Genomic DNA, 47,572 nt, shown 5'->3' with positions numbered 1-47,572 from the left:
TTTTACAGATATTTCGATGATCCGTATATTGAGCGCGCCGTGTATTTTATCCGGCGCTGTCCGAAGCCCGCCACTCAGGAGATTCTCTGTGCCCATAGTCGATAATATTCGTGCCATTCGTTGGGAAGATAATCAGCTTTGTCTGCTCGATCAGCGCTTGTTGCCACAACAGGAAATCTGGTTGCAGCTGGGTGATTATCGCGAAGTGGCCGTGGCCATTACCCAAATGGTTGTACGCGGGGCACCGGCTATTGGCGTGACTGCGGCTTATGCCATGGTATTGGCGGTGCAGGAAATGCGGCAATTTTCTGATTGGCAGCAGCGTTTGGCTGGGGCAGCAGCGGAAATCAAGGCAGCGCGGCCCACAGCCGTCAATCTGGCTTGGGCAACAGATCGCCAATTAACGCTGGCGCAAAGCGAAAGTGCTGCCGACCGGGCTGCGACATTATTGCTGCAGGCCGCTCATGCCTTGCTGGAACAGGACATCGCCGACAATCAACAGATGGGCCGTCATGGTGCCGCTTTGTTACCCGAGCAGGGCGGCATCCTCACGCACTGCAACACCGGGAGTTTGGCCACGGGTGGCTACGGTACGGCGCTGGGAGTCATCCGGGCGGGCATTTCTGCCGGAAAACAACTGCAGGTGTATGCCGACGAAACCCGACCCTGGTTGCAGGGTGCGCGCCTGACCGCCTGGGAACTTCAGAAGGACGGCATTCCCTTTCACTTGAATGTGGATAGTGCAGCGGCTTATCTCATGCAGCAAGGGCTTATTCAGGCGGTGATCGTAGGCGCTGACCGGATTGCCGCCAATGGTGATGCAGCCAATAAAATCGGAACATATAGTCTCGCGGTATTGGCGCAATATCATCAGATCCCCTTTTATGTGGCAGCACCCTTAAGTACGGTAGATTTCGCCATGCCTGCCGGAGAAGGAATCATTATTGAAGAGCGTCCGGACAGCGAAGTCCGGCAGTGTGCGAGCCACGATGTGGCTCCTGAGGGTGTTAAAGTGCGGAATCCGGCGTTTGATGTCACGCCCGCCGCCCTCATTACGGCGATTATTACTGAAAAAGGGGTGGCCCGGGCGGACTACCTGCACAGTCTTGCCGAGCTGTGTGGCTGAAACATGCAGAAAGCGTCCTGTTGTGACATAATGCCGCGTTAAAATAATCAAGGATATCCGGTCTCCAGATGATAGAGTTCGCCAAAGAAACCATTCCCGTCAGTCTCGAAAAGGAAATGCGCCAGTCCTACCTCGATTACGCCATGAGTGTGATCGTCGGGCGGGCGCTTCCTGATGCCCGCGATGGCCTGAAACCGGTACATCGTCGGGTGCTTTTTGCCATGCACGAGATGAATAACGACTGGAACAAGCCCTACAAAAAATCTGCCCGCGTGGTGGGCGATGTCATTGGTAAATATCATCCTCATGGAGATACTGCCGTATATGACACCATGGTGCGTATGGCGCAGGACTTTTCCATGCGCTATCCCCTCATTGACGGGCAGGGTAACTTTGGCTCGGTAGATGGTGACAGTCCGGCGGCCATGCGTTATACCGAAGTACGCATGTCGCGCATTGCCCATGAAATGCTCGCCGATCTGGAAAAAGAAACGGTGGATTTTGGTCCCAACTACGACGAGAAAGAATGGGAACCGCTGGTCATGCCAGCACGTATTCCAAACCTGCTCATCAACGGTTCGGCCGGTATTGCGGTGGGTATGGCCACCAACATTCCCCCCCATAACCTGACCGAAATTATCAATGCCTGTCTGGCGTTGGTGGATGATCCGCAGACCTCTGATGAAGATTTGTTCGATCTGGTCCCTGCACCCGATTTCCCGACTGCCGGCTACATTCTTGGCCGGGCCGGAAGTATTGAAGCGTACCGCAGTGGTCGGGGCCGCGTGGTCATGCGTGCGCGTACCGAATTTGAAACCGACAAAAAAACCAATCGGCAGAGCATTATTGTTGCGGAATTGCCCTATCAGGTGAATAAGGCCCGCCTGATTGAACGCATTGCCGAAATGGTCAAGGAAAAGCGTCTGGAAGGCATCAGTGACTTGCGCGATGAATCCGATAAATCGGGTATGCGCATTGCCATTGAGTTGAAGCGCGATGCCAACGCCGATGTGGTGCTCAATAATCTGTTTCAGCATACGGCCATGCAAAGTGTTTTCAATATCAACATGGTGGCCTTGCTGGACGGCGCCCCCCGGACTTTGGGTTTGCGTGAGCTGCTGAATGCCTTCATTCAGCATCGTCGGGAAGTAGTAACCCGCCGCACCATTTTTGAACTGAAGAAAGCGCGTGATCGTGCCCATATTCTGGAAGGTTTGGCGGTGGCTCTGGTTAACATCGATCCGCTCATCAGTCTGATTCGTGCAGCAGCCAATCCAGCGGAAGCCAAGGCCAAAATGCTGGAGCGGGTCTGGGAACCGGGGATGGTGGCTTCCCTGCTTGCCGAGCGTGGCGAACCCTCTGACGGGATGCAGGCTGATGGTTATCACCTTTCCGAAACCCAGGCACAGGCAATTCTCGATTTGCGTTTGCATCGGCTGACCGGTCTGGAGCAGGATAAAATTCGTGATGAGTATCTGGGCTTGCTGGATCGCATCAAGGAATTACTGGAGATTCTCGGGTCCCATTTGCGCTTGATGGAAGTCATTCGCGAAGAGCTGGTCGCCATTCTTGATCAGTATGGTGATGTCCGACGTAGTGAAATTGTGGCCGATACCGGCGATATTTCCAATGAAGATCTTATTGCCGAAGAAGAAATGGTGGTGACCTTCACTCATGCCGGTTACATCAAAGCCCAACCGGTCACCGTATTTAATGCCCAGCGTCGCGGTGGTAAGGGAAAAATGGCGACGACCACCAAGGAAGAAGACTTCGTGGAGCGGATGTTCTGCGCTTCTACTCATGCCTACTGCCTGTTTTTCAGTAACCTCGGCAAGGTGTTCTGGCAAAAAATTTATCAGTTACCCCAGGCGGGTCGCGGTGCCAAGGGTAAGCCGATTGTAAATCTGCTGTCGCTGGCTCCCACCGAACGTATTACTGCTGTGTTGGCGGTGCGCGATTTCACGGAAGGACAATTTGTGTGCATGGTGACGGCCCATGGGGTCGTCAAAAAAACCCCGGTCATGGATTATTCCCGGCCGCGCAGTCAGGGTATTAACGCCATCAACCTCGATGATGGTGATCGTCTGGTGAGCGTCTGCCTCTCCGATGGGCAACGCGAAGTCATGCTCTTTACCCGTCACGGCATGGCGGTCCGTTTCCCGGAAGAAAAGGTCCGGGCCATGGGCCGTAATACCCGGGGTGTACGGGGCATCAGTCTGGCAGAAAACGATCGGGTGATTTCTGCGGAACTGGTCGATGCGAATCAGATCGTGCTGACAGCAACGGCGAATGGTTACGGCAAGCTCACGACGGTCGAGGAATATCGACGGACCAATCGCGGGGGTAAAGGGGTCATCGCCATTCAGACGAATGAACGCAACGGGAATGTGGTTGGTGCTCTGGCAGTGACGGAGCGCGACGAGTTGATGTTGGTCTCCGACCACGGCACCTTGATTCGAATTGCGGTGGACAGCATCCGGCGCACGGGCCGTAATGCCCAGGGTGTGCGTTTGATCAACCTGGGCGAGGGCGAACAGCTTGCCGGTTTGGCGCTTATTGCAGAGACAGATGAAGAGGAGGGGGAGCAGTCCGAACTGCCCCAGGAATAAATGATGAATCAGCCGGTATATAATTTTGGTGCGGGTCCCGCCATGTTGCCGCCTGCGGTGCTGGAGCAAGTGCAGGCGGAACTGCTGGATTGGCATGGTCGTGGTATTTCCGTCATGGAAATGAGCCATCGTGGTGCGGACTACATGCAGATTATTGCGGAAGCCGAGCAGGATCTCCGTGATCTCATGAACATCCCGGAAAATTACAGGGTCCTGTTTTTGCAAGGCGGCGCGACCCTCCAGTTTGCCATGGTCCCGCTCAATTTGTTACGCGGGCATCACAAGGCCAGCTATGTGCAGACCGGCATCTGGTCAGAAAAAGCCTTGAATGAGGCGCGGCGTTTTGCTGAGGTGGAAGTTTCTGCGAGTAATGCCGATCGTCAGGCACGTCTGGTGCCGCCCCAGTCCGAATGGCAGGTCAGCAAAGACACCGCTTATGTGCACATTGCCGGCAATGAAACCATCGGTGGGGTGGAGTTCGATTTTGTTCCGGAGCTGGGAGACATTCCGTTGGTCAGTGATGCTTCTTCCCACATTTTATCGCGCCCCGTGGATGTCAGCCGGTTCGGGCTGATTTATGCGGGTGCCCAGAAAAATATTGGTCCGGCTGGCTTGACCCTGGTAATTGTGCGTGAAGACTTGTTGGGACATGCCCTAGCCAATACGCCCACCATGCTGGATTATGCCGTGCAAGCCAAAGAAGGTTCCATGCACAATACCCCGCCCACATTCGCTATTTATGTAGCCGGTTTGGTATTCAAATGGTTGAAAAAGACCGGTGGCCTGCAGGCGATGGCCGAACGCAATGCGCACAAGGCGGAATTGCTATATCAGGCCATAGACGGATCAGAGGGTTTTTATGCCAATCCGATTGAACAGCGTAACCGGTCCTGGATGAATGTGCCCTTTGCTTTGAGAAACGCCAATCTGGACAAGGCATTCCTGCAGGAAGCCGAACTTCAGCACCTGCTCCAACTCAAAGGCCATCGTCTGCTGGGTGGAATGCGCGCATCCATTTATAATGCCATGCCCGAGACCGGTGTGCAGGCGTTAGTGGATTTCATGCGGGACTTTGCCCGCAAGCACAACTAGGAGCGGTGGTTTTGAAAACATCCTCGCGCAGCCTGGTAGAATTGCGGGCCGCCATTGATCAGGTAGATGGCAAAATTTTGGCGTTACTGAGCGAGCGGGGCCATCTGGCCCACGCAGTCGGGGAACTCAAACGTGCTGAGGGCGAAAGCCGTTTTTATCATCCTGATCGTGAGGCGGAAATCCTGCGACGGATTATGCAGGAAAACCCCGGACCTTTTACAGATGCCCAGGTGGCCAGCATTTATCGGGAGATTATTTCGGCAGGGCTGGCTCAGGAAGAAGCCTTGCAAGTCGCTTATTTGGGGCCAGCAGGGACATTCTCGCAGATGGCCGCGCAAAAACATTTTGGGCGTTCGGCATCTTTTCAACCGACGGGCAGTATCCCTGAAATTTTTCGGATGGTGGATGGCGGGCAGGCACAATTTGGCGTGGTTCCGGTAGAAAACAGTACGGAAGGTTCTGTCAACCTGACTCTCGATTTGTTACTGGATTATCCCCTGCAAATTTGCGGGGAGGTGCAGTTACGCATTGTGCATAATCTGGTGGCCAATATTCCCGTGGAACAAATCCGCAAGGTTTATGTGCATTACCAGACCCGCGCCCAGTGTCGACAATGGCTGGCTACGCATCTGCCCCATGTCGAGTTGGTGGATGTCCCCAGTAACGGGGTAGCCGCAGAACGGGCAGTCCAGGATCCGCAAGGTGCTGCCATTTCAACCACAGTGGCTGCCGAAACTTATGCCCTGAATATCCTGCAGGCTGGCATTGAAGATAACCCGGAAAACACCACACGTTTTCTGGTTATCGGAAAAATCTTTACGCGTCCCACCAGTCAGGACAAAACCAGTCTGGTGGTGGCGGGTATTAATCGGCCGGGGAGTCTCCACGCGCTCTTGTCGCCCCTGGCTGATGCCCATGTCAGCCTGACCCGCATAGAATCCCGTCCCGCTCGTTCGGCGGTCTGGGAATATGTTTTTTACCTGGATTTGTTGGGACATTGTCAGGATTCTGACTTAACCCCGGTACTAGATGCTCTGGCGGCACAATCTTCTTTTTATCGTTGTCTGGGAAGTTATCCCAAGGCGGTTTTTTAATGGCACTGAATTTTCTGGAGTACGCAGCTCCGGGTGTGGCGGATTTACGTCCCTATCAACCCGGCAAGCCCCTGGCTGAACTGGAACGCGAACTGGGCATTCGCGACGCCATCAAACTGGCTTCCAATGAAAATCCCCTGGGTCCCAGTCCTTTGGCGCTGGCGGCAATACGTGACGCATTGCCCGATCTGGCCCTTTATCCAGAAGGTGGAGCCCCGGAACTGCGGGCGCGCCTTGCGCAAATTCATGACCTGGACCCCCGGCAATTTATTTTTGGAAATGGTTCGGATCAGGTTATTGAAATGGCGGTCCGTGCCTTTGCCGGGCCAGGGACGGAAGTGATCGTGTCGCAATATGCTTTTGCCGCTTATGCCATTGCTGCACAGGCCAGTGGTGCGACGGTACGAACCGCGCCTGCTCGCAATTACGGACATGATCTGGATGCCATGACGGCCTTGCTCAGTGAGCAGACGCGGCTGGTATTTATCGCCAATCCCAATAATCCAACCGGCACGCAATTGTCCGGCGCGGCCCTGGAAACCTTTATTGATAGTGTTCCGGCGCATGCCCTGGTAGTTCTCGACGAGGCCTATCTGGAACTGATGGACGACGACAATTATCCCGATGGTCGCCAATGGCTGGGACGTTTCAGCAATTTGCTGGTAACCCGGACTTTTTCCAAGGCTTATGGCTTGGCCGGCCTGCGCTGTGGTTATGGAATGGGGCATCCGGACCTGATTGCCGTGCTTGAACGCGTCCGTCAGCCTTTCAATATCAACAGCCTGGCGCAGGTAGCTGCGCATGCCGCCCTGCTTGATACCCGGCATCTTGAGGCAACGCGCGTCAACAATCGCCAGGAAAGACAGGTTCTGGCGGAGGGGTTGGATAAATTTGGATTGACAATTCTCCCCCCTGCAGGCAATTTTACCGCCTTCGCCGTACCGGGAGGAGGGCAGCGCGTGTATGTGGCGTTGTTAGAGCGTGGTGTGATCGTGCGCCCCCTCAGCCCCTACGGCATGCCGGATCATCTGCGGGTGAGTGTGGGCCTGCCGGTGGAAAATCAACGTTTTCTGAAAATGCTGGGCGAGGTCCTGTAATCCCATGATCGTTATCGTCAAACCACAAGCAAGCGCAGAGCAGATGGAACAGCTGCTGGAGCGGATTCGCCAATTCGGCCTGCAGCCTATGGTCAGTACTGGCTCGGAACGGACCGTGGTGGGTCTGCTGGGCGACGAACGCTTGTTGCCGGAAGGCGCCCTGGAATCCTTACCCGCAGTGGAACAGGTTATGCCCATTCTCAAACCCTATAAGTTGGTCAGTCGTGAATTCAAGTCCACCGATACCATCATTGAGGTGCGGGGAATTCCTTTTGGTGGTAAACAAATCCAGATTATTGCCGGCCCCTGTTCCGTAGAAACGCCGGAACAGATGCGCAGTGCTGCAGAGGCAGTGAAAGCCGCTGGATGCCGTTTGATGCGCGGTGGTGCTTTCAAACCGCGTACCAGTCCTTATACTTTTCAGGGTGTTGGTGATGAGGGCCTGGACTATTTCCGGACGGCTGCTGATGCGGTGGGCCTGCCCATTGTTACCGAATTGATGGATGTCCGAAAAATTGATCTTTTTCTGGAAAAAGGGGTGGATATTATTCAGATTGGTACCCGCAACATGCAGAATTTTGATCTGCTCAAGGAAGTGGGGCGTCTGGATGTGCCGGTCATTCTCAAACGGGGTCTCAGCGCCACGGTCAAGGAATGGTTGATGGCAGCGGAATATATTGCCGCCCATGGTAATCACAAAATCATTTTTGCCGAGCGGGGCATCCGTACTTTCGAGACTTCCTACCGGAATGTGCTGGATGTCACGGCTATCCCGGTACTCAAGAAGGAAACCCACCTGCCGGTGATCGTCGATCCCAGCCACGCCGGTGGTAAGTCCTGGCTGGTTCCGGCACTTTCCAAAGCCGCCATTGCCGCCGGAGCCGATGGCTTGCTGGTGGAATCCCATCCCTGTCCTGAAGAAGCCTGGTGTGATGCGGATCAGGCGCTTAGCCCTCAGCAGTTGATGACCTTGATGGATGATTTACATAAAGTCGCAGCGGCCATAGGGCGCGAACTGTAAGATGCCGGAGATTCCCTTTCAGCGAGTGGCCATAGTGGGTCTCGGGCTGATGGGTGGCAGTGTTGCCAAGGCCTTGCGCGCTGTGGGGTATGAGGGTCATATTCATGCCGCGTTGCCCAGTGCATCTGCCGTAGCCTCTCTGCAGTCCAGCGCAGAACCTTGGCGGATTGAACTGGGTCATCAGTTGCCGGACGTGTTGGTGGATGCCGACCTGATCCTGCTGGCCACTCCGCCTAAAGTATTACTGGCCCAGCTCCCGGAAATTGCGCGCTGGGCAGCTCCTGCTGCGGTAATAACCGATTTGGCCAGTACCAAAAATGCTATTGCCTGCCGGGCTACGGAAATCTTCGGGGCGCGCTTTGTGCCGGGTCATCCGGTGGTCGGCAGTGAAATGATTGGCTTTCAGGCAGCGCGCGAAGACTTGTATCGCGCTGCACAAGTGGTTCTTACGCCGCTGGCAGGTCGGACGGATGAGCTGGCGCTGGGCAAAGTCCGGCAGTTCTGGATGGCCTTGGGTGCCGAGGTACAGGAAATGTCGCCCCAGGCCCACGATGCAGCGCTGGCAGCTACCAGTCATCTGCCGCATTTGTTGGCATTTATCTATTTGGCCGGACTGGAGCCGCAGTTTCCCGGTCTGGAAAATCTGGCGGGTGGCGGTTTGCGTGATTTCTCGCGCATTGTCGACTCCAACCCCGCACTTTGGGCCGAAATTCTGCAGGAAAACCAGCAGGCAGTGCGTCAGCAACTGCAACAACTCCAACAGAACTTAAGGCTGGCAGAACAATTTCTGGTGGACGAAGCGACGCCTGATCTGCAGTCCTGGCTGGCGCGTGGCAAAACGGTTCGCCAACAATTTCATTTTCCACCGGTGCTTTCTGAATGACTACCCGCTACCTCGTTAGACCTGGCAATGCGATCAAAGGCCGCTTCCCTGTTCCGGGAGACAAATCCATTTCCCATCGCTCCGTCATTCTGGGTGCCCTCGCCGAAAAGGTGACCGAGGTAGAAGGGCTCTTGGAGGGTGAAGACGTACTGGCGACCATTGCGGCATTTCGGGCCATGGGGGTCCAGATGGAAGGCCCGGTAAATGGTCATCTGCGCATTCATGGAGTAGGGCTGCATGGCCTGAAAGCGCCGCAAGTTCCGCTGGATTGTGGTAACTCAGGCACGGCTATGCGTCTTATGTCCGGGGTGTTGGTCGGGCAGACTTTTGCCAGCACCCTGGTGGGTGATTCAAGTTTGCAGAAGCGACCCATGGGTCGGGTTTTGAAGCCGCTCACGGCCATGGGTGCCGATATTCAGTCACAAGACGGAAAAGCGCCCCTGCACATTCACGGAAAACCCTTGCAGGGATTGCATTATGATATGCCGGTTGCCAGTGCCCAGGTGAAATCCGCTGTATTATTGGCGGGTCTATATGCCCAGGGCGAAACCTGCGTCACCGAACCGGCACCTACCCGGGATCATAGTGAACGCATGTTGAAAGGTTTCGGCTATGCGGTATCCCGACAGGAAAATCGTGCCTGCCTGGAAGGTGGCGGTCAGCTCACCGGGCAACGTATCCAGGTTCCCGGTGATATTTCTTCGGCAGCTTTTTTTCTGTTGGGTGCCAGTATCACCCCGGGGTCGGATCTGCTGCTTGAGGGGGTAGGCATTAATCCCACCCGCACCGGAATCATTGAAATTCTCACCCGGATGGGTGCGCGGATTGATTTGACGGCCCTGCGCGAAATTGGCGGTGAGCCGGTGGCGGATATCCGGGTACGCTATGCGCCATTGCAAGGAATTGAGGTTCCTCCTCATTTGGTGCCTTTGGCCATTGATGAATTTCCCGCCCTGTTTATTGCCGCCGCCTGTGCAAAAACACCCAGTATCATTTCCGGAGCTGAAGAATTGCGGGTGAAGGAAAGTGATCGCATTGCCGTGATGGCTGCCGGTTTGCGCGCTTTGGGCGTTGCAGTGGAAGAGCGGCCTGACGGGGCGGTGATTACGCCTTCCACTCTCTGTGGCGGGCAGGTCGACAGTCATGGCGATCATCGCATTGCCATGGCTTTTGCCATGGCCGGGCAGGTAGCCTCCGGAGATATTGAGATATTGGATTGTGCCAATGTCGCCACCTCTTTTCCCGGTTTTCCGGTGCTGGCTCGTCAGGCCGGACTGAACCTGGAGGTTTTCGCCTCATGAGCCTGATTCCCGTAGTAACTCTGGATGGACCGGGCGGCGTTGGTAAAGGGACATTGGGACGTATGCTGGCGCATGATCTCGGCTGGCACTTGCTGGATAGCGGGGCTATTTATCGTGCCCTGGCACTGGCCGCAGATCGGTCAGGAATCGCAAAAGACGATGAAGCCGGCCTGGTTCGGCTGGCGCTGGAATTGCCCTTGTGTTTTCGGGGGGATGGCAACCAGACCCTGGTGCTGCTACACGATGAACCGGTGGACGAGGCTATTCGTACCCCACAGATCAGCGCCCTGACTTCGCAAATTGCCGTTATTCCGGCGCTGCGTACGGCCTTGTTGCAGCGGCAAAGAGACTTTGCCCAGGCTCCGGGTCTGGTGGCCGATGGCCGGGATATGGGTACGGTGGTTTTCCCGGAAGCGGCGCTGAAAGTTTTTTTGACCGCCAGTGCCGAAGAACGTGGTAAACGACGCCTCAATCAGTTGATGGAACAGGGGATTAGTGCTAATCTCGCGAGCGTTGTGGCGGAAATTGCAGAACGGGATGCCCGAGATCAACAACGCAGTGTCGCGCCGCTTCGGCCCGCTGCGGATGCCCGAATTTTGGATACCAGTGCGCAAACAGTCGTCGAAACCTATACGGTCTTGCAGGCGTGGGTAAAAACCGCGTTGCAGGAGAATTGAAGCCGCCATTGATTTGGCATTGAGCTGTAATCAAAAGGGACACCTGCGGTGCTCCCGGTACATGAGGCCTATTGAAATTTATGACCACCCCTAACGCTGAAATGCTTGTTGAACCCAGTTTTGCCGAGATGTTTGAAGAAAGCCAGAGTACCCAGGGTCTGAAGCCTGGTGAGTTGCTCACCGGCATCGTCACCCGCGTGGATAATGATTTTGTCATCGTCGACGTCGGCCTTAAATCCGAAGGACCCATTCCTGCCGAGCAGTTTCGCAACGCCGAAGGTGAAATCGAAGTCAAGGTCGGTGACTCGGTGGAAGTCTGTCTGGAACTGGTCGAAGATGGTATGGGTGAAACCCGTCTTTCGCGTGAAAAAGCCCGTCGTGCCAAGACCTGGGTCGACCTGGAAAAATCCTTCAATGACAATGAAGTGGTACATGGCTTCCTGACCGGTAAGGTCAAGGGTGGTTTCACCGTCAGCATTGATGGTGTCCGTGCCTTCCTGCCAGGTTCATTGGTAGATGTGCGTCCGGTGCGTGATGTGGCTTATCTCGAAGGCAAAGATCTCGAGATGAAAATCATCAAGCTGGATCGCAAGCGTAATAACGTGGTGGTGTCCCGTCGCGCCGTGGTTGAGCAGGAACAAAGCGCTGAACGTGGGGTGTTGCTGGAAAGCATCCAGGAAGGTGCCATCCTCGACGGTGTGGTGAAGAATCTCACCGATTACGGCGCATTTATTGATCTGGGCGGCATTGATGGTCTGTTGCATATCACGGATATGGGTTGGCGTCGCGTCAAGCATCCCAGCGAAGTGGTTACCGTGGGTGGCGAAGTGCGTGTCCTGGTCCTCAAGTTCGACCGCGAAAGAGGCCGTATTTCTCTGGGTATGAAGCAGTTGGGTGAAGACCCGTGGCGTGATATTGCCCGTCGTTATCCTGAATCCACCCGCATTTTTGGTAAGGTCACCAATGTCACCGATTATGGTGCCTTCGTTGAAATCGAAGAAGGCGTGGAAGGTTTGGTGCATGTTTCCGAAATCGACTGGACCAACAAGAACATTAATCCGGCCAAGGCCCTGCATGTCAGTCAGGAAGTGGAGGTGATGATTCTTGATATTGACGAAGAGCGTCGCCGTATTTCTCTGGGTATCAAACAGTGTCTGCCTAATCCATGGGATGATTTTGCCCAGAACTTCCAGAAAGGCGATCGGGTCTCCGGCCAGATCAAGAGCATCACCGACTTTGGCGTATTTGTGGGTCTGGATGGCGGAATTGACGGCCTGATTCATCTCTCCGACCTGGCCTGGGATCGTACCGGTGAAGAAGCCGTGCGTGACTTCAAGAAAGGCGATACGCTGGAAGCCGTGGTGCTCAGCATTGATCCGGAACGTGAACGTATCAGCCTTGGCATCAAGCAGATGGAAACGGATCCTTTCATTCAGTTTGTCGTCGCCAATGAAAAAGGCGCGCTGGTAGAAGGTGAGGTCATTTCCGTAGATGGTCGTGGCGCAGAAATTCGCCTGGGTGAAGGGGTTGAAGGCCACCTGCCGCAGCGTGAGTTGAGCAAGGGCCAGACCCTGGCTGCGGGTGACAAGATTGAGGTGGCCATTGCTGCCGTAGATCGTAAAAACCGCACCTTGACCCTGAGTACCAAGGCGCGTGATGTGGCAGTAGCTCCAAGTGCTGAAGAACAGGCGGCTGCTACCCAGCAGTATGCCCGCAGCGCGGCAACAGGTACCACCAGTCTGGGTGACCTGATTAAAGAGCAGCTCAAGCGCAAGCAGGAAGAAGAGAGTTAATCGCGAAACGGCTCCCAGGATGCCCTTATTGAGTATCCGGGGAGCCACTTTTTTTGGCGTCAGGCCGAAGTTCTTCCCGTCTGACGTTTTTATAGTTTTCCAATCAGTGCTTATTTGAAGAAGCTAAAAATCATGACTAAATCTGAATTGATCAAAAACATCAGCGCCCAATACCCGCAGCTCAGTGTGCGTGATATCGAAATGGCCACCCGCCATATGCTGGATTACCTCAGTGATGCACTGGCTGAAGGTGAGCGCATTGAAATTCGTGGCTTTGGCAGTTTTTCCATGCATGTACGTCCAGCTAAACAGGGGCGTAATCCCAAGACCGGTGAATCGGTCATGGTGCCGGAAAAGCGGGTTCCACACTTCAAACCGGGTAAGGAATTGCGCGAGCAAGTCGATTATCCGGAGAATACATCTGGCAAAGCCTGATTGACCATTCTGGGCGTGGATTCTGCCGTTGTCCTCGTCCTGGGGATAATATCAGGCTTTGCTGCCCTGCTGGGCTTCTGGCTGGGACGTACCCAAAAAGACCCCGCTGGCAAAGCCATCCCTCAGGTTTATATACAGGGCCTGAATTACCTTCTGAGTGAACGTCAGGACGAAGCGGTAGAGGTTTTTCTGGAAGCCCTGCGCCAACACCCGGAAAGTGTCGATATTCTCCTGGCCCTGGGCCGTCAGTTTCGACGACGTGGCGAACTGGAAAGGGCATTGCGGGTACATCAGTACTTATTGGAACAGCCGGCTCTGGCTGAGGGGTTAAGGCAAAGTGTGCTGTTTGAAATTGCCCGCGATTATTTGAAAGCCGGAATTCTGGATCGGGCAGAAAGCATTCTCAAGGAATTGCTCGAAAGTCAGCCCGATCATGCCGAAGGGCTTGCCACGCTGGCAGAACTTTATGAATTGGGTAGTGAGTGGGCTTCTTCTATTGCCATTCGCAAGCGTTTGCTCCAATCAGGAATGTCTGAACAGCAAACAGTAATCGCCTTGTTGTATGGCGAGCTGGCTGAAGAATCGCTGCGCAGTGGGGATCGCTCTCAGGCACAAAAGTATCTGAATGCTGCGCGCCGGGAAATTCCCGACAATCCGCGCGCCTTGATGATTGCCGGGCGCCTGGCTTTTGACAAGAAAGATTGGCAGGGTGCCTTCAAATACTGGGATAGATTGCTGGCACTGCCTACTGACTCGGCGATTTTACTGGTACTGGAGCCCTTTCTGCAGGTTTTGCAGCACTTGGGGAGCCATCAGCAGGATCACCTGCAGCGGTTGCAGGTCCACTGTCGTTCGCCGCTGGCCATAAAACGCCTGGCAGAAGCTTTGCAGAAAATAGAGGGGCAGGCGGCTGCCAGCAGTTTTTTGCGGAATATTCTGATCAAAAAACCTGATCTTCGGGTGTTTCAGCTGTTGTTAAGCATGGACCCGAACGCCCCGGAAGCGGAGCTGATCGAAAAAATGGCCCTGGCCGTTCGTCAGTGGCAACTGGAACCAGAACTGTTTCATTGTCAGTCTTGTGGTTATCAAAGTACGCAGTATTACTGGCGCTGCCCCAGTTGTCGCCAGTGGGGTGTCTTTTCAGGAGAGGAAAAGCTGTGAAATCACCACTTATTGTCGCGCTGGATTACGCAGATACGGCAGCAGCACTGGCCATGGCTGAACTTTTGGATCCTCAACAATGCCGGGTCAAAGTGGGCAAGGAACTCTTTACGGCATCCGGACCAAAAGTGGTTGAACAACTTCAGAACAGGGGTTTTGAGGTGTTTCTGGATCTCAAATTTCATGATATACCGCAGACGGTCGCCAAAGCCTGTCAGGTTGCCGCCCGCCTGGGGGTTTGGATGCTCAACGTGCATGCCAGTGGGGGTAAGGCCATGCTGGAGGCCGCACGGGAGGCTGTTGATGGTGTGACGGCTTCCGGGCATCAGCCGCTGCTGATTGCGGTGACGGTGTTAACCAGTCTGGATGCAGATGCCCTGGCGCAGCTGGGTGCGCATGACCCCGTTGAGCTACAGGTAGAAAGGTTAGCCGCACTCAGTGCAGAGGCTGGTCTGGATGGACTGGTCTGTTCTGCGCAGGAGGCTTCCCGGCTCAAACAATTGCATCCGGAGTTTTGTCTGGTGACCCCCGGTATTCGGCCTGCCCAGCATGACGCCGATGACCAGAAGCGGACCATGACGCCTGGAGCAGCACTGGCGGCGGGTTCAGACTATCTGGTCATTGGTCGCCCCATTACTGCAGCGCCGGACCCGGCCGAAGCCTTGTCTGCCCTGTTGGCTGCTTGCGCGGGATAATGTGTCCCATTTTATAAAATCAGACTAATGGAGAAACAAACTCAGTGACAGCAGATGAAGTAGTGGATTTATACAAAAATGAGGCTGCCTTGTTACAAGGACATTTTTTATTATCCTCAGGCTTGCACAGCGATACTTACTTGCAATCCGCAAGAGTGTTGCAGAATCCAGAACATGCAGAACGCCTCTGTGCTGCGATGGTTGCCGGTATTCCAGAAGCAGTCAGGAAGCAGATCTGTTGTGTCGTGGGACCAGCCATGGGTGCCGTGTTGGTTTCCTATGAATGTGCCAGGGCGCTGGGGGTGCGCAGTCTTTTTACCGAACGTGAAAATGGTCAGATGGTCCTGCGCAGGGGCTTTGCTTTATCTCCAGGTGAAGGCGTATTGGTCGTTGAAGATATTACTACGACCGGTGGATCGACCCGTGAATGCATTACTGCGGTAGAGGCAGCAGGTGGCAAGGTACTGGCCAGTTCTGCAATTATTGATCGTAGCGCAGGCTTCCAGGATTTTGATGGCATTCCGTTTTATCCACTCCTGCGTTTGCCGGTGCGGACCTGGTCCGCTGAAGATTGTCCGCTCTGCGCGGCGGGTGGTGTCCCGGTGAAACCGGGCAGTCGGGGGCTGCGCTGACCTTGAGAGGTGGCGGGCTTGTGTTTATGATGGGCGTTTAGGCTTAGACAAAATGAAAAACAAGGATCAGTTCATGCAAATTTCCACACCGGAGGCTGCGCCTCTGGAACGCCACATTCATGTGACCATTTCTGCCAGTGAGGTGGAAAGTGGTGTCACGCAACGTTTACGCAACAAGGCCCGCTCAGCGCGCTTTCCGGGATTCCGTCCGGGCAAGGCACCATTGGCTATTGTTGAACGCCATTATGGTTCAGATGCCCTCATGGAAACGTTTGACCAGCTGATTAACGAGCACTATTCCCAGGCTGTGCGTGAACAATCCCTGCGTCCCGTAGGGCGTCCCGAAGTGCAGGTTGAAAAAGGTGGGCGCGGTGAGGACTTCGTGTTCACGGCGGTTGTTGAAGTCTATCCTGAATTCGAGCCCCAAATCCCCACGGCTACGGTGATTCGCAAAAGTGCCGTTGTTACAGAAAGTGATGTTGACGCCACTATTGACATCATGCGCCAGCAGCGCCGTTTTTATGTTAAAACCGCGCGTGCGGCACAAAATGAAGATCGGGTTACGGTAGATTTCCAGGGACTTATGGATGGCGAACCCATGCCCGGCGGCGATGTGGTGGATTATCAGGTAGTCCTGGGCGCCGGGCGGCTGCTCCCTGATATTGAACAAGGCCTCATCGGGCTTTCTGCCGGTGAAGAAAAAAGTGTTTCTGTACAGTTTCCTGCGGATTATCATGTGGCAGAACTGGCGGGCAAAAATGCCGAATTTCATCTCCAGGTCAAGGAAGTGGCTGAAGCACAGTTGCCCGAATTAAACACTGAATTTGCGCTGGCGCTGGGTATCGAAGAAGGCGATGTTGCCGTCCTGCGTCAGGAGGTCAAGGAGAATCTGGAACGCGAAGCCCAAAGGCTGAGTCATGCCCAGGTGAAATCTCAACTGCTTGATCTGGTTGTAGAAAGTAACCAGCCAGATCTGCCCAAACAAATGTTGGCCCAGGAACTGGAACAATTGCAGAAAGACCCCAATGCCAGTGCTGCCGGAGATCTGGAAAATATCTCCAGGCGCCGGGTAGTGCTGGGTCTGGTCCTCAGTGAAGTCGTGCGTCGGGAAAAGCTGCAGGCCAGTTCGGCCGAGGTGCTGCAAGTCATTCGCGACATGGCCGAGCAATATGAGGATCCCGACCAGTTTGTGGCCTGGTATCGCAGCAAACCGGAGCAGCTGGAACAAGCAGAAGCCATGGTGCTGGAGGATAAAGTGGTGGCATGGCTTCTGGAGCGTGTTAAAGTGACCGAAGAGTCGGTGAACTTTAATCAGTTGATTGGCCGTTCTCCGGTAACTCCGGCAGCGTAAATCGGGCATTCAGACGCATGTGGCAGCGTCCCTTAATCGAGGAGCAGCAATGATGTGGAAACAAGCAGGAGATCCAGTTACGTCCGCCCCCCAAGGTTTGGGATATGTTCCGATTGTTGTGGAACAAACGGGTCGTGGTGAGCGGTCTTATGATATTTATTCCCGCCTGCTGAAAGAACGGGTTATTTTCATGGTGGGTCAGGTAGAAGACATGATGGCCAACCTGGTGGTAGCCCAGCTGCTTTTTCTGGAAGCGGAAAATCCCGACAAGGATATTGCTTTATATATCAATAGCCCGGGTGGGTCCGTCACGGCAGGGATGGCTATTTACGATACCATGCAGTTCATTCGTCCCAAGGTGAGCACGGTCTGTATTGGTCAGGCTGCCAGTATGGGCGCCGTGCTGCTGGCCGCTGGTGCGGAGGGAAAACGCTACGCATTACCCAACGCCAGAATCATGTTGCATCAGCCTTCTGGTGGTTTTCAGGGTCAGGCGCATGATATCGAGATTCATACCAAAGAGATTCTGCGCATTCGTGAACGTCTGAATGATATTCTGGTCCACCATACTGGACAGAGTCGCGAACGCATTGAGCAGGATCTCGACCGGGATTTTTTCATGTCGGCCGAGGAGGCCCAAACCTACCATCTCGTGGATGCCGTGATTACCCATCGCGGCGATAACGAGACCGCCTGAAACAGGCAGGAGAACAGCTATGGCTGGAAAGCATGAGGGAAGTGGCGAAAAGACCTTGTATTGTTCTTTTTGCGGAAAAAGTCAGCACGAAGTCCGGAAACTGATTGCTGGACCATCGGTATTCATCTGCGATGAATGCATTGAACTGTGCAATGATATCGTCAAGGACGAAATCCTGGATGATCTGCATGGTGATCAGCAGGATAAACTTCCGAAACCCATGGAAATACGCAAGACGCTGGATGATTATGTCATTGGTCAGGACAGTGCCAAAAAAGTGCTTTCCGTGGCGGTCTACAATCATTACAAACGTCTGGAGCATGGCGGTAAGGACAATGAAGTGGAGCTCGACAAAAGTAATATTTTGTTGATTGGTCCGACCGGTTCCGGCAAGACCCTACTGGCCCAGACCTTGGCGCGCCTGTTGAACGTGCCTTTTGCCATGGCCGATGCCACGACTCTCACCGAAGCCGGTTATGTCGGTGAGGATGTGGAAAACATCATTCAAAAACTGCTGCAGAAATGTGATTATGACGTCGAGAAAGCCCAGACGGGCATTGTCTATATTGACGAAATCGACAAGATCACCCGCAAGTCTGAAAATCCTTCCATTACCCGCGACGTATCGGGAGAAGGCGTGCAGCAGGCATTGTTGAAACTGATTGAAGGCACCGTTGCCTCGGTTCCTCCTCAGGGTGGTCGTAAACATCCACAGCAGGAGTTTTTGCAGGTGGATACCCGTCACATTCTGTTTATTTGTGGGGGTGCGTTTGCGGGTCTTGAAAAATCCGTTTCTTCCCGCATCGAAAAAGGTGGTATGGGCTTTAACGCGCCCCTTAAAAAACGGGACAAGGATGCCACTGCCGCCATGCTCATGCAGAACCTGGAACCGGAAGATCTGGTGCGCTATGGCTTGATTCCCGAGTTTGTCGGGCGTTTGCCCATTCTGGCACTTTTGGAAGAGTCGGATGAAGAAGCACTCATGTCCATCCTCACTGAACCCAAAAATGCCCTGATCAAGCAATATCAGAAAATGTTCTCCCTGGAGGGTGTGACCTTGGAGTTCCGTCCGGAGGCACTCAAGGCCATTGCCAAAAAGGCCCTTGCGCGGAAAACCGGTGCCCGTGGCTTGCGCTCCATCCTTGAGCAGATTTTGCTGGACACCATGTATGAGCTGCCCTCCATGACCGGTGTCAAAAAAGTGGTGGTGGATGTTGCCGTGGTGGAAAGTAGCGGCAAGCCGCTTCTGGTTTATGACGATGCCATCAAGGTGGATATGTCTCATCCTGCCTGAAACAAGCAGGGGGCGCGTTGAAAATCCGACCATGCGCCCCAATCTGCTTCCCTAATGATGGTTATCATCGAATTTCTGGAGTGAACCGTGGCGCAAATAGATAAAAGTCTCCTGGTAGAAGAAGAATCCCTGATGGTGCCCGTACTTCCGTTACGGGACGTGGTGGTTTTTCCATATATGGTGATCCCGCTTTTTGTAGGTCGTGCGAAGTCTATCCGCGCACTGGAAGAAGCCATGTCAGGAGAAAAACAAATCCTGCTGGTTTCTCAGAAAAATGCGGCTGATGATGACCCCCAGCCGGAAAATATTTATCGCATTGGGACCTTGGCCACCATTTTGCAGTTGCTGAAACTGCCGGATGGAACGGTAAAAGTCCTGGTGGAAGGTACGGACCGGGCCAAGATCGTCTCTTTCTTGCCAGCCGACGAATCGCTCCGTGCCCAGGTCCAGGTCGTGGTTAGTGGTGCCACCAATGATCGTGAGCTGGAAGCGCTGATGCGTTCAGTCAGTGCGCAGTTTGAGTCCTATGTAAAGCTCAACAAAAAAATTCCGCCAGAAATTTTGTCTACTCTGGCCAGTATGGATGATCCGGCACGACTGGCAGATACAGTGGCTGCTCACCTCAGTCTCAAGCTGGAAGAAAAACAGGATATTCTCGAAAAAGCAGATACGCGTGTGCGGCTGGAACACCTGCTGGGCATGATGGAATCCGAAATTGATCTGCTTCAGGTAGAAAAACGGATTCGCGGACGTGTCAAACGGCAAATGGAAAAAAGCCAGCGCGAGTATTATCTGAATGAGCAGATGAAGGCCATCCAGAAGGAGCTCGGCGATCTTTCCGAAGAGGGCGGTAGTGAGCTGGATGAGCTCGCCCGTAAAATTGAAAAAGCCGGAATGCCCAAAGATGTGCGGGCCAAGGCCGATGCCGAATTAAAGAAGTTGCGCATGATGAGCCCCATGTCTGCAGAAGCGACGGTGGTACGTAATTACATCGACTGGCTGGTTGGTGTTCCTTGGCGTAAACGCAGCAAGATTACCAAAGACCTTAAGCGTGCCAAAGCCATCTTGGATGCGGACCACTATGGTCTGGAGGATGTGAAGGAACGAATACTGGAGTATCTCGCTGTGCAGGAACGTGTGGGTAACAGTCGTGGCCCTATTTTGTGTCTGGTTGGTCCGCCCGGTGTTGGTAAAACCAGTCTGGGCCGCTCCATTGCGGAAGCGACCAATCGCAAATTTGTGCGGATGTCTCTGGGAGGCGTGCGTGATGAGGCGGAAATTCGCGGACACCGGCGGACTTATATCGGCGCATTACCAGGAAAAATTGTCCAGAGTCTGGCCAAGGTGGCAACCCGTAACCCGCTGATGTTAATGGACGAAGTCGATAAGATGGCGATGGATTTTCGGGGAGACCCGGCTTCGGCGCTGCTCGAAGTGCTCGATCCGGAGCAGAATGCCACTTTTAATGATCATTATCTGGAAGTGGATTTCAACTTGTCTGAGGTAATGTTTGTCACCACAGCCAACACTCTGAATATTCCGGCGCCTTTGATGGATCGGATGGAGGTCATCCGGATTTCCGGTTATACCGAAGATGAAAAAATCCATATTGCCACTAAATATCTGCTCCCTAAGCAAATCGAGAAAGCTGGTTTGAAAGACGGGGAAATGCAGGTTTCGCAAACCGTGATTCGGGACATCATCCGTTACTATACGCGCGAGGCGGGGGTGCGCAATCTTGAGCGGGAGCTGGCGCGCATTTGTCGTAAAGTCGTCAAAGAGCTATTGCTCGACAAGAAGCGCACCAAAATTCAGGTATCCGATCGTAATCTGGACAAATATCTGGGTGTTCGGCGTTTTGATTATGGCAAAGCGGAAATAGAAAATCGTATTGGCGAAGTCACCGGTTTGGCCTGGACGGAAGTCGGGGGTGAATTGCTAAGCATTGAGGCCGTGGTTGTACCGGGTCGGGGTAAACTCCTGATTACGGGCAAACTCGGTGACGTTATGCAGGAGTCCATTCAGGCGGCTATGAGTGTGGTGCGTGCCAGATCACGTGCCTTGGGTATTCCGGCTGACTTTTATCAGAATCGGGATGTCCATATTCACGTTCCTGAAGGTGCGACCCCCAAAGATGGTCCCAGTGCCGGCATCGGCATGGCCACGGCATTGGTTTCTGCGCTGACTGGTATCCCGGTCAAGGCTACGGTGGCCATGACGGGTGAAATCACCCTCCGTGGTGAGGTTCTGCCTATTGGGGGCTTGAAAGAGAAACTGTTGGCAGCACATCGCGGGGGCATCAGTACGGTGATGATTCCGGCAGAAAATGAAAAGGATTTGCAGGAAATCCCAAAAAATGTGCGTGATGCACTGACGATCAAGCCGGTACGCTGGATCGACGAAGTGTTAGCTATTGCCCTGGAGACGTCACCAACGCCATTGCCTGATGATGGAGAGCCTCTACTGGGTGTCGTAACACCAGTTGGTGGAGGAGATAACGCGGAAGATAAGGCGACAGCTCACTAGGCTGAAGTTATCAGCCTCTGGGAATATGATTATTTTCAGAGGCTGTATTATGTTCTGCTATTAACGGGCGTTGTTGATAATTTGCTGCTGATTAATGCGTGACCGTCGCTAAATCACGACGAAAACTGTAAGATGGATAGGGTCTAACATGTGAAATCGTTTGTAGATTTTGTTGATGATCTTGACAAGTGTTTTTTTACCCTGCTATAACCTCTACTAGCATTAGCTGATTCGTAGTTTTACAGAAGTGTCTGGGTCTATAACAGGAGAAAGAAATTATGAACAAATCCGAATTGATCGAAAAAATTGCAGAAGAAGCAGGTGTTACTCGTGCCGCCGCAGGACATACCTTGGATGCCGCTATCAAAGTGGTTACCGCTGCCTTGAAAGAGGGTGATCAGGTCACGCTAGTAGGTTTTGGTTCTTTCCTGGTTTCTGAACGCGAAGCGCGTAAGGGTCGGAATCCTGCAACAGGTGCAGAAATCATGATTTCTGCTAGTCGCACACCTAAATTTAAAGCTGGTAAAGCACTGCGTGATGCAGTAAACTAGCGCGTCTGGTTTAGGGCGGTTAGCTCAGTTGGTAGAGCGTCGGCTTTACACGCCGAATGTCGGGGGTTCGAGCCCCTCACCGCCCACCACCAATTTATTGGGGTGGTAGTTCAGTTGGTTAGAATGCCGGCCTGTCACGCCGGAGGTCGCGGGTTCGAGCCCCGTCCGCCCCGCCAAATGAAGAAAGGCGCCCTCGCAAGCGGGCGCTTTTTTGTTATTTTAAGGTGGAATTCCCTGTACGCTTTGGTTATATCTAGGTGTAATTCGTAGTCGGAAAGGCTTTCATCAACTTTTACAGTGGTCATGTATACCGGAGTGACATTTCGCGAGGATTGTAATTATGATGGATGTATTTCGTAATTTTGGGCAATCATTTATTGCCAAAATCATTATGGTACTCATTGCTTTGTCTTTTGTCCTCTGGGGCGTTAGTGGCTATTTGATGTCCGGTAGTTCCGGACCTGCGGCTGTCGCATCCGTAAATGGCCAAAAAATTACCGAAGCAGTGTTTCATAAGCGCCTGGAAGAAGCGCAAGCACGTTATAGTCATGTTTTTGGAGCAGAAACGGCTGCTAAAATGGCGCAGCAGAGCAGCTTTGCGCATGATGTACTGAATGGATTGATTGATAATATATTATTGGGCACTGAAGCAGGACGCCTGGGTTTGCAGGTGTCGGACACGGCCCTGGCCAAAAAAGTTGAAGCCATTCCGGCCTTTCAGGAAAAGGGCATTTTTTCCAAGGCAAAATACCAGAAATTATTAGCCGCCAACGGGATGACGCCTGCACAATTTGAAGGTATGTTGCGGGAAAGTATGCGGCTAGAGCAACTTCAGGTTGTCCCTCAAATTGTAGCCAATGCTTCTGATCAGGCAGCTACTGAAGTATGGGGTTGGTCGCAGGAATATCGGGATATCAGCACAGTGACCATCAGTGATGCGCATTTTGCTGTGCAAGCCAAGCCGGATGCGGCTGCAGTGCAGTCATTTTATCAGTCGCACTTATCCGAATTCCAGTTACCTGCTGAAGTTGAAGTGCAATACGTGGTTATGGGACCGCAAAACTTCCTTGGCGCGAACCAGACATCAGCAAAAGACGTTACTGCAGCGGCTTCTTCCGGAAGCAAAAATTCAGAAAAGACGGATCAGGCTGCTGAAAATGCTTTTCAGGCCCAGGTTGAAAACTTCAAGGATCGCCTCTTCAGTAGTCCCGATGGACTTCAGTCAGTGGCGAAGGCGTATCACTTAACCATTGAATCGAGCGGGCAGCTCACCGCCGGAAAACAATCATCCAGTGGTCCCTTTGCTGATCCGAAAGCATTGGATCTGGCTTTTAGTAAAGCCGTATTGGCGGGTAAAAACAGTTCGGCTCTGTCTCTGAAAAATGGAGATTTGATGGCCGTTCATCTGCTCCATTATACCCCGGGTAGAGCCCAGACTTTAGCAGCAGTCCAAAGTCAAATTGTGGCTCAATTAACGGCAGCAAAGGCCACTCAACTGGCTAAAAGCAAAGCAGAAGCCTTGCTGGCCTCGGCCAGGAAAGCCGGTAAGGTAGAGGTGTTGAGTGCGGATGGTACTTATCCTGTCCAAGTCCATTTGAATGTCACCCGGAAAGATGCTCGGGGTTTGTCTCCAACGTTGCTGAGCGCAGCATTTGATGCTCCAGCTCCTATAAAGCATATACCTTCCATGGGGATGGTTCGTGGGCAGAATGGCTATACGATATTTGCGGTAACTCAGGTGATGGCACCTTCTTCGGTAGCCATCAATCCCAAGGTGACACGCGAAATTCGTGCCTCACTGGAAGAACAACGGGGAAGATTGTTGTCGGCAGCTTATTTGCGTGATCTGCGCGATCATGCCAAGGTAAAAATCGACGCTGCGAAGCTCGCTGCTGCGAGCAGCCAATAATTATCGGTAAAGTATCCACGTCAACGACCGGAAATATTCAAAAAACGCGCAGTGGGCCTAAAGGCTTTGCCGCGACTTTGGCCCGCGCCGTTGTTGTCCTTGGTGAATTCCTACGCCCGTCAGGAGAGCTGTTTGAGCCCAAAGGGCGAGTTCTCTCCTGACAGCAGGATGAGCCTTAGAACAACAGGCAAGGGACGTTGGAGCAAAAAGCCTTCAGGCTTCACTGCCCGTTTTTAGGTTGCTGATTTTAGGCCTACTGATTCGTGTCTGAAGCAGTAGTTTCCACCAATTGCAGATGTACGCTAAGTGCTGTGGATTTGGCAGCGATTTCTCGATAAGCTAAATGGATGGGTTTAATGTTCAGAGGTTCTTTCAGGTATTGACTTCCTGGCGGATCCCACGGGCCGATCGCAGCGTGGCTGACGGTAACAGGCGTTCCATAATGGACGAGTCCGTACACTTTGCGTGCTGCGCTTTTGGGAAGCTCCACGCATCCCGCACTTTGTGGAAAGCCGTAATTGGCCCGGGAATAAAAATGTACGGCACGGCCTCTGTCGAAATAATTGACCCAACGGATATCCGGGTCATCATAATGTTGGTACTGCACCCAGTGGTGATGATAGCGGGAGTAATGCACGGATTGGAGGGCATAACCCGCCGACTTTGCGGCTTCATATAAGCGTATTTGCGCGTGGGATACCGGTATGGGAAAGCGGCCGACCATGGCGGTGTGGGGATCACGGGCATAAACCGGCCAGGTCCCATCCGGGGTCGCATGCATGACGCCGGTATTGGCTTTGCTCTGGAAAATCCAGCCACGTCCGCCCATAAACAAATGAATTTCTTCCGGGCGTGGAAATTTAGTCACCAGTATCCAGGTCCAGGGATCCGGATCTGTTTTTTTTGCGTGTAACAGGGCTTTTTCTATGTTCAGGGGCAATCCACGTATGCCCATTCCTCCTGGGACTATCGTTAGATTATGCACAGCTTCGAACTGATATAAGGCACCCAGTACCAATGGATTCCAGGGATCTTGCCATGAATCCGATGCGGCAAGGGCCTGCAAGGCACGCGGGATTTTAAAGCGCCACAGGTAAGTTTTATGAATATGCCCATGTAAGCCCAGATAATCTTCCGGAATCAGCGGAAGGTAATGAAGATGAATCAAAATATGCCGCGTTTCCTTGGCGCCCAGGGCTGTTGGGGGTGCACTGGAAACTACGGCAGCAGTGGGCGATGCCGGTATCAGCATGACAGTCCTTTTCGATGGTGTTTGTGGTGATTATCTGTGTAATTTTACATTTTATTTAGTCATTCGTAAGATGATTTAAGTTCCCTGTTGCGTTGACTCAAAACCTTTGCGCACATTCTGGTTTTGTCAGTCTCAATAAGCTAATCCAGCTTTTTCCAGGAGCTCCGGAGTTCCGGTAGTGGTCGATCCAGCAGTTTCTCCAGTTGCTGGATTTCCGGTTCGTAAAAAGCTTGTAAAAAACGCCGGGCTTCGGCATCCATCGGCGGTTTGTGGCTTTCCATCAGGAAAAAATGACGCCAGATGTAATCTCCCCAACGATGGGGAAAATAGTGTTCGCCAATGTGACGAGTGATAGGATGGCTGGCGAGAGTGCGCGCCCAGTTTCCCCGCACCAGGCGATAGGCATTATGAATAGGTTGAAGATTGATGCTCGTGATTGCCTGCGGATCAATTCCCAGAAATTCGCAGATGTTTTTGAGGACATCTGCAGGATTTTTCTTAAGGTCTTCAAGCAGGCAAATATGGACGTTTTCGGTACCAAAGCGCTGCTGATACCGGTAAATTTGTCCGGCATATTGGCCGAGTTCCAGATATAACTGAGAGACTCCCCAACCCTTGTCCGGGCACGTCCAGTCTTTTTCCAAGGCGGCTAAAAATGGCAAGTCAATAACGCCTTCGTTATGGTCCATAAGATATTGGGCATAAGCACGCTGCACCGGATCGCGCAAAATGACAATAATCCGGGCATCCGGCCTTACTTTATAAATACGTTCTGCAGCTTCGGGACACCACAAATAAGAAGGGCTGGCATCCCCCACGCAAAGAAATCCTTCAGATCGTCGATACAAATGTTGATATCCCTGCTCGCTGGATACGCGCTGGATCAAATGATCCTGCTCGGGTAGCGGATGGGCTTGGGTGAAATAGTGTGGTTCCTTCATGTTAGGCAGAAAAACCTGAGGATGCTGCTTCAGGTAGGCATAAATAGAAGTCGTACCGCTTTTCACTGCACCGACAATATAAAAATTCGGCCAGATGAAGTCACGCATTATCAAACTGCCTATTGTTCCACCGGGTAAAAATCATGAAAACCCATTTTTTTCATGGCGGCGACAGCCTGTACGGCAGCTATGCCATCAGGAAGGGGGCCTACCTGCACTTTGTAAAACTGCTGACCTTTAACCAGGCCAGGCACAATCAGCACATCGCGGAAACCGGCGGAAATCAGGTGATTCCGTTCTGCGGTCGCGTGGTTCAGGGCTTTGAAAGCGCCGGTTTGCAAATAGGTTTGGGTTGGTCCTTGAATTTCCTGGGTATGCATGGACGGGCTGGGCTCGGAACTGTTTGCTCCGGTCGGGGTTATGCTGGAGGGGGCAAGCGCGACAATCTGCACGGCGGCTGTACCTTGGCGGGTCATACCCAAAGCACTGGCGGCACCATAGGAGAGATCCATGCTGCGTCCATCCACAAAGGGTCCTCGATCATTCACCAGAACAACAATGCTACGACCATTACTCAAATTGGTGACCCGGGCACAGATAGGGAGCGGTAAGTCACGGCTGGCGGCCGTATAAGCTCGGGGACGAAAGGGGGTTCCCATGGAAGTTTTGGAACCGGATTCCCATCCATACCAGGAAGCCAGGCCACGCACATTGTAGCCGGCGGCACTTTGCAGGGGATGATAAAGGCGTCCATGAATCTGATAACTGCGATTGTAGGCTGCCCGCAGGTTGGGAGCCGGCGCACTGCAGCTTGCCGTAGCCAAGGTGGTGGGATTGCCCGGGGAGGCCTTCTGGCTGACTCCGGCGCAACCACTCATCAGTAACGCAGCGACACTCAGCAGGCCATATAATGGGTGCGCTACAGGCTTAATCATCCAGGCGGGACCCCAATAAATGGATCATGATTTCGCTGTAAATCCGCGACAAATCTTCCAGGTCTGCCACCGCCACACATTCATTGAGCTTGTGAATAGTGCTGTTGATGGGGCCGAGCTCAACCACCTGGCCTCCCAGTTGCGCAATGAAACGTCCATCGGAGGTTCCTCCACCCGTAGAAAGATTGGCCGGGTGACCGAGAATTTTTTCCAGAGCGTGTTGGGTGGCTGCCACCAGAGTGCCGGGAGCCGTAAAAAAGGGTGGTCCCGACAATTGCCAGTCAATCTGATAATTGATTGGCGCTGCATCCAGAATATGCTGGACGCCAGCCTGTAGGGATTCCGGGGTGGATTCCGTGGAAAAGCGGAAGTTGAAGTCGGCACTGAGCTGCCCCGGAATGACATTATTGGCGCCGGTACCTGCGTGAATATTGGAAAACTGCAAACGGGTGGGTGGAAAAAACTGGTTGCCCACATCCCATTGTTGATCCACCAACTCTGCCAGCGGGCGAAAAGCCCGATGAATGGGATTGTCGGCCTTGTCAGGATAGGCTACATGACCCTGCACACCGTGCACGGTCAGACGTCCATTCAGGGAGCCGCGCCGCCCGTTTTTAATGACATCGCCCAGACGGTTTTCCGAAGAAGGCTCACCCACCACGCACCAGTCAATCTGGGTATTTTGATCACGCAGCCAATCCACGACGTGGCGGGTACCATGGGTAGCAATACCCTCCTCGTCAGAGGTGATCAGAAACGCGAGGCGGCCGACGTGATCTGGATGCCGGGCGACAAAATGTTCAGCCGCCACGATCATCGCTGCCAGACTGCCTTTCATGTCGGCGGCACCGCGTCCATAGAGCATGCCGTCGCGAATGCTGGGGGTGAAGGGATCACTGTGCCAGGCTTCCAGCGGGCCGGTGGGAACCACATCCGTATGTCCGGCAAAGCAGAGATAAGGCCCGGAAGATCCACGTTCTGCCCAGAAATTCTCAACGCCACCCGCTGCCAGACGCGTCACCTGAAAATCCAGCGCTTCCAGACGCGCAATCAGCAGATTTTGACAGCCGGCATCTTCCGGGGTCACCGAAGGTCGGGAGATCAGGTCTTCGGCCAAGGCCAGCACACTGCTTTTTTCCATGTACGGCTTCCTTCAGATATCGCGCAGAATCTGGTTGATACCTACCTTGCTGAGTGTTTTGGCATCGACCTGCTTGACAATGACCGCACAGTAGAGACTGTAGCTACCATCTGGAGAGGGCAGGCTGCCGGACACCACAACCGAACCGGCAGGCACCCTGCCATAGCTGATTTCGCCAGTAGCCCGGTTGAAAATGCGGGTACTGGAACCGATGAATACGCCCATGGAAATTACCGAGCCTTCTTCAACAATGACGCCTTCCACGACTTCGGAACGCGCACCAATGAAACAGTTGTCTTCAATGATGGTGGGATTAGCCTGCAGCGGTTCCAGAACACCGCCAATGCCGACGCCCCCGGAAAGATGCACATTTTTGCCAATCTGGGCGCAGGATCCGACCGTGGCCCAGGTGTCGACCATGGTTCCTTCATCCACATAGGCGCCGATATTCACAAAAGAAGGCATCAGTACGCAGTTGCGGCCAATGAAAGCCCCACGCCGGGCGGTGGCGGGCGGCACCACGCGAAAGCCTCCGGTGCGAAAGTCGTTGCTGTTATAGTCGGCAAATTTGCCCGGCACCTTGTCATAAAAATTGGTCTCCGCGCCCGGGATACGGCTATTATCATGGAGGCGAAAAGACAAGAGCACGGCTTTTTTGATCCACTGATGGGTAATCCATTCGCCATCACGCTTTTCGGCAACCCGAAGCACGCCTTTATCCAGCCCTTCAATGGTTTGATGAACTGCATCGCGCAGATCGGCGGGTGCCTGCTTGGGTGAAATTTCCGCCCGATTTTCCCAGGCGGCATCAATAATGGTTTCAAGACTCTGGCTCACGAAAGCTCCTTCACAAATGGTTCAAATGGAAAATGAGGATAATGGATGGGTTTCCAGAAAATGCCGAATCCGCTCCAGTCCGTCGACGCAGTCTTCATGACTGCCAACCAGGGCAATGCGCACCCGATCCTGACCGGGATGACAGCCCTGCGCCTCCCGGGATAAATAAGCTCCCGGCAGACAGCGTACATGTTCTTCGGCAAACAGGGCTTTCACAAAGGCTTCACCATTTCCGACCTGTGGCCAGAGATAAAAACCGCCAGCCGGTATTTCAACGGGTAGATATTGGCCGAGAATAGTCTGGGCTGCGACAAATTTTTGCGCATAACTGGCCCTGGTTTGGATAACATGGGCTTCATCCTGCCAGGCACTGATGGACGCCGCCTGAATAAAAGGTGGCATCGCCGCACCCAGATAGGTCCGATACAGGACAAAAGCCTTGAGTATTTTGGCATCACCGGCCACAAAGCCACTGCGCGCGCCGGGAATGCTGGAACGCTTGGAAAGACTGTGAAAAGCCAGCACATTGTCCAGACTACCGGTTTGTGCAGCAGCTTCAAGAATGCCAGCGGGAGCATCTGGACCCGTGTACAGCTCGCTGTAACATTCGTCTGCTGCCAGTACGAATCCATGCTGACGGGATTTCTCAATAAGCCACTGCAGGGTTTCGCAGGACAGCGTTGCTCCCGTGGGATTATGAGGTGAGTTGATATAGAGCAGGGCACAGCGTGCCCAAACTGTTTCATCAATCGCTTTAAAATCGGGCTGACCATTCGTGCCACAATTCAGATAATAGGGTTCTGCTCCGGCCAGCAGCGCAGCACCCTCGTAAATCTGATAAAAAGGATTGGGCAGCAATACCAGCGGTTGAGGCTTTGCGCAGGCGGGTAACACGGCCTGGGCGATACTGAACAGTGCCTCACGACTGCCATTGGCAGGAATGACCTGGGATTCGGGGTTCAGAAAACCGGGCGGCAAGTGAAAGCGTTGGCTGGCCCATTGGGCAACCGCCTGACGCAGCCGCAGGTCACCCAACACCTTGGGATATTCCGTCAAACCATGCAGGTGCTCAATAATCGCTTCACTGACAATCCCCGGTGCTGGATGGCGTGGCTCGCCAATGGAAAAATCTATCAGTTCCCGGTCTGCAGCCGTTACTCCGGCCAGTAACTGCCGCAGCCGCTCGAAAGGATAGGCCTGCAGGGTGTCCAGTAATGGATTCATGGAGTGTGTTGTCATGGGTTTTGATTCTGGGGCATGGATGGCGTTTATGACAAGCCCTGATCAGCTACTGAAGAACTGAGACGCCGCTTGCCAATCCCGATATAATCCGAAAAATTCTTTTCGAAATTCTCCTTGGGACAGGTTCTCAGCAGACTTATGCCACGTATTATCATGCAGAACTTGCCGATTATGGCTTTACTCCTGGGTTCCAGCCTGTGGGGCGTGCTGTGGCTGCCTTTGCGCTACTTTAATGTGGCGGGGCTGCATGGCGCCTGGCTGATTCTGGCCACTTACCTGCTTTTGGCCCTGCCGGCAGGATGGTGGTCCTGGCAACGTCGCGGGGAATTGCGGGGGCATTATTGGACCCTGATCGGGTTGCTGGTTTTTGGGGGTTGGACCAATGTGGCTTTTATGCTGGCACTGGTCCATGGAGAAGTAGTACGCATCCTTTTGCTCTTTTATCTTTCGCCAGTCTGGGCGATTTTTGCCGCCCGGATTTTTTTGCGGGAAGCGGTGGGGTGGCGTGGTGCCTTGGCTGCAGCCCTGGCGGTAGGTGGATCGGCGCTGGTTGTCAGTCATGGCCAGGGCTTTTCTGTAAGTGATCTGAGTACTAACGATCTCTTGTCCATTTCCTCGGGTTTTGCTTTTGCCCTGAGCAATGTGGTGCTGCGTGCCGATGAGTCGCTGGGAGATATGCATCGCGCCACTTCGGTGTGGTGGGGCTGTGTCCTGTTGGCGCTGCCTTTTGTCTGGTTTCAACCTTGGCCCAGTCTTTCCCCAATGCAATATCCCTATTTACTGGGGTTTTCCTGGTTCTGGATTGCCGGTGCAACAATAGCCATTCAGTACGGGGTGGCGCGCATGCCGGTCAGTGTGTCTGCCGTGATTATGCCCTTTGAGGTGATTGTCGGGGCGCTATCTGCCTGGTGGTTGGCAGGGGAAAAGCCCGGCTTGCTGGAAGTGCTGGGCGGCGTACTGATTCTTTCCGCCGCGCTGTTGCAAATCACTCGAAGCCAACAGCATCCGGTTTCATTGGGCGGTGTAGACATGGAAAAGGGCGGGCTGCAGTAATTCACTACGGGTAATGATCTGATCGGCCTCCCAGTTTTCCGGGGGATGTTCCGCCTCCACATAACCCCAGCCAGCTGCCCAGCACTGCGTACCCGCCGCGCGGCCCGCCAGTATGTCGCGGGGATCATCGCCGATCATGAGGCTTGGTGTGGTTTCGGCATCCAGTTGCTGCAAGGCATGGAGAACCGGCAAAGGGTCGGGCTTGGCGCGGGCGGTCGTATCGCCACTCACGACGACTCCGGGGGCTACCGGCAATGCCAGTGCCGCCAGTAGGGGCGTGGTCAGAAACCCCGGTTTGTTGGTGACGATACCCCAGGGGATTTTGCTTTCTTCCAGCCAGTGAAGAACCTGCGCCATGCCGGGAAACAGGGTGCTCTGTTCACAAATCCGCGATAAATAGTCTTCCAGAAATTTTTCCCGCAAGGCCGGAAATTCATGGTCTTCTGGTTGCAGTCCAAACGCGACCCGCAATAATCCACGCGCGCCCTGGGAGGCCACCGGGCGCAGGTCAGCCAAGGGCAAGGCAGGAAGTCCGCGACTTTCACGCAGCCGGTTGGCAGCCGCCGCCAAATCCGGGGCGGTATCTACCAGGGTACCATCGAGATCAAAAAGTACCGCGCCAGATTGGGTCATTTTTGGGTGTGCAGGAGGTAATTCACGGTCACATCATCATTCAGGCGCGCTAAATGGCGGATAGGATCATAATGCATGCCCTTCAGTGTGCAGCTCTGTAACTGCGCCTTGCGGGTCATGGCAATGAGTTCGCTGGGACGAATGAATTTCTGATAATCGTGGGTGCCGCGTGGCAACAAACCCAGAACATACTCGGCACCTACAATGGCCAGGAGATAACTTTTGGGATTGCGATTGAGCGTCGCAAAAAAAGCATTACCGCCGGGTTTCAGCAGTTTTGCACAGGCGGCAATAATGCCTGCAGGATCAGGTACATGCTCCAGCATTTCCATGCAGGTCACTACATCGTAGGACTCAGGCTGTTCCTCGGCCAGCTCCTCTACAGCCACCCTGCGGTACTGGATTTGTAGATGCCCGAGTTCGGCGTGAGCCTGTGCCGCTGCAATACCATCTGCCGCCAGATCAATGCCCGTGACATTAGCACCCAGCCGAGCCATGGCTTCTGCCAGCAGACCGCCACCGGTACCCACATCGAGTATGTGCTTGTCGCGCAAACCCTGACAGCCCCGGGCAATAAAGTCTACGCGCAACGGGTTGATTTCATGCAGAGTCCGGAAAGGTCCGGCAGGATCCCACCAGGTGCTGGCGAGAGCATCAAATTTGCTGACTTCGGCCTGATCCATGTTCATGTGTTTTGATCCTTGTCGCGAATGCGCTTAACCCATGCTTGCGCGCGGCTGAATAATGCCTGCTCTTCCCAATCCACCGCCTGACCCTGACGAATACGGATTTGCCCATCCACCCAGACGTGGGTTACCTGGTCGCGTCCGGCACAATAGGCGACCTGGGATACCGGATCATAAACCGGGAAGGTGGCCGGGTGGTCGAGGGAAATGGCAATGCAATCCGCAGCCTTGCCGGGTTCCAGGCTGCCGGTCAGGTCTCCCCAGCCGATCGCTTCGGCACCCCCCAAAGTGGCCGCTTCCAGGACTTCCCAGGCCGGGAAGGCCGTCGGATCGCCGCTGAAACCCTTGGCCAGCAAGGCCGCAGTGCGCAGTTCACCGAGCATATCGAGATCATTATTGCTGGCAGCGCCATCCGTACCAATGGCCACGCCGATACCCTGCTCACGAATACGCGCCACGGGGGCCATGCCGGAACCGAGTTTAAGATTGGATTCCGGGCAATGGGCGATGTGCAGCCCGCTATCCCGACAAATCGTCAAGTCATCAGCGTCCAGCTGGGTCATGTGTACCGCCAGAAAACGCGGATTCAAAAGACCCAGCTCCGCGAGGCGGGCAAGGGGACGCCGACCATACTGAGCGAGACTTTCTTCCACCTCATGGGCGGTTTCATGGACATGCATGTGGACGGGCAGTTGCTCGGCTTCGGCCAGTTCTCTGGTCCCCCGCAAACCTGCGTCAGCCACAGTATAGGGTGCATGGGGTGCGAGACTTTGGCGGATCAACGGCATTTGTTGCAGGCGGGGGAGAAGATCAGCGGCCGCTTGCAGGCAGGCATCAGCATGCGCGGCATAAGCCGTAGGAAAATCAATGATGACATGCCCGATGTGGGCACGTATACCCATGTTCTGAGCACTCCGGGCGGCGGCTTCTGGAAAAAAATACATATCATTGAATGTGGTGGTTCCGCCGCGCAGCATTTCTGCGATGGCCAGTTCCGTACCCATGCTGACAAATTCCGGGCTGACAAAACGGCCCTCCACCGGCCAGATGTGTTCGTTCAGCCAGGTCATCAGGGGCAGGTCATCGGCGAGCCCACGCATCAGGGTCATGGCCGCATGTGTATGAGCATTGACGAAACCGGGCATCAACACATGCTGGTCGAGGGTCGTATTTTCTGCTGCCGTATATGCCGCATGAATTTCGTCCCGGGGACCGATAGCGACAATGCGCCCCTGCTTGATGGCCAGCGCATGATGATGCAGAAGTGCGCGGGGACGCACCGGAATGACCCAGCGCGCACTGATAATTTGATCGACCACTGGTTTTGCAGCGTGTTGTGATGGCACACCCGACCTCATGTCCTGATATTAAGGGTGCCTCATCTTAACACAGGGGCGCTGGCGTGAGGCAATTGTCCCGTTGCTTTGTCCTGCAACGTGTTTGGCAATCATCCATAGTAACTACCGTTTTCAGCTTCAGCCATTCAGCGCCCGTTGAATGGCCTGGGAGTAAGCCCAGACAGTAGCTGAATAGTACACGCTGGGGTTGTAACCCATGATGGCGTAGAAGTTGGGGTAGGCAATAAACAGCGTAGGACCTTCGGCAGTTTGCAGGCGGAGCAGGCCAACCGGGGTGTCAGCGGGTAAGGATGAAGGTGCTTCCGGCTGAATCCCGGCGGCCAGAAGCTGCCCCAAGGGATGCTTGCCATGCAGGAAGGCGGCAGTATCGACCCCACCCGAACCCGCCACTCTGGCCATGACCGGTTGCCCTGGCTGCCAACCATGGCCCAGGAAGAAATTGGCGGTAGAGGCCAGCACATCGGCGGGAGATTGCCAGAGATTGGGTAGAGGGCCGCCAGGAGGATCATTCCAGACAATGCCGTAACGCAAATAACTGCTGGCCAGGAATTGCGACATCCCCATGGCCCCGGCTTCAGAACCCATCAGGGTCGCTGGTGATACCCCCATTTTTTGGGCCAATTTCAGGGTTTCAGCGGTTTCATGCAGAAAAAACCGGCGACGCCCCGGCAAAGCCAGCGAGAGGCTAAGGTTACTGTTCAGCACTGAAAAGTTCCCCATGAATGAACCAAAGCCAGTTTCAATGTTGAGAATACCCATCAAAATAGGCCCGGGAACCCCGTATTTCTGGCTGACCTGCTGGAGCAGTGCGCTATGCGCATTCCAGAATTGCAATCCCCGATTAATTCGGTCGGGGTGCAGAAAACGGTCTCGATAGCGCCACCACGGATACGGGGCTGAGGGTTGCTGACTGGGTGGCGGCGGGGTCATCAGCGTTACGGCGCGGGCATTGAAGCGCGCGTTTTGCAGGGCTGGAATGACATAATTGGCCGGTAGGCCATCGTTTATCTGTAAATGACAGGCAATTTCCTGGAGTTGCAGTTGGTATTGCTGGGGGAAATTCGGAAAATAAACATCCCGTACGCAGGAAGCCGGCCGGGCAGAGGGCAGATTTTGCATTGGCTGGGAGGGTAAAGGATGAATTTCGGGTACTGGGGCGCTGGAGCTGGGCATAGTCTGGGCAATAGGGTTGCTGACGGTACCAGTAGGCCCGACTTCGGTAGCGCAGGCAGAAAGCAGGGTAGCCATGATGCTGGCACTGAAAATGCTGCGGAGGACGGTTTTGAGGTGCATGTGCTCACTCGTTATATCAGTAAATTATTAAGAATCTGGTGTGATTGAAATCAAGATCGGATACGTTTCTAGTTGTCGCGCATAGCCAGTAATTCTCTGGGCATAGGCCTGCGCACGCCATCCAGACGTTCGGCCCAATAAGGGATTTGCAGGCTTTGCACGGCGACACCCTGGCGGCGGTTCAGTGCGCTGACAAACTGCTGCCCACCGATATAAATTCCTACATGCGAAAAGGGTTGTCCCATGGTATTGAAAAACACCAGATCACCAGGACGAATACGACTTAAGGGAACCGATGGCAGGGCAGCGGCCTGGGCAAAAGAAGTTCTGGGAATATCCACGCCAGCCTGCTCCAGCACATATTGAATGAGTCCACTGCAGTCAAAGCCGGTTTGGGGAGTGTCTCCTCCCCATCGGTAGTCCTTGCCGATTTCCGAAATGGCGTGGACCAGAACGGCATCCAGTGTAGTGGCTTCGGCGTGCTGCACATAATCCGAGGATTGCCCCGGGGGCTGGGATGGGAGTGGGGAAGACGAAGGACTGTTGGGGGCCATGCTGGCACAGCCACTGAGCGTCAATGTCAAAAACAGAAGAGCTACTCCCCCCCGTTTGAGGGGACTTTTCGCAAACATAAAGTACTGCCTTGACATAGGCGTCTTCCTCATTCTTTTTTCTAAGGAAAGTAAATAGCCTAATTCTTCTGATTTGGCAAGAGAAGCTAACTACCGGAGATAAACTGCTGGTTGACCTGAATGGCCGCGATTGGTATTTTACGCGCTCTCTGGAACCGTTCGGCATCCAGGGCGGTTAGCTCAGTGGTAGAGCACTGCCTTCACACGGCAGGGGTCACAGGTTCGAACCCTGTACCGCCCACCAAATAAAACAATGGGTTACTTGTAATTATCTCATGCTGCTACTGCATGTACGACGGCCCAATCTGGCTGACATAGCGCGTAGCCGTGCCTATTGGATGACCTCCAGGTTGATATTCGGTTACAATCCAGCAGAAAATAATATTAATAATTTTTCAACTGACGGTTTTTTCTAAGGATGTTGCCGATGACAACAGGTTATCCGGGTTTGCGCGCTTTGACGGCCGGTCTGCTGCTGGCGGGGCTCGCGGGTTGCTCCTCCTACATGCCTTACGCAGGACCGCGTGTCGGCTCCGTGGAGGGCGTGGCTCACAACAAGACCTTACGCGGCATTCAGCTGGTCAAGGTGGATTATGCGCTTGCCCATCAGATCCGGATTCGGGCGGATACGCCTCAGTTAAACCTGCTGCGCAACTTCAGTAACCCCAATCCGCGACTGTATACGGTGGGGCCTGGCGATACCTTGCAGGTTTACATCTGGGAGGCGCCACCCGCCATGCTTTTTGCTTCGGCCGGGGCAGCCAACAGCACTACGGGTTCCGGTTCGGTGATGACCTCCATTCCTGAGCAAATGGTCGGTAGTAATGGCGACATCATCATTCCCTTTGCCGGTAAAATTTCCTGTGCTGGTAAAACCCTGGACGACATTGGCGCCGAAATCCGCGCCCGCCTGAAAAATATGGCCCATGATCCCCAGGTGGTTGTCCGTCTGGTCAGTAACCATGCCCAAAGCATTTCCGTGGTCGGCAATGTGCGTAAAAGTACCCAGGTTCCGCTGATCCCGGGCGGGGTCAGTGTGCTGCAGGCGCTGGCGGCAGCGGGCGGGGTCGATAAACCGGTGAACAAGGTAACCATTCAGCTTTCTCATCAGGGGAAGGTATTGCAACTGCCTCTGGAAGATGTCATCCGGCACCCCGAAGAAAATGTTTCTTTACGGGCAGGGGATGTGATTACGGCACTGTATCAGCCGCTGCATGTGACCGTCATGGGGGCGACCACCCAGACCAAGGAAATTGATTTTGAAGCCTCGGGTATCAGTCTGGCGCAAGCTCTGGCCAGAGCGGGTGGTTTGAATGGCAATGAAGCCGATGCCAAGGCGGTATTTGTTTTCCGCCTGGAAAAACCCAGCTTCCTCACAAATTGGCCAGAACCTCTGCAAACCAATGCCGAAGGGGAAGTGCCCGTGGTGTTCCGCTTTGACTTCAGTAATCCCGCTACGCTCTTTGCGGCACAAGAATTCCCTATCCAGAACAAGGATCTGATTTATGTGGCCTCGGCACCTATTACCGATCTTCAGAAATTCCTGGGCTTGATCGTGCAGATTGTTTACCCGATCCAGGGCCTGAGTACGGCGGGCATCGTCAAGTAAGCATTTTATGGCAGATCTTGGCGAAGCTCCGGTTTATATAGACATCACCCGGCTTGTCCACCGCATGCGCAAGGGGCGCATACCCACCGGGGTAGACCGTGTGTGCCTCGCCTATGTTGGTCACTTCCATGGCCGGGCACAGGCCATGATGATTCATAATGGCGTGGCGGTTGCCCTATCGGTAATCACTTCCATGACCCTGTTTGATACATTGCAGGCCTGGGCGCATGGGCAGCGCCATGGCAGCCTTGCCAAGACGGTCGGGCATATGCTGAAACTGCCCATCCGTCCGGTAAAATCCGGTAGCTGGGTTTTGAACATGGGCCACAGTGGGCTGGACCGCCCCAGCTATCTGGCCTGGCTGCGGCGCAAAAAAATGCGTCTGCTGGTCATGGCCCATGACCTGATTCCGGTGACTCATCCACATTTCTGTCAGCTCGATGCAACCCAACGCCACGGAAAACGCCTGCAGGTGATCCTCGGGCAGTCGGCAGGTATTGTCAGCAATTCGCAGCACACCGCCGAGGCGCTTCGTGACTATGCAGAAAACATCCAGATGTCGATCCCGCCGATGGCGGTCATACCTCTGGGTACACATTTAAGGCACAGCCCGCTTAGCGGTTCCGAAGCTGCACCGGCAAGGCCCTATTTTGTGGTGGTGGGAACGCTTGAACCCCGAAAAAACCATGCTTTCCTGCTCTATCTCTGGCAACGCATGATGGCGGAGTGGCGTTGGAATCATATTCCCCAATTACGCATTATTGGTCAGGTAGGCTGGATGTGCGGTGATGTGCTATATGAATTGCAGCATAATGAGCGATTGAAAGAACATGTCGAATTTCTTCCGCACTGCAGTGACGTAGAAGTGCTCGCGCATCTGCGCGGCGCTCAGGCCTTGCTTTTTCCTTCGCATGCGGAAGGGTTCGGGTTGCCTTTACTGGAGGCGCTGGAATCAGGGGTGCCGGTGTTGGCCAATCCGCTGCCCGTATTTGCCGAAATAGCTGGAAATATTCCGGAATATCTGGATACGGATGATGAAGCAGTCTGGCTGCAGGCTATTCGCGATTTCAGCGAGCGTGATCATGAACGCCGTCAACAGCAACTGCAGAGAATAAAAGGTTTTGTGGCCCCGACATGGTCTGAACATTTTGAAAAATTCGAACAATTTGTGAGTTTATTGTGAAAAAAGTTGCCATTATTGGTTATGCCTCCCGATTACCACAGTGCCGAGACAAAGGCAGCTTCTGGCAACATTTGTTGATGGGAGATGATCTGATCACCCAGGTAGCTGAAGACCGCTGGGCGCAAGAGTATCTGCAGCACCCGCAACGCAGTCATCCCGGCACGTCTGTCACTTTTGCCGCCGGTTCATTGGGTGAAGTATCGGGTTTTGATGCCGGTTTTTTTCGCATTTCTCCGCGTGAAGCTGCGGCCATAGATCCCCAGCAGCGCCTGCTTCTGGAAATGAGCTGGGAGGCGTTTGCCCATGCCGGAATTCTTCCGGATCGGCTCCGTGGCAGCCGCTGCGGCGTGTTTATGGGTCTGGCTAGTACAGATTATGCTTCACGAGTTGCCGATGATTTGGCCGCCATCGGTCCCAATACCGCCACGGGCTCAACGGCCAGTATTGCGGCAAATCGGCTGTCTTATTTTTACGACTTGCGGGGGCCCAGTTTTGTCGTAGATACCGCCTGTTCATCGACACTGGTAGCCTTTCATCAGGCTTGCCAGTCGATACTGCATGGGGAAACGGATCTGGCCCTGACCGGAGCCATCAGCCTGCATCTGCATCCTTATGGATTTCTCATTTTCTCCAAAGCCTCCATGCTTTCCAAACGTGGACGCTGCCGCCCCTTTGATGCTTCCGCAGATGGTTATGTGCGTTCCGAGGGTGGAGGAATGTTTATCCTCAAGGATCATGCTCAGGCACTGCGCGATGGTGACCGGATCCTGGCCGTGGTCGCCCACAGCGCCATCAATACGGACGGGCACAAATCCGGTTTGACTATTCCCAGTGTCGGCGCCCAGCAAAGCCTGTTGGAACAAGCCTACGCCGCTGCAGGCATTGATCCCCGGCAACTGGATTATCTGGAAGCCCATGGTACCGGGACTCCCGTAGGGGATCCGATTGAAGTGGAAGCTATTGGCAGAGCATTGGGCATGCATCGGGAGGCTGATCAGCCGCTACCCATTGGTTCCGTAAAAAGCAACATCGGCCATCTGGAAACCGCCTCGGGTATTCCGGGTTTGCTGAAAAGTATTCTTGTCCTGCAAAACCGCCTGATTCCGCCGACTATTGGTATTGAAACCCTTAACCCCCGACTGGCTCTGGATGACTACCATCTGGAAGTGGTGCAGCGTATGCGTCCGCTCCGTGCTGAAGGTTCCTTGCTGGTGGGGGTTAATTCCTTTGGCTTTGGGGGGGCCAATGCCCACATCATTCTGGAATCCGCCGAGGCACCACGCCGACGCCGATCTCCGCGCTGGCGGACTGCCGCAGATGGCCGCAAACCGCTGTGTCTCAGTGCGGCTACGCCCTCTGCGCTGCAAGCCGTGGCTCAGGACTTTGCAGATTGGCTGACCGCTGCGGACCACGAGAAACTTTATGCGGCGCTGTATCAGGCCAATTTCCGCCGGGCCTGGCTGGCGCAGCGCGTTATTTTCTGGCTGAACCCTCAGGAAGACATGGCCGCGCAACTGCGTGCCTTTGCTGACGGCCAGAGTGACAGCATCGCTGCCCTGGCCATGGAAAAAATACAAGGCCCGGTATTTGTCTACTCCGGCAATGGTAGTCAATGGGCAGGCATGGGGCAGGCACTGCTTCAGGACCCGGTGTTTGCCAGCGCCATCGCTGAAGTGGATCACCACTTTGCGCCTCTGGCCGGTTACACGCTACAGAATGAACTGGCAGGATGTCTGGGAGATGATCGCTATATAGCTACTGAACAGGCTCAACCGGCCCTGTTTGCCCTGCAGGTGGGCATTACCGCTATGCTCCGTGCCCAGGGAATTGTGGCGGCGGCAGTCGCCGGTCACAGCGTCGGCGAAGTCGCCGCTGCCTGGGCCTGTGGTGCCCTGACTTTGGCCGAAGCGGTGCTGGTCATATATGAGCGGAGCCGTTTGCAGGGCCAGTCGCGAGGTCAGGGGCAAATGACAGCGGTCGCGCTTTCTGCCGATGCGCTGCTACCTCATCTTCACGATTGGGGTCTGGATCAAAGCATCAGCATTGCCGCCTGGAACAGTCTCCGGGGTTCTACGGTCGTGGGCAGCAGTGCTGCACTGAGTGAACTGGAGAAAAAGCTCCGGGCTCAAGGCGTCGGGCATAAACGGCTGGATATTGATTACCCTTTCCATAGCGCCAGCATGGACCCGCTTCAGGCAGAGCTGATGGAAATGTTGCAGGAACTGAAACCGCAGGCAACGCAGATTCCCTTTATTTCTGCGGTCAGTGGTACAGTGCTAGCCGGTGAAGCCCTGGATGCCGACTACTGGTGGCGTAATATTCGTCAACCCGTCCGTTTCCAGCAGGCAGCGGCCGTCGCTCTGGAACAATGGAATCTGTTTGTTGAAATTGGCGGTCATGCAGTGCTGCGGGGTTATCTGCAGGAGGCAATCACCGCAGGTGGACAGGAAGGGCGGGTGATTCCCACCCTGCGGCGCAACGAAAATCATCCGGAAGCCATCCGTCAGACCCTGGCGGCACTGTGGATGGCGGGGGTGGAGCCCGACTGGAAGCCGTATTTTCCGGTTCGCAGTGCCCTTGTGGATTTGCCTGATTATCCCTGGGAACGGGAAAAGCATTGGCATAAAACGACCCCGGAATCAGCAGGTACTTTATATCGTTATGCGGTGCATCCTCTGCTGGGGCATCCTGTGGCCGGACATCCGAATGAGTGGGAACAAAGTCTGGACACGGCGCGCCAGGCTTTTCTGGCAGATCATCAGGTCGGGGATGGCGTGGTTTTTCCCGGCGCGGGTTTTGTCGAACTGGCACTGGCTGCAGCCCGGGAAAAATTGACTGAACGCCAGGATACCCAGGCCTGGACAGTGGAAGAGCTGGATATTCTGCTGCCTTTGCTGCTGGATAGTGCGCGCAGCAAAATAGTACGCGTGGAGGTTCAGGATGGTGGTCATTTCCAGATTCGCTCCCGTAAGCAGATGGAAAACAACTGGGTCATCCATGCCAAGGGCCGGGTCCGTTTAGGGGCTACGCAAGACATGGCAGAGCGCAGTCTGCAAAACTCAGGCACAACCCCTGCACCGACCAGCATGCCCGGTGAACCGGCAGATTTTCAGGGAGAAGAGCATTATGCACGCTGCCAGGCTGCCGGCCTGCATTATGGGCCGGTGTTCCAGACGGTGACTCAGGGCTGGCTGCAGGGCACTATCATCCATGGGCAACTGCAACTGTCCGGCAGCGCGATGTCGGAAACCTACCTGCTCCATCCCGCCTTGCTCGACGGCGCCATGCAGTTATTTGTGGATTTTCTGGCGCAAAGCCCGGTTCCGGCAGGTTGGGCTTATGTTCCTGTGCGGTTTGCCAACCTGAGCGTATTTGTACCGGGTAAGCAGACGCTGCGGGTTGTGGTCGAAGTCCTGCGCCACTCTCCCCAGTCGCTGCTGGCCCGCCTCAGTTTTTGGGGGGAAGCTGGCGAACTCGTCGCCTGCTGCGATACGCTGCGTTTACGCCGGGTGCGGCTGCAGAAGCCAGAAAGAGAAAAGCTCCGCTATGTCCAGTCGGTGCTGCGTCCAGTACCACGTTCTGAACATCAGCATTTTGTCGCAGAACTGGATCAGCCGCGCATCCGCAGTATTTTTGCCCGGCATCAGGCCGGACAATCCGCTTTGCAGCGTTATGCGCAAGAATATTCACCACTGATTCATACCCTGTTACAGACTTATGCCGCCGAATCAGCAGGCCACAGTGATCCGGAAGTAGCGGCGCGCGATATCTGGCAAATGCTTTTACAGGATTATCCGGAGTTTTTCCCGATTACCTTGGCGGTTGGCCGATATGGGCTGGGTACTCAAGGTGAAGCCAGTGACTATAATCCTGATGGGCCTTTGCGGGCAGACCTGATGCCGGTAATGATGGATACCCTCAGCTCTTCACTGGTGCTTTGTCTGCAAGATCTGCAAAGCCAGTGCTTACAGCAGTTATCTGCTGCGCAACTATTGAATTTCATGGAAATTTGCAGTGGCGAACCGGAAGCCCTCGCGCTCTGGGCAGAAAATACCGACCCGCGCATATCCCTATGGCGGGCTTACGACTCGGAAGACGCCCAAACCCAGGAAGACAAACCCTGGCAGTCCGTGCAAATCACTACAAACCCTTCCGCAGCTATGCATTTGATCTGGTTGCGTCTGGATGCCGCGATGTCGGAACAGCATTGGCAGATGCTGGAATTTGCCGAGCACTGCCTGGTCCCCGGCGGGTTGTTGCTGGTTCAGGGAGTAGAACCCGAAAACTGGTGGAGCGAAGTGGATCCTGCGGCAAGCGCTTTCCCCTCGCGAACGCGGATTCAGGACTGGCTGGAGCAGCGCGGCATCTCCCTGAGTCTGGCTTTGACAGCAGGCGAAGCAGCGGGAGCTTATGGCTTTATTGCCCGTAAAAGCCCGGAGCAGTCAGCATTCCTTGAACAGATCCGTACCGAACCGGCTGCTGCGGTACTGCTCTGCAGCAGCCCCGACCATAATGGGGTAGAGAGCGTTGCCGCCTGTTTACTGGAAAACGCCCTGGCGGCCAAAGGGCTGGAATGCCGGCATTTACCGTGGCCGATGGAGGATAAGCTGCCGTCGTCCCCTGCACCCGCAGCATCTGCAGAAGTCAAGCCGATAGCCGGAATGATTTTTCTGCCGGATTTTGCGGATGGAGAGGATCTGGCCGAAGCAGGCGAATCAGCGGCCATCAGGCTGCGCATGGACTGCGAACGCTTACAACAGGCAGGGCTCTGGAGTCTGCGTCAGGCCCCGATCATCCCCTTGCTACTGTTGAGTGATGGCGGTTTGGGAGGGACTGCTGCTACGACCGCTTTCAGCGCAACACACAGTCTGGGACAGGCTGGTCTGTGTGGTTTTGCCCGCAGTTTGCAAAACGAATGGCCAGAACTGAAGTTGCGCATTGTGGATTGGGGGCAGGGGAGTCCCGAGACCGTACAAATGGTTGTTGAAGAATGCCTGAGCCCCGGTCCCGAAACCGAACTTCTGCTGGATGTTCAAGGTGGACGCTATATTTTGCAGGTGCAGGAAGGCGCTGCGCCGGAATCACGGCCTGCCGGTCATGACGGGCCAGAAGTCCAGCCGCAACAAGTCCGTCCCTCCAAAATCCAGCCCCAAATCATCCAGCCTCCCCAAATCCAGCAACTCCAATTTTCCCTGCCCGGTCAGCTCCGCCATCTGCAGTGGGTCGATGTGCCAGAGTGGGCTCCTGAGGCGCATGAGGTGGAAATTGCCGTAGACAGCGCCGGGCTGAATTTTCGCGATGTCATGTATGCCCTGGGTTTGCTGGCAGATGAAGCCCTGGAAAACGGTTTCTCCGGTCCCACGTTAGGCCTGGAATTTGCCGGCAAAATCCGGCGGATAGGGGCTGCGGTGACGCAATGGCAGGTAGGCGACGCAGTACTGGGCTTTGCCCCGGCCAGTTTCAGCACGCGCCTGATGACGTCGGAGCAGGCCATTACCCGCATCCCCGAAGGCCTGTCCATGCGTGCCGCCGCCACCATTCCCACGGTTTTCCTGACCGCCTGGTATGCGTTGCACACGCTGGCCCGGTTGCAGGCTGGCGAAAAAGTCCTCATTCACGGGGCTGCCGGCGGGGTGGGCATTGCCGCCATCCAGATAGCCCAGCATTTGGGGGCAGAAATTTATGCGACGGCGGGCTCGCCGCAAAAACGCGATTTTCTGCGTCTGTTGGGGGTTCAGCACATTTATGACTCGCGCAGTCTGGATTTTGCCGACGCCATTCTGGCCGATACACAAGGCGAAGGGGTCGATGTCCTGTTAAACAGCCTGTATGGCGAAGCGGTCCTCCGCAATCTCCAGATTCTCAAACCCTTCGGACGTTTTCTGGAGCTGGGGAAACGCGATTTTTACGAGAACAATGCCATCGGCCTGCGACCCTTCCGCAACAATCTCAGTTACTTCGGCATCGATGCCGATCAGCTCCTGAAAGGCCGACCACAACTCACCCAGACCCTCTTTACGGAAATCATGTCGCGTTTCGAGGCGGGAGACTTCTTCCCGCTGCCCGCTACTCATTTCCCGGCTGCCCGAGTCACCGATGCCTTCCGGCACATGCAGCAGGCCCGCCAGATTGGCAAGGTAGTGGTCGAGATGACCGCACCCTATCTGCCCCATGCGCCCCGATCCGAAGCGGCTTTACGCCTGCAACTCAATGGGGAAGCGGCCTACCTGATTACCGGAGGGCTGGGTGGCTTTGGCCTCGCGACGGCACAACGGCTGGTGGAACGTGGTGCTAAAAAGCTGGTGCTGGTCAGTCGTAGTGGTCAGCCTGACCCGGCTGCCGACCTCATCCTCAATGACTTACGCGCGCCAGGCGTGCAAGTCCACGCCTGGTCCTGCGATGTCCGCGAAGCTCCTCAGGTACAGGTGCTCATCCAGCGTATCACCCGGGAAGTCGGCCCTCTGCACGGCATCATCCACGCGGCTGCCGTGATCGAAGACGCCCTGGCCCAGAATCTCGGCGCGGAGCTGATGGATAAAGTTATCCAGCCCAAGGTGGCCGGTGCCTGGAATTTGCATCAGGCCAGCCTCCATCAGCCCCTGGAGTTTTTCGTCCTGTATTCTTCCATGACCACCGTGCTCGGCAATCCGGGGCAGGCGCATTATGTGGCTGCCAATAGCTGGATGGAGGCTTTCGCGCAATGGCGGCGTCAGCAGGGTCTGGCCGCTCTGGCCATTCTCTGGGGAGCCATTGCCGATGTGGGGTATTTGACCAGACACGAAAAAACCCGCGACTTATTGCAGCAACGTCTGGGTGGAGCCGCATTGACCGCCAGCACCGCTCTGGATGTGCTGGAAAACATGATGGTCAGTGATGCGCATGGCTGGATGGTGGCTGATCTCGACTGGCGTGCCCTCCAGCGTTTTCTGCCGGTAGCCGCAAGCCCCCGTTTTGCTGCAGTCATGCCCTCTGGAAAGGCCGAGGCAGCGTCCAGTGACGAAGACCTGCGCAGTCACTTGCAAAGCCTGCCCACGGCAGAAGCAGAACAATTGCTGGTGGAGACCGTCCGCCGCGAAGTCGCCCAGATTCTGCGTCTGTCTGCAGATAAAATCACGCCTGATCAGAATCTCAGTCAACTCGGTCTCGACTCGCTCATGGGGGTTGAACTGGCACTGGCTTTGGAAGAACGTCTCGGTGTCAAACTACCGGCTTTTCTGCTCAGTGAGGGTCCAACCCCCTTGCGCCTGGCGCGGCGTTTAGTGCAGTCTTTGAGTAACGAGGCAGAACAACAGGATGTTCCGGGTGCCGCAAGCATTACCCGTGAACAGCTGGAAGCCCAACACGGTGTTACCTGAGACCGGAAAATGACCAAAGCTGATCGTAGTATCGCCGCCCAGTTCAAGGAAAAGCTCATCCAGAAAGGTCTGGAACAGCGCCTGCAAAAAATTCAGACCGCCCCCGCCTCGGGTGCCCAAGTGGGCGGACCGGATATTTCCGAGGCCTTCACCCGCTTTGATCGCCAACCCGGTTATCAGCAAGTGCATCTCATGCAGGAAGGCGCGGAGCGCTTTGGCGTCAAAAGCCCCTTTTTCCATGTTCATCAGGGCACTGCCGGGGCGCATAGTGCCATCGAAGGACGTCGTGTCATCAATTTTGGCAGCTACAATTATCTCGGACTTTCCGGACATCCTGAAGTGAATGCTGCCGCCCAGGCCGCCATTGCCCAGTACGGCAGTTCGGTATCTGCCAGCCGCATTGTGGCGGGTGAACGCCCTCTGCACCGGCAACTGGAAAAAGCCCTGGCCGATTTTTACGGGGTAGATGATGCCCTGACTTTTGTCAGCGGTCACGCCACCAATGTCACCACTATCGGGCATTTACTCGGTGCCCGTGATCTGATTCTGCACGATGAATATGCCCACAACAGCATTGTCCAGGGAGCCCTGTTGTCGGGCGCCCAACGCCTCACTTTTCCGCATAATGATTTGAATGCACTCGAAACCTTGTTACGTCAGCAGCGGCGCAAAGCGGAGCGGGTTCTGATTGTGGTGGAGGGGATGTACAGCATGGACGGAGATTTTCCCGACCTGCCGCGCCTGATCAACCTGAAAAAAAAGCATCAGGCCTGGTTGATGGTGGACGAAGCCCATTCTTTTGGGGTCGTGGGTGCTACGGGCCGAGGCATTGCCGAGCATTTCAGTGTCAATACCCACGATGTTGATATCTGGATGGGCACCCTCAGCAAAACCCTCGCCGCCTGCGGTGGGTATATTGCCGGAGAGCAAGCCCTGATCGACAACTTACGCTATCTGGCTCCGGGATTCTTATATAGTGTCGGACTGGCTCCGCCCCTGGCCGCCGCTGCCCTGACGGCGCTGACTATCCTCCAAAAAGAGCCAGACAGGGTCCACACTCTGCAGGAGCGTGGTCAATATTTTCTGGAAGAAGCGAAAAGGCAGCAGATGGATACGGGTTTCAGCGCCGGTTATGCCATCACCCCCCTGATTATTGGCAGTTCCCTGCAGGCCGTGCGCCTCTCTTCCCAATTACTGGAGCAGGGTGTTCATGTGCAACCCATCCTCTATCCAGCGGTGCCGGAAAAACAGGCCCGCCTGCGGTTTTTCCTGAACGTCGAACATAGCCCTGAAGAACTCCGGGATAGCCTGGTCATGCTGAAAGCGTATGCTTCCTGAACCGGTAAACCGCCCGGAAAACCTTCCCGCAGACTTATACGCCGTCGGTTTTTCGGCCTGGAAACAGGGGCCGCTGCGGGCCTTTCTGCCCGAGGCGCGACTGCACTTCATCCGCCACACCCGTCAGGCACCGGCGGGGG

The 47,572-nt window shown here is 54.6% G+C and carries 36 protein-coding genes and 3 tRNA genes; 28 read left to right on the top strand and 11 right to left on the bottom strand.

The genetic code is table 11. From position 1 onward, the window contains the following. Nucleotides 1-88: 88 nt before the first annotated feature. The 22 genes from mtnA (at nt 89) to HAP95_RS05440 (ending at nt 23,944) form a co-directional block, all read left to right on the top strand. Nucleotides 89-1,126, top strand: coding sequence for an S-methyl-5-thioribose-1-phosphate isomerase (gene mtnA, locus HAP95_RS05545; protein WP_215883314.1), 1,038 nt, complete (start codon nt 89-91; stop codon nt 1,124-1,126). 68 nt (nt 1,127-1,194) lie between these two features. After that, nucleotides 1,195-3,735, top strand: a complete 2,541-nt coding sequence (gene gyrA, locus HAP95_RS05540; protein ID WP_215883313.1) for a DNA gyrase subunit A — start codon at nt 1,195-1,197, stop codon at nt 3,733-3,735. Nucleotides 3,736-3,738: 3 nt separating this feature from the next. Continuing rightward, complete coding sequence (gene serC / locus HAP95_RS05535) at nt 3,739-4,827, top strand: 3-phosphoserine/phosphohydroxythreonine transaminase (RefSeq protein WP_215883312.1); 1,089 nt, start codon at nt 3,739-3,741, stop codon at nt 4,825-4,827. 11 nt (nt 4,828-4,838) lie between these two features. Continuing rightward, complete coding sequence (gene pheA, locus HAP95_RS05530) at nt 4,839-5,921, top strand: prephenate dehydratase (RefSeq protein WP_215883311.1); 1,083 nt, start codon at nt 4,839-4,841, stop codon at nt 5,919-5,921. Further along, nucleotides 5,921-7,018 carry a histidinol-phosphate transaminase gene (gene hisC, locus HAP95_RS05525; protein WP_215883310.1) on the top strand — a complete coding sequence of 366 codons (1,098 nt, stop codon included), beginning with the start codon at nt 5,921-5,923 and terminating at the stop codon, nt 7,016-7,018. The genes pheA and hisC overlap by 1 nt, the downstream gene beginning before the upstream one ends. A 4-nt stretch (nt 7,019-7,022) precedes the next feature. Then, complete coding sequence (gene aroF, locus HAP95_RS05520; protein ID WP_215883309.1) at nt 7,023-8,039, top strand: 3-deoxy-7-phosphoheptulonate synthase; 1,017 nt, start codon at nt 7,023-7,025, stop codon at nt 8,037-8,039. A 1-nt stretch (nt 8,040) separates the two neighbouring features. After that, complete coding sequence (locus HAP95_RS05515; RefSeq protein ID WP_215883308.1) at nt 8,041-8,922, top strand: prephenate dehydrogenase; 882 nt, start codon at nt 8,041-8,043, stop codon at nt 8,920-8,922. Beyond that, nucleotides 8,919-10,223, top strand: coding sequence for a 3-phosphoshikimate 1-carboxyvinyltransferase (gene aroA / locus HAP95_RS05510; RefSeq protein WP_215883307.1), 1,305 nt, complete (start codon nt 8,919-8,921; stop codon nt 10,221-10,223). The genes HAP95_RS05515 and aroA overlap by 4 nt, the downstream gene beginning before the upstream one ends. Then, entirely contained in the window at nt 10,220-10,900 is a 681-nt protein-coding gene (cmk, locus tag HAP95_RS05505; protein ID WP_215883306.1) for a (d)CMP kinase, read from the top strand. Before aroA ends, cmk begins: the two co-directional genes overlap by 4 nt. Before the next feature lie 80 nt (nt 10,901-10,980). Next, entirely contained in the window at nt 10,981-12,693 is a 1,713-nt protein-coding gene (gene rpsA, locus HAP95_RS05500) for a 30S ribosomal protein S1 (RefSeq protein ID WP_215883305.1), read from the top strand. Between the two features lie 132 nt (nt 12,694-12,825). Beyond that, complete coding sequence (locus HAP95_RS05495; RefSeq protein ID WP_010638105.1) at nt 12,826-13,128, top strand: integration host factor subunit beta; 303 nt, start codon at nt 12,826-12,828, stop codon at nt 13,126-13,128. Then, a complete protein-coding gene (locus HAP95_RS05490) occupies nt 13,129-14,289 on the top strand; it encodes a tetratricopeptide repeat protein (protein WP_215883304.1) in 1,161 nt (386 codons plus the stop codon). Further along, nucleotides 14,286-14,984 carry an orotidine-5'-phosphate decarboxylase gene (gene pyrF, locus HAP95_RS05485; protein WP_215883303.1) on the top strand — a complete coding sequence of 233 codons (699 nt, stop codon included), beginning with the start codon at nt 14,286-14,288 and terminating at the stop codon, nt 14,982-14,984. The genes HAP95_RS05490 and pyrF overlap by 4 nt, the downstream gene beginning before the upstream one ends. 44 nt (nt 14,985-15,028) lie before the next feature. After that, complete coding sequence (pyrE, locus tag HAP95_RS05480; protein WP_215883302.1) at nt 15,029-15,616, top strand: orotate phosphoribosyltransferase; 588 nt, start codon at nt 15,029-15,031, stop codon at nt 15,614-15,616. Between the two features lie 73 nt (nt 15,617-15,689). Continuing rightward, entirely contained in the window at nt 15,690-16,967 is a 1,278-nt protein-coding gene (gene tig / locus HAP95_RS05475) for a trigger factor (RefSeq protein ID WP_226832586.1), read from the top strand. A 49-nt stretch (nt 16,968-17,016) separates the two neighbouring features. Next, the gene (gene clpP, locus HAP95_RS05470; protein WP_438263649.1) at nt 17,017-17,664 is read left to right on the top strand and encodes an ATP-dependent Clp endopeptidase proteolytic subunit ClpP; all 648 of its coding nucleotides are present in this window, start codon (nt 17,017-17,019) and stop codon (nt 17,662-17,664) included. A 19-nt stretch (nt 17,665-17,683) separates the two neighbouring features. Continuing rightward, nucleotides 17,684-18,958, top strand: a complete 1,275-nt coding sequence (gene clpX / locus HAP95_RS05465) for an ATP-dependent Clp protease ATP-binding subunit ClpX (RefSeq protein ID WP_215883300.1) — start codon at nt 17,684-17,686, stop codon at nt 18,956-18,958. An 87-nt stretch (nt 18,959-19,045) separates the two neighbouring features. Next, complete coding sequence (gene lon / locus HAP95_RS05460; RefSeq protein ID WP_438263648.1) at nt 19,046-21,484, top strand: endopeptidase La; 2,439 nt, start codon at nt 19,046-19,048, stop codon at nt 21,482-21,484. Between the two features lie 278 nt (nt 21,485-21,762). Then, nucleotides 21,763-22,035 carry an HU family DNA-binding protein gene (locus HAP95_RS05455; protein WP_193650112.1) on the top strand — a complete coding sequence of 91 codons (273 nt, stop codon included), beginning with the start codon at nt 21,763-21,765 and terminating at the stop codon, nt 22,033-22,035. 13 nt (nt 22,036-22,048) lie between these two features. Then, a tRNA-Val gene (locus HAP95_RS05450) sits at nt 22,049-22,124 on the top strand. A gap of 10 nt (nt 22,125-22,134) precedes the next feature. Continuing rightward, nucleotides 22,135-22,211 (top strand) — tRNA-Asp (locus tag HAP95_RS05445). A gap of 164 nt (nt 22,212-22,375) precedes the next feature. Next, entirely contained in the window at nt 22,376-23,944 is a 1,569-nt protein-coding gene (locus HAP95_RS05440) for a peptidylprolyl isomerase (protein WP_215883299.1), read from the top strand. 253 nt (nt 23,945-24,197) lie between these two features. Here HAP95_RS05440 and HAP95_RS05435 read toward each other — a convergent pair whose 3' ends face one another. From HAP95_RS05435 to dapC, 6 genes are all read right to left on the bottom strand, one after another. Beyond that, nucleotides 24,198-25,196: a L,D-transpeptidase family protein gene (locus HAP95_RS05435; RefSeq protein WP_215883298.1), complete on the bottom strand. Its 999-nt coding sequence runs from the start codon at nt 25,194-25,196 to the stop codon at nt 24,198-24,200. A 140-nt stretch (nt 25,197-25,336) separates the two neighbouring features. Beyond that, the gene (locus HAP95_RS05430; RefSeq protein ID WP_215883297.1) at nt 25,337-26,245 is read right to left on the bottom strand and encodes a sulfotransferase family protein; all 909 of its coding nucleotides are present in this window, start codon (nt 26,243-26,245) and stop codon (nt 25,337-25,339) included. A gap of 11 nt (nt 26,246-26,256) precedes the next feature. Further along, nucleotides 26,257-27,072 carry an SPOR domain-containing protein gene (locus tag HAP95_RS05425; RefSeq protein WP_215883296.1) on the bottom strand — a complete coding sequence of 272 codons (816 nt, stop codon included), beginning with the start codon at nt 27,070-27,072 and terminating at the stop codon, nt 26,257-26,259. Beyond that, the gene (gene dapE / locus HAP95_RS05420) at nt 27,065-28,213 is read right to left on the bottom strand and encodes a succinyl-diaminopimelate desuccinylase (RefSeq protein WP_215883295.1); all 1,149 of its coding nucleotides are present in this window, start codon (nt 28,211-28,213) and stop codon (nt 27,065-27,067) included. Before dapE ends, HAP95_RS05425 begins: the two co-directional genes overlap by 8 nt. 12 nt (nt 28,214-28,225) lie before the next feature. Then, complete coding sequence (gene dapD / locus HAP95_RS05415) at nt 28,226-29,050, bottom strand: 2,3,4,5-tetrahydropyridine-2,6-dicarboxylate N-succinyltransferase (RefSeq protein ID WP_215883294.1); 825 nt, start codon at nt 29,048-29,050, stop codon at nt 28,226-28,228. 21 nt (nt 29,051-29,071) lie between these two features. Continuing rightward, nucleotides 29,072-30,289, bottom strand: a complete 1,218-nt coding sequence (gene dapC, locus HAP95_RS05410; protein WP_215883293.1) for a succinyldiaminopimelate transaminase — start codon at nt 30,287-30,289, stop codon at nt 29,072-29,074. Between the two features lie 141 nt (nt 30,290-30,430). Here dapC and HAP95_RS05405 point away from each other — a divergent pair, with 141 nt between their 5' ends. Next, nucleotides 30,431-31,345 (top strand): DMT family transporter, encoded by a 915-nt coding sequence (locus HAP95_RS05405; RefSeq protein ID WP_215883292.1) that lies wholly within the window; start codon nt 30,431-30,433, stop codon nt 31,343-31,345. On the opposite strand, the gene HAP95_RS05400 is transcribed toward HAP95_RS05405, so the two are convergent. The 5 genes from HAP95_RS05400 to HAP95_RS05380 all read right to left on the bottom strand — a co-directional run bounded on the left by HAP95_RS05400 (nt 31,304) and on the right by HAP95_RS05380 (nt 35,947). Beyond that, on the bottom strand, nt 31,304-31,978 hold the full coding sequence (locus HAP95_RS05400; protein ID WP_215883291.1) for an HAD family hydrolase: 675 nt from the start codon (nt 31,976-31,978) through the stop codon (nt 31,304-31,306). The two genes, HAP95_RS05405 and HAP95_RS05400, sit on opposite strands and share 42 nt — an antisense overlap. After that, a complete protein-coding gene (ubiG, locus tag HAP95_RS05395) occupies nt 31,975-32,667 on the bottom strand; it encodes a bifunctional 2-polyprenyl-6-hydroxyphenol methylase/3-demethylubiquinol 3-O-methyltransferase UbiG (RefSeq protein ID WP_215883290.1) in 693 nt (230 codons plus the stop codon). Before ubiG ends, HAP95_RS05400 begins: the two co-directional genes overlap by 4 nt. Continuing rightward, a complete protein-coding gene (locus HAP95_RS05390) occupies nt 32,664-34,010 on the bottom strand; it encodes a TRZ/ATZ family hydrolase (protein ID WP_368356555.1) in 1,347 nt (448 codons plus the stop codon). Before HAP95_RS05390 ends, ubiG begins: the two co-directional genes overlap by 4 nt. Before the next feature lie 129 nt (nt 34,011-34,139). Continuing rightward, nucleotides 34,140-35,315 carry a lytic murein transglycosylase gene (locus tag HAP95_RS05385; protein ID WP_215883288.1) on the bottom strand — a complete coding sequence of 392 codons (1,176 nt, stop codon included), beginning with the start codon at nt 35,313-35,315 and terminating at the stop codon, nt 34,140-34,142. A gap of 68 nt (nt 35,316-35,383) precedes the next feature. After that, entirely contained in the window at nt 35,384-35,947 is a 564-nt protein-coding gene (locus HAP95_RS05380; RefSeq protein ID WP_226832585.1) for a C40 family peptidase, read from the bottom strand. 169 nt (nt 35,948-36,116) lie between these two features. Here HAP95_RS05380 and HAP95_RS05375 point away from each other — a divergent pair. The 5 genes from HAP95_RS05375 (at nt 36,117) to HAP95_RS05355 (ending at nt 47,432) form a co-directional block, all read left to right on the top strand. Further along, nucleotides 36,117-36,191: transfer RNA gene (locus tag HAP95_RS05375), tRNA-Val, on the top strand. Nucleotides 36,192-36,374: 183 nt separating this feature from the next. Then, nucleotides 36,375-37,556 carry a polysaccharide biosynthesis/export family protein gene (locus HAP95_RS05370; RefSeq protein WP_215883286.1) on the top strand — a complete coding sequence of 394 codons (1,182 nt, stop codon included), beginning with the start codon at nt 36,375-36,377 and terminating at the stop codon, nt 37,554-37,556. A gap of 7 nt (nt 37,557-37,563) precedes the next feature. After that, the gene (locus HAP95_RS05365) at nt 37,564-38,739 is read left to right on the top strand and encodes a glycosyltransferase family 4 protein (protein ID WP_215883285.1); all 1,176 of its coding nucleotides are present in this window, start codon (nt 37,564-37,566) and stop codon (nt 38,737-38,739) included. Further along, entirely contained in the window at nt 38,736-46,094 is a 7,359-nt protein-coding gene (locus HAP95_RS05360) for an SDR family NAD(P)-dependent oxidoreductase (RefSeq protein ID WP_215883284.1), read from the top strand. The genes HAP95_RS05365 and HAP95_RS05360 overlap by 4 nt, the downstream gene beginning before the upstream one ends. A gap of 9 nt (nt 46,095-46,103) precedes the next feature. After that, nucleotides 46,104-47,432, top strand: a complete 1,329-nt coding sequence (locus HAP95_RS05355) for an aminotransferase class I/II-fold pyridoxal phosphate-dependent enzyme (protein ID WP_215883283.1) — start codon at nt 46,104-46,106, stop codon at nt 47,430-47,432. Nucleotides 47,433-47,572 lie beyond the last annotated feature (140 nt).

The organism is Acidithiobacillus sulfurivorans (assembly GCF_018853815.1).
Classification (GTDB): Bacteria; Pseudomonadota; Gammaproteobacteria; order Acidithiobacillales; family Acidithiobacillaceae; genus Acidithiobacillus; species Acidithiobacillus sulfurivorans.
Note: the sequence above shows the minus strand (reverse complement) of the source record. Positions and strands in the feature narration are given on the sequence as shown.

Excerpts from the sequence above, each read along its gene's own strand:
- HAP95_RS05425 (WP_215883296.1), bottom strand. The coding sequence starts at position 27,072 with ATGATTAAGCCTGTAGCGCACCCATTATATGGCCTGCTGAGTGTCGCT.
- HAP95_RS05515 (WP_215883308.1), top strand. The coding sequence starts at position 8,041 with ATGCCGGAGATTCCCTTTCAGCGAGTGGCCATAGTGGGTCTCGGGCTG.
- HAP95_RS05430 (WP_215883297.1), bottom strand. The coding sequence starts at position 26,245 with ATGCGTGACTTCATCTGGCCGAATTTTTATATTGTCGGTGCAGTGAAA.
- aroF (WP_215883309.1), top strand. The coding sequence starts at position 7,023 with ATGATCGTTATCGTCAAACCACAAGCAAGCGCAGAGCAGATGGAACAG.
- dapE (WP_215883295.1), bottom strand. The coding sequence starts at position 28,213 with ATGGAAAAAAGCAGTGTGCTGGCCTTGGCCGAAGACCTGATCTCCCGA.
- HAP95_RS05400 (WP_215883291.1), bottom strand. The coding sequence starts at position 31,978 with ATGACCCAATCTGGCGCGGTACTTTTTGATCTCGATGGTACCCTGGTA.
- HAP95_RS05365 (WP_215883285.1), top strand. The coding sequence starts at position 37,564 with ATGGCAGATCTTGGCGAAGCTCCGGTTTATATAGACATCACCCGGCTT.
- HAP95_RS05385 (WP_215883288.1), bottom strand. The coding sequence starts at position 35,315 with ATGCACCTCAAAACCGTCCTCCGCAGCATTTTCAGTGCCAGCATCATG.
- hisC (WP_215883310.1), top strand. The coding sequence starts at position 5,921 with ATGGCACTGAATTTTCTGGAGTACGCAGCTCCGGGTGTGGCGGATTTA.
- ubiG (WP_215883290.1), bottom strand. The coding sequence starts at position 32,667 with ATGAACATGGATCAGGCCGAAGTCAGCAAATTTGATGCTCTCGCCAGC.
- rpsA (WP_215883305.1), top strand. The coding sequence starts at position 10,981 with ATGACCACCCCTAACGCTGAAATGCTTGTTGAACCCAGTTTTGCCGAG.
- HAP95_RS05405 (WP_215883292.1), top strand. The coding sequence starts at position 30,431 with ATGCCACGTATTATCATGCAGAACTTGCCGATTATGGCTTTACTCCTG.
- HAP95_RS05440 (WP_215883299.1), top strand. The coding sequence starts at position 22,376 with ATGATGGATGTATTTCGTAATTTTGGGCAATCATTTATTGCCAAAATC.
- cmk (WP_215883306.1), top strand. The coding sequence starts at position 10,220 with ATGAGCCTGATTCCCGTAGTAACTCTGGATGGACCGGGCGGCGTTGGT.
- aroA (WP_215883307.1), top strand. The coding sequence starts at position 8,919 with ATGACTACCCGCTACCTCGTTAGACCTGGCAATGCGATCAAAGGCCGC.
- gyrA (WP_215883313.1), top strand. The coding sequence starts at position 1,195 with ATGATAGAGTTCGCCAAAGAAACCATTCCCGTCAGTCTCGAAAAGGAA.
- clpP (WP_438263649.1), top strand. The coding sequence starts at position 17,017 with ATGATGTGGAAACAAGCAGGAGATCCAGTTACGTCCGCCCCCCAAGGT.
- HAP95_RS05370 (WP_215883286.1), top strand. The coding sequence starts at position 36,375 with ATGACAACAGGTTATCCGGGTTTGCGCGCTTTGACGGCCGGTCTGCTG.
- HAP95_RS05495 (WP_010638105.1), top strand. The coding sequence starts at position 12,826 with ATGACTAAATCTGAATTGATCAAAAACATCAGCGCCCAATACCCGCAG.
- HAP95_RS05455 (WP_193650112.1), top strand. The coding sequence starts at position 21,763 with ATGAACAAATCCGAATTGATCGAAAAAATTGCAGAAGAAGCAGGTGTT.
- clpX (WP_215883300.1), top strand. The coding sequence starts at position 17,684 with ATGGCTGGAAAGCATGAGGGAAGTGGCGAAAAGACCTTGTATTGTTCT.
- tig (WP_226832586.1), top strand. The coding sequence starts at position 15,690 with ATGCAAATTTCCACACCGGAGGCTGCGCCTCTGGAACGCCACATTCAT.
- dapC (WP_215883293.1), bottom strand. The coding sequence starts at position 30,289 with ATGACAACACACTCCATGAATCCATTACTGGACACCCTGCAGGCCTAT.
- HAP95_RS05355 (WP_215883283.1), top strand. The coding sequence starts at position 46,104 with ATGACCAAAGCTGATCGTAGTATCGCCGCCCAGTTCAAGGAAAAGCTC.
- HAP95_RS05435 (WP_215883298.1), bottom strand. The coding sequence starts at position 25,196 with ATGCTGATACCGGCATCGCCCACTGCTGCCGTAGTTTCCAGTGCACCC.
- serC (WP_215883312.1), top strand. The coding sequence starts at position 3,739 with ATGAATCAGCCGGTATATAATTTTGGTGCGGGTCCCGCCATGTTGCCG.
- HAP95_RS05380 (WP_226832585.1), bottom strand. The coding sequence starts at position 35,947 with ATGTTTGCGAAAAGTCCCCTCAAACGGGGGGGAGTAGCTCTTCTGTTT.